Raw genomic sequence first — 57,360 nt, 5'->3', positions numbered from 1 at the left:
CTGAGTACAAGATTTCCAAGGCAGGCTAAATGACACCGGCTGAGTTGCTGGCCTCGTTTCGCTCAGAAGTGGTGGATACTGCCAAGCCTTACCTGTGGTCGGATGACGAAGTCTGGCGGTATATGAACGAGGCGTACATGATGTTCTGGCGTCTCGTCGGTGGGTTGCCTGATTTCATGTCGTCCGCATGTGCGGTGGCAGTGGTATCGGGGCAGCCGACAAGTGCCCTGCATCCCGCTATCCTGCGCATCATCAGTGCCACGCGCCGTTCGGATCGTGCTTCCCTCGAAATCATAAACGCTGAAGACCTGGGACGCATGCGTTCCTCCGATTACGGGCAGGTCAAGACATTGGTCTTGGATGAAAGGCCAGGGGCGGTGCGCTACATGGTGATCGGGATGCAGAAAAATGTAGTCCGCTGGGTGATGGTTCCAGACCAAGATGACATCGTAGACCTGCATGTGTATCGCCTTCCGCTGAACAGGCTTGCGAGCGATAGCGCCCAGTTCGAAGAGCTTGAAGACATCCATCATTGGTCATTGCTCAAATGGATGAAGCATCTCGCATATGGCAAGCAGGATGCGGAGACCTTTGACAAAGGCCGGGCTGACTTGTTTGAAGGCGAATTCCGCGCTTACTGCGCACAAGCGAAAGCAGAGCAGGACCGGTACAAGCACAAGACCAGAGTCGTGGCTTATGGAGGCTTGTGAACAGAACTCCCAGCCGTGAGTGGAGTGTTGTTCCGGTTTGTTCCTTTCGCCGGAAGTAACCACGGACGCCAGCGGCAGCTTCATTCTCCAGGTTGCCGCTGGCACCTATTTGGAGGTGTTCATGAAACCAGTGGAAATCAGCGCCAGCCTTGGGGTCAGGAACGATCTCCCACCGGATCGGTTCAAGCCGGGTGATCTGCTGGCGGGGAACAATATAGAGATTGATGAAACCGGCAAAGCCTGTCGTCGTCTGGGGGCCGTGCGCAAAATTGCCGGAAAATGCCACAGCTTGTGGAGCAGCGAAGGGGACTCCTATTTTGTCCAGAATGGCTGGCTATGTCGGTTCAGTGATGGCGGGCTGACGCCGATCAAGCAGGTCGCAGGCACGCGTTTGTGCTATCAGCGGGTCAATAACGAGGTGTTCTGGAGCGATGGGACTGAAACAGGTGTGCTGAAGGGGGCTTCGCCCCGACTGGCTGGCATAGACCCTTCTGCCACGCCTGAAGTCGGCTTGTGCCTGGGTTCTGTGCCAGCAGGCTCCTACCTTTATTGCGTGACCTATGTGCGGGATGACGGCCATGAGTCAGGCGCCAGCCCCGTGCAGCGTGTGGAGGTGGGCGCAAACAGTGGCCTTGCATTCTCCCTGGTGGCCTCTTCGAACCCCGCTGTGAGTCATATCAAGGTCTATGTGTCCGAGCGAGGAGGGGAGCTGCCGTTCCTGGCCGCAACCGTGCCTAATCAGACCAAGTCTCTGATGTTGTCTGAAATTCCTACGCGAGGGGTGCCAGTACGTACTCTCCACATGGGGCCAGCACCTTCCGGCCGCGTGCTGGGGTACTACAATGGGCGCCTGTATGTGGCCCAAGGCCAGTGGCTGTGGTACAGTCAGCCCTACGAGTTCGAACTGTTTGACCGCGTTGGAGGGTATCTTGGATGCCCCGGTGTGGTGACTTTGTTCGCCCCGGTGTCTGACGGTGTCTTTGTTGGGTCTGATAGAGAAATCGTATTTCTGCAGGGGAGCGACCCTGCTGAATTTACCCGGATGAAGGCGGCGAACTACGGCGCTGTTTTGGGGACTGCTGTCGAGGTGCCGGGTTACTACGTGGGGGACGGTACGACGCAAGGCCCGATCTGGATGTGGGCCTCGGAACGGGGGATCTGCATGGGGACCAGCGGCGGGCAGTTCAAGGAATTGACGGCGGGGCGCTATGTGCTGCCTGCTGCATGCAGTGGAGCAAGTTTGTTCAAGGTTCGCGGCGGTACGCCGCATCTCATTACGGCCCTGCGCGGCTAAGGAGTTCATATGGCACTACGTCTTTCCACAGGGCTGGTGAATGCCGTGATGGCGTCCAGCTCACTCAAAGCGGCTATCGAGGGGGCGAATGGCTTCGTCATCGACATCTATAGCGGCACTCAGCCGACCAGCCCGGATGCCGCTGCGACCGGCACTCTGCTTGTCACGGTGAGTAACAACGGTGCCGGAACTGGGATGCATATGGGGGCGACCGCCACTGCCGGGGTGATCAGCAAGGCGGGTGCCGAAACCTGGAGTGGCACTGCCGTTGCGGCGGGAACGGCGGGGTGGTTCCGCTGCCGTCAGGTTGGTGATACGGGGGCGGCTGCAAGCAACAGTGCAATTCGTTTTGATGGAGCGATTGCAACAAGCGGCGCAGAAATGACGCTCGGGTCTTTGACGATTTCGGCGAGCGCCCCGTTCGTGTTGAGCACAGCAAACTTTACTCTGCCGATGGCGTAAGGAGCCAGCATGTCACTATTCATTCCTGCTGTTGGAGAAAACAAGCTCCTGGCGCTGATGCTGGGGGCAGGAAACCAGCAACTGCATTTCTACACGAATGACATTACGCCTGCCGACGCAGATACTGCAGCAAGCTACACCGAAGCGAACTTTTCCGGCTATGCAGCCAAGACGCTGACCGGCTCATCTTGGACCATCGCACAAAACGCGAACGCTGTGGCGGAGGCTGCGTATGCCGAACTGAGCTGGACGAATGCGGGTTCCAGCCAAGTGATTTATGGGTATTACGTCACTGATGCAACAAGTGGGGTGCTGCTGTGGGCGGAGCGCTTCAGCGCCAGCGTCACTGTGATGTCCGGTGATGTGATCAAGCTGACACCGAAAATCACCTTGAGCAAGGTGTGACTTGTTATGGCTATTCAAATCAGCACCGCAGCGAAGAACAGGCTGCTGAATGCCTTGGTAAAGGCTACAACGGCGGCTGGTGGGTGTTTGCCCGGCACAACTGCGACGAGCGTGGTGCGGTTACGTATATTGACCAGCGCTCAGCTTGCACCCGAGAGTACCAGTTTGAGTAGTAGTTGGACGGCCAGCGACACCTGCGCCAATATGTGGAGTACAGGGGCTGTGGGAGGCGTCAAACAGCTTGGTGTGACGTGGAGTGGGACTTCGGCTGTAACAGGGACCGCGCTGAGTTTCTGCGTTTATGAAAATTCGGTGGGGTCAGCTTCTGTGACAGGAACGGTGGGTTTATCTGGATCAGGGGCCGATTGTATTCTGGATACCCTGACGATCAACACCCCCTGCAAAGTGGTGTCGATGTCTTGGAAGATTCCTGCAACAAATGGTGCGACGGTTCGGTGGAACGAAGCGCTGCGTAATGCGATTCTGAATTGCCTATTCATTACGGGTACAGAACCAAAGCTGGCCGATGGCGGTACTCTGACATTGTACGGTGGAACTCAGCCGACTTTGGCGAGCGATCCAATATCCGGTCAAACAGCTTTAGCCACCTACACCTTTGCGACGACCGACTTTAACGACGCAGCTTCAGGGAGTATTGCGTTGGCAGCAACAAAGGCCACGACATTTGTTGCAGCGGGAACCGCTACATGGGGGCGGTGGACAAAAGGTTTGTATGCTATGGATCTGTCCGCAGGGACAGCTGGGTCGGATATTACTTTGTCAAGTGCACTTGTTGCATCGGGGGCTAGTCCGACCATCACTGCTCTTACTTTGTCAGTTTGATGCCATATGGCAAGTCTTCCCAATCTTGTCTCCGGTGAATACAGCGCGTTGCAGGGCAGGGTTCCTGCATTGTTCGCGGGTGAATACCTTCTTCCTCAGGGGCGCATCCCCAGCCTGCTTGCTGGAGAGTACAGTCCGCCGACCACTTACAGCCTGAGCGCAAGCGGTGGCATGCAGGTATCGGGGGGTACATCGGCACGCAATATCGTTCAACAGGTTGTGGCAAGCGGCGGGTGCCAACTTGCAGGTGCGACGGTTGTTGCGGTAGAAACATTGAATTTTCGCTCTGATGGCATTGGCATAACACTGGCGGGAAAGGCTCCATATCGCAATGCTACCCAGCATCTGGTCATTGCAGGGGATGGCGTGCAGGTATCCGGGGGAGCGGATTACCGCAATGCAACCGTGCACGAGGACGCGAGCGGTGGCGCACGGGTGTCAGGGGCTGCCAGCATCAGTGTCGCTCTTGGCAATCTGATCTCGGTTCAACTGCCGAGTTTCGTGACGGTTATTGCTGCACGCCAAGGTACTTTCGCTTCGTTGGAAATCGCGTTACCGAAGATCACCTCAGAGCAACTTGGCTTTGTCGGCGGGGTCGGGAAATTTGATCTGAGCTTGCCAGCATTGAGCGCAGAATTGGCTGGTGGTTCTTACGTGCTGGCTGCATTGTTGCCATCCCTCGGCAGCTCCATGACGGGTGCTGTCGGCATATCTGCGGTACTCGATACCACCTTGCCACGCTTGAACGCAAGTTCGACAGGTGCGGCAACTCAGCTTGCTGAACTTAGCCTTTCTGTCCCCCGCGTGAAAGTGGATCTGGTCGGGGTGCCGGGTGTTGTTGGTTCGCTGTCTGCCGCACTCAACAAGTTGGGATTTGCCGCCGACGCTGTTGTGGGTGCTCGTGCCGAACTGTCTGTGGCGCTCCCCCGTATTGATGGGCACCTCTTTGCGCTTCAACAGATCAACGCTTCGGCTGACATCACCTTGCCAAGGCCCGTTGCCAATCTGGCGGCGGAACTGATTGAAAAACTGATTCTTGTGTTTGCGACGAACACGATCACAAATGCCAGCACGACGTTTTCGGATTATCCGTTCAACAGCTTCTGTGAGATAGATGGCCGGTATTACGGTGCTGCAGATGATGGCCTTTATCAGTTGGAAGTCCCCCAGGAGTCGATACCGTTCTCAATGAAGACGGGGAACCTGGATTTTCGGGAACCGCATCAGAAACGTGCGAGCGATTTCTACATCGACATGCATAGCCAGGGCGACATGGTTCTCACCGTGTCGACGGACGAAGGTGACGCCTGTGAGTACGTGGTGAACGGTGATGTTGCCACACTCCATCAGCATCGCGTAGCCCTGGGAAAAGGGCTGCGCGGCAGGCACTGGCAACTGTCCCTTGCTGGTGACAAGGACTTCGACTTCAACAGTTACACCGTGGTATTTGCGCCCACGACAAGGAGGGTTTGATGGGGACCGATATTGGCGCAATGCGCGACAGCAACATCTCGTCGATGAACACTATCGTCGACACGATGACAGGCTTCATGAATGACCTGAAAGGTGTGGCTACAAGTCAAGTTACCGTGGGCAAATCCTATGCGGATTTTCTTGCGCAATACATACAGAACGATTATGCGGATACTATTTCCGCAGTCGCTGAGCAAGCGCCGTCAGAGCCTGTCTTTCCAACAGATACTGCTACTCGTCCGAGCGATGTGTCGATAGGTACGATCAACATCCCGGATTTTGGCCCTGTTCCTGAACTGACTCTGGCAGAGCCTGCACTCAGTTTGCCTGCGGCCCCAGACGCGTCGTTGCCGGATTCTCCAGGCAATGCCCCAGAGTTGAACAGTGCTGTGCTGCCGACCGCGCCGACGATTACCTTGCCTGCTGTCCCCACGATTCAGGCTCTGGCCTTGCCCGAGGCTCCTGTAATAGACATCCCAGTTTTTGATGTGGCTGCACAAGCGGACGATCTGCTTGAACCCACATCGAAGTTCGAGTTCAGTGAGCAGATGTATTCGTCTGTCTTGCTAGATGCAACGAAGACAAAGTTGCTCAATGATCTGCTCAATGGCGGCTACGGCATTGATGCAGGTGACGAGGAGGCTCTTTGGGCACGTGCGCGTGAGCGTGAGTTGCAGAATGCGGAAATCCAGATCCAGGAAGTGGCCCGTCAAGCCGCTGCGCGTGGAATGATGCTACCGCCTGGAGCATTGAATGGGGCGGTTACGCGGATTCAGAGTGAAGCGCTTGAGAAAACTTCAAGTTTGTCTCGTGACGTGGCACTCAAGCGTGCAGACCTGTATGTGGAGAACCGCAGGTTCACGATTGAGCAGGCGCGTGAGCTGGAAGCCATGATGATTCAGTATTATGGATACGCGGCGGAAAGGGCGCTCAATGCAGCCAAATATCTTGCTGAATTTGGTGTGCAGATTTTCAATGCGAAGTTGCAGCGCTTTCAGGCCAGGGTCGAGGCATTCCGTGGCGCAGCCCAGGTGTATGAGACGCAGTTGCGCGGAGCGCTTGCCCATCTTGATGTGTATAAGGCAAAGGTTGAAGGCGCACGCCTGACTGTTGAAACCCAGCAGTTGTACGTTTCGCTCTACAACTCACAGCTTGAAGGTGTGCGTTCCCTGGTCGGTCTGTACACGGCGCAGATGGAAGCCGCAAAGATCTACACCGACGTTGAACGTTCCAAGCTGGAACTGTTCCGCACGCGGGTCGAAGCTTATCAGGCACAGGTTGGAGCCAAGAGTGCCGAGTTCGGAATGTATGAATCCCGCATCCGTGGCGAAATGGCAAAGGTCTCGCTCTATCAATCGTCTGTGAGCGCTTATGCCAATAAGGTGCAGGCTTACCAGACAGGCGTGGCAGCCAAAGAAACCATCGTTCGCGCTCAAGTTGCTGCCGCTCAGCTTCCGCTTGAACAGTACAGGGCGAAAATCCAGATGTACGGAGCGGATGTGGCCCGCTATCAAACGGACGTGAACGCCGCGCTTGGTGTGTATGACTCAAGAATAAAGAAGTATACAACGCGTGTTGATGCACAGGCCAAGTTTGTCCGCGAGCGCATCAGTGCGGCACAGGCCAACGCGTCCTTGTCGGCGCAGGTGGCGCAGATTGAATCATCGCACCTGATAGCTACGGCACAGGCGATCAATGCTCATGCGCAAATTGTTGCAGGCGCGGCGGCTGCTGGCATGCGGGAAATGGGGCAGGTTGCAGGAGCAATCGGTGCGGCGGCAGGTGGTCTGGCTGCAGAAATTACAACGGGTTAAGGAGTACGAACATGGCTCTTGGTGATTACATTGGGCAGATGATGCGTGGTGCGGGGGACTGGATGTCCCGAAAAGGCCAAGGAGTGGGTAGCCGCACTGCTACGTCAATTCAGCAACCTGCTTCTGTGCCCCGCCCAGGCGGGCCTGTACCGATTGACCCCTCTGTGGCAAGTAATGCGGTATCCCGGTACGGTTCAGCGAGTGCTGCTGAAGGCCCGCTGGCAAGCACCGCTGTAGGCGCTCGTGCGAACGGGATGATGTCCCCCGAAGCAGCAGCGTTTCGCGCGTCCCAAACGCCAAACGTGGCTTCGACGACGGAAGCCCCCGCGCAAGTGGCAGGTCAGGCTAGTAGGTTGGCAAAGTTTGGTAAAGGTCTAGGGCTTGCTGGCGGAGTGCTCCAGACGGCAGGGGCTTTGGGCGATATGGGCAATCGTGGGGTCAATGCAGACAACGCGACGGATTTTGCAGCGGGTGGTGCGCTTACCTATGGTTTGCTGGCGAACCCCGCTGTTGCTACCGGAGCGGGAGCATTGACCGCAGGTAAGTTCATTGGCAAAAACCTTGTGCCGGACAACATGGCTGTGGGATTGGCGAGGGCGTGGAATTCTCTGACCGGTAACAGCGCGGCAAATAGAACCGAGCCAGGGCTTCAAGTGAATCAAGACCTGATCAACCAGATCGCCAAAGAACATCCAAACGGCATGACTGCCGGGATGCTCAGTGGGCAGCCTATGCAATCCTCTCAAGAAGCTCCAGCTCTGAGTCAGCAAGTTCCGCAACAGACTGTTCAGCCTGTCGGTTTGCGCCAGCCTGTTGCAGATCTCATCAACTCGAATGGTGTGCCACCGGCCGGAACGGGATGGGTGCGCAATAACTCAACAGGCAAAACCATGAATGTTGGTGGTCAGGCGCAAGGCTATCAGCCGGTTGACGCGGCCAGCGTGGGTGGCAACGCGGGAGGCGGAGGTAATCAGCCTACTCGTCGTGTGTCGAACGAGCAAAGTGTGGGCGCTCCTCCGGCCATCGATACATCCCTTGAATCGAATGATCCTTCCGGCATGAAGACTCTGTTCAAGCTGTATGCGCAGCAACCCGCAGCAGCGCAGTATGCCGGGGCGATCAATCGCGCCAAAACAGCGGACAACCTGGGGTTCCAATACGCCAACCTCGATACCAATGCCGATCTGCAGCGCCAACAGATGCAACAGCAAGGTTTGTTCAAAGCGGCTGATCTGGCAATGCAACGTCAGAACCTTCAGTACAACCGCGAAATGGCGATCAATCAGCTCGGGTATCAACGACGGATGGATAACGAGAAACGCATCAACGATCAGCTCGATAAGGACTTTGGGCAGGCGTATGACAAAGACAATAAACCGAATCAGGCTCGGCAAAAAGCCGAGCTTGGTTTCAATAATGTGCTGGCTCAGGCGGGCCTGAGCCGTGGTGACATCACGCCACAGATGTACAACGTGATTCACGATGCTGTGCAGTCTCCCGCCTGGGACACCGACCCTGGCATTCTGAACAACCTTGTACAGAAGTTGATGGGCTACAGCACCTCCACGACCAATAACCCGCTGAAGGCGACGGCTGCAACCGGGTTGCGTGGCCCAGGTGGCGTGGGCTTTGTGACTGGTGATAACAGGTTGAAGTTCGGCAGCAGCCTTGGTTACGGTGGGCTGGTAGATGGCGGAAATCAGGAGGCACAGGACCGCTATCGTCAGGAGCTTCAGAACCTCTCGGATCAACGTCGTTAAAAGGATTTGTCATGTCGCTGAGAGATACTTTGCTCGCGCTCCAGCCCCAGCAGCCCAATGGGACAACTTATTCCGCGCTCGGCACGACTGCGCAGCCGCTGCCTGATCCATTGCAGGATGAGCGTGATTTCGGCAATCCCCTGACGCGTGGTCTTGGGCAGGCTGTCCGGGGTGTGAAGGGTTCGACAAAAGCCTATGTGGCGTCTGCCCTGGATGCGACTGGGCATTCTGATGCTGCAAAAGGGTGGTGGGATAGTGCGGCGCAGGATGCACAACGAGCTGCGTATGTTGGACCAGATGTCAAAAACCTTGGGCAAGTTCATGATGCGGACACTGCTTTGCAATATGCTCTCGGCGCTGTCGGCAAGGGGGCTGCATATATCCCTCCTGCAATGGCAGGTGCTGTAGCTGGACGCATGGGCTTGGGCCGATTCATGAACCCGAACCTCGCGGCCACGCTCGGTGGCGCGGCAGTCATGCACCCGACGATGGCTGGTGGCGTGGCCCAGGAGCTGCATGAGGATTCCGCTGCTGCCGGGATGTCGCCGCAAGAAAAGTTTGCTCGTGCCAACCTTGTGGGTGGTACTCAAGGCGCTGTCATGGCTGCCGTTCCGGATGCCATGACTGGCCGTATGCTGACACCAGTGCCGGTCAACTCTCTGAAGCAGGCTCTGCTTGGGGCGGGGGTGCAAACAGCCAAGAGTGCTGCGGAAGCCGGTGCGGCGGTAGGAGCCTCAGATGTGATCGGGCAGGCGCACAAGATGCAGTACGATCCGAACGCCAAGTTCGACCCAATGCGGGTTGCAGATGCAGCGGCCCAAGGCGCATTGGGTATGGCTCCTGTCGGGGCGGTACATGGGGCTGTGGCTCATGGCGTTGATCTGGTTGCCAGCGGTGGGAGGCTTGCAGCCAAGGGCGGCATAGCTCTGAGCGACACGGCCATGAAGGCAGCCAACGGTGCGGCTGATCCGCTCAGGACGGTCGGTGATGCATTCAATGCCTATCGTACCCATCCTGAGCTGGCGACCCTCATGGCCGATCAGCGACTGCCTGCTGAGCTGGTCAATGCTCCGGACGAACAGGTGAATGCCTGGGCTGCCAGTAACGAGAACATGCAACGTGAGGCCGCGCTGGCAATCGCGCGTCGTACCGTGGCCGACCCGAATGCCCCCGCCCAATCGGTAGCCGTTGCTCAACATCTGTTGGACAACGCGAACGACCCAGAAGCGTGGAAGCCTTTTGTTGGGGGGCTGGTCGCGCAAGAGCGCTCCAGGCGCGTAGGCGAGAATATCCGTGAGGCAGCGGGGGAACTGGTGAGCAGGCTTGGCGGCGCCAAGCAGAATCTGGAGCCGACGCGTGACGACGAGGTGTTTCTGAGCCGTCTTGCGCCTGATCTGGATAGTACGTTCGGAAGCCCGCTGACTGAGCATGTGCGCAACACGGCTGCGGGTGTTCTCAAAGACTATGTTCTGGGAGACTTCGGACGAGATGACAATGGCAACGTAACTGTTCCCCACGGCCTCACCGCAGCATTTGGAGCAGGCGCTCCAGAAATTATTGGTAAAGCCTATGATCTGCTGCGCCGCCAGGGAAGGACTCAGGAGATTGATGAGGGTGTACAGGCCGCGCTGGCTGACATCCAGTCGTTAGTGGATAGCCGGGTGCCACAATACAAACGAGCATCTCAAGCTGTTTGGGACAATCTGACCCCAGAAGCGATGGACGCATTGCCTGCGGAAGACTATCCACATATTGCTGACTCTATCCGTCGTTACATTGACGGTGGCAAGAAAATTCCTGATGTCGAAGCACAACTTGACCAATGGTTTGGGGCAAACAAGGACAAGGTATTGGCCCAGATTGACCTTCTACATGAGCGCAACAGGCTGCAAGGGGAAAGCTACGGGGATGAGAGCGCGGCCACGCCGAATCGTGGCGAGAGCGACGCCGCAGCAAAAGACTACGAATCCCCGTTGCAGGAGCGTGAGTCTTCATATGCCTATCATTTCGGTGACAAAGAAGGTCGCCCGTTCGATCTTGCCAATGATTACGTGGGGGATCACATTCAGCGTGTAGAGCGCAACCTGGATACGGAGCGCTACAACGCAAGGTATGACAAATCAACGGGCAGAGAGGTCGTGAGTACCGAACCCGTAGGCATTGTCGATTATGCCAAGGCAACCGGTGACAACCGCCAACTGGATGCTTTGCGCCAGCAACATGAGACTGAATACGAGACCCGTGGGTCACGTGGCCTGGATCAGATGCTCAATGATCGCTACAAAGTGCTGCGTTCCCAGGAGCGAACAAACGACCAGCCTGAAGCCGTGGAGATTCGCCCAGACGAGTTGAATGCTCCGGCTACCGTGGGTGGTCGAGCAAACAAGCGGGCGTGGTCGGATGTCACGAAGCTAGGGCAGCGGGATGTTTCTACCATCGCGGACGGCCGTATCTTTTTGCCTGAAGGAGAACCCGGAGGGAAGAAGTACGGTAAGGACTTCGTAACCTCTGCACAAAAGCTCATCTCGAAGATGTGGGAGCGCAAGGGCCAAGGGGCGTTTGATGAACGCACGGCTGAACAGACCGGCCCGAAGGATATGCTGAATATGTTTTCGGCAGGGCTGTCTTCGCTGCTCAACTCCGGCAAGTTCCAGGGGGAGATGCGGGTAAGGATGGCCGACGGTACTGAACATGTTGTCAATGGCATGAAAAGCCTGCCGGATGACTTTGCGCTCTTCAGGCGTGCGGACGGCTCAGTGCTGACTCTGGGCGAGGCTCGCAGAAGCATCAGCGAGGAAGTTGGGCGTGCGGTTGTTGATGAGGGGCGTATTGCACGCGATCCGCAGACCAAGCAGCCACATATCTATGATTCCGAAAAGGAAGCGCTTGGGCATGTGGATAAAGAGGCGGGACAGTTCGTTGGCAAGTACGGAGACAACTTCGCTGTGTTTGAGAAGAAGGGGGCGGAGTTGCCGCAGGATAAGGTACGCGAGACGGCAGGGCCAAAGGGCCATGCCATCACCGAGACCGACGAGATGTCTATGCAGGCGAACAAAAAGCTAGACGCCACAGAACGGAATTTTGATGAGCTGACCGGTGCAGAGCTGCATCCCAAGGAAGGAAAACTCGATCAGCGTGCTCGTCGTCTTGACGGGCTCCGTCGTGAGTATGCTGAAAAGGTAACGAAAATCAAAGAGCTTGAGGCGGCTCCCGCGAACGCCGTTCGTGATGGCAAGCTCAGGCTTCTGAAGAGCCAGACTTCAGAACTTGTGAAGCAAGGCAAAGAACTGGCGGCTGAATACAAGGCAGCGGCAGCGAAGGCAGACGGTAAGAAGTTCAATGCCGAACCTGCCCGCAAGTTGCTGGATAGCCCACGTTTCAATGCGTGGTTTGGTGACAGCAAAATGCGCACAAAGGATGGCGCACCGGTTGTTTTTTATCACAGCTCCGATGCTGCCTTTGATACATTCGACCCGGCAAGGGCTGGTGCGAATACGAACCATGCCAGCGCAGGACTGGGGATTTTTGTCAGCCCGTCCGCTGAACGTTCTGCTGTATATGGGCAGCATACGATGCCGCTGTATGTGCGCATGGAGCGCCCCTACAGAATGAGTCTGGAAGAGTTTTCCAGTTTTGCTGATCTAGCCCAGTCGAAAGCACGGGCGCGAGCGTTGCAGGCCCAGGGATATGACGGAGTGTTTGTGCCGACGGATGGGACGACGATTGTGTTCGATCCGACACAGCTCAAGGCGACCGACAATAACGGGAACTTCAGCGCGTTTGATGCGAACACGAAACGCTCGGACGAACCGTTGGGTGCCAAGGCTTCAGCAGAAGAGCTGAAGGCTGCGAACGACTACATTACCAAAACTCTAGGCCCGGCGATGCACCGTGAATTCGTCGATGCCTTCGGTCATGGTGGTTCGGGTGAGTGGGAACAGGGCGTGGTGAGGGTCGCAACGAGTGCCCTGAACCCGTTGTCTGTTGCTTACCATGAGAGCATGCACGAACTGTTCAGCCGTTTGACTGAGGCAGGGCGGGGCAAGGACGCCGAAACTCTGCTCAAGGCAGCGAGCAGCCCGATCACACTGCGTCGTCTGGAGCGGTTCTTTGCCGACGACAAGTTCGAAGCGGTGCGGGAAGCGATCAGGAACGACCCGCAGGAGCGTTTGGCCTACATGTACCAGCTCTGGGCTTCCGGCAAAATGAAGTTTGGGCCGGAAACACAAACGATATTCCAGCGAGTTGCCAACCTGATTCGCAGGATTACGGGCATGCTGACCAACGATCAGCGGGCAGAATTGATCCTGAAGGCGTTTCACGATGGCAAGCTGGCCGAGCCAAATGAAATGGCAAAAGCCTTGGATGGCATCGCTGCGCGTGGAGATACCTTGCGTGCGGTGGCGAAAAAAATAGATCCTGTTCTCAAGCGTGGTCAGGAGTTGGTTGGGACTGCTGAGGCCCAACTTACTGGCTCAGCCAACCCCTATCTCAACCAGATTGGCCGCTTGTTCAACAACAAGGTGGGGGCAACCGACAAAGACCAAGGTTTTCTACAGGCGCATGTTCAGGCAAACAATCAGTGGCTCAACAGGTTCGGAGCTGCGGTGAGGGATGCAGGTGAGCATGTGGAGAAAGCAGACCTTGATACGGCACTTGAAGCGCTGCAAACAGGGACGAAAGCCAAAGACCGGGTGGCGAGGAAAATCCAGGATGGCGTGCAGCGGGTGTTTGATGAGATGCACGAGTATTTGCGGGGGGCTGACGTTCGTCGTTATGACGCTGAGAAGCAACAATGGGAACCTCTTGGCAAGATCGTCAATTACTTCCCGCGTGCCTGGGACAGTGCCGCACTTGTGAGAGATGGCGCCGTGTTCAAGGACCGGTTGTTGAAGTTTCATGCGGATGAACTCGAAGCCATTGCTGCACAGGCCAACAAGGAGGTGGCAGCCAAGCAGGACGCAGGTGAACTGACTGCTTCGTGGCGAGCGTTGCAAGACGAAAAGACGACACCGGTTACGGCAGAAGACGTTGCCGCCGCCATTCTGGATCGGCTCATTGGCAGTGACGGGCAGGCTGCACTGGACGAAATGCCGAATGCCTTGGGGTACAGCCCGTTCATGAAAGCAGTGAACGAACGAACCCTGGACTGGATCGACATGCGGCAGTTTCATGACTTTCAGCAGAAGGATTTGATGCAGGTGTTGTCGTCCTATGTGGGACAGGCGACCAAGCGTGCGGAATATACACGCACCTTTGGCTACGACGGCGGCAAACTTCAGGCCTCAATGGAAGGTGCCTGGGCGCATGAGATCAACCAGATCGCCGAGCGCGAATATGGCGTGAAGGATGCTGTCGGGCAGGCGAAGGCGCTTGACCCTGAAGCATGGCAGAAGCAGCTTTACTCGGTGCTTGTCTCGGGTACGAAGACCGAGCTTACACCACAGGACGCTGAAGCCTTGCCCATTCGGGCCGCCAAGAGTCTGGAACCCGCCCGCCGTGCAGTCATGGCGATGGAAGGGACACTTGGTCACGACATCAGCCCTTTGTTGAGGAAAGCATCGGCTTACAGCATCGTCTACCAGAATACCCGGCTGCTGGCTTATGCCATGTTCTCGAACCTCATTGACCCGCTCGGTATTGTTGTGCGCGGGGGCGAGATGAAGGATGCGTTCGTGGCGTTCAAGCGTGGGATGAGTGCCATTGTGAAGGAGTGGGGCGATCTCACCGGTCTGCGCGAGCGCAAGCCCGAAGATTACGACGAAGCCACCAGGGTTGCCGAAATGGTCGGCACTGTCGACTGCGCTGGGTTCATGAGTACGATGGGGAACTTGTACGGCTCACAATATCTGCCTGCCTGGGCCAAGCGCTGGAACGACAACTTCTTCCGCTGGAACGGCATGGAAGCGTACAACAAAGCCATGCGCGTACAGGCAACACAAGCTGCTATTGGGTTCATCAAGCGGCACGCGGAGAACCCTGGCGAACACAGCGAGCGTTACCTCAAGGAGTTGGGTATCACCAAGGCGGATGTGCGAGTTCAGGATGGCAGGCTCAACACTGACAGCCCGGCGATTCAGAAGGCCATCATGCGTTGGGTGGATGGCGCAATTCTCCGGCCCAATGCAGCCATTCGCCCGAGTTGGAGTTCTGACCCGCACTTTGCTGTGTTCTTCCACCTCAAGCAGTTCATGTACGCCACCCACGAAGTGCTGCTCAAGCGTGTGGTGCATGAAGTCAAAAATGGCAACACGAACCCCTTGCTGCTACTGGCGGCTGGCTACGTTCCGGTGATGCTGGCAGCCGACGCGGCCAAGGGCATCTTGCAGGAAGCAATGGGAGCAGGGGCTCCGGTATGGGAGCATGAAGGTGTCGCAGGGATTGTGGCGCATGGGGTACAGAGGGCAGGGCTACTGGGCACCGGTCAGATGGCACTCGATGCCAAGGAGTTTGGCGTCCCCGGCCTGCTTGGGCCAACCGCCGAGCAGATCGCCAGCGCCTTCACCCAGCCTGCTGCGGACTCCCTGAAGGAAGCAGTGGGCGTCGGCCCGCTGAATTTCGTGGTGAAGGGGATGGCCTGGAACGACTGAAGGCTGGGGGTAGGGTGGTAGCGCAGAGGTTTTGCGCTACCATACCTGCATGAACAGACAGCGCGGTTTTACCCTCGTCGAGATAGCGGTCGTCCTGGTGATTATGGGGGCGATGCTTGGCTTGCTCATAGCAGGAGGAGCGACGTTCTTGCAGCATGTCACCAGCGCGACAACGTATTCGCGGCAAGCTACAGTGAAAACAGCACTGCTTGGCTATCTACGGGATCATGGTCGTTTGCCTTGCCCTGCGGCAGATGCCGCCGGGGTGGAGAGTTCGATACCGGTCAGTACGGAAGCTAGTGCAAAGAATTCTTGCGGAGTTGGTGAAGGGGCCGGAGTGAAAGCGGGGGTGGTTCCGTATGCAACCCTTGGGCTGACTCAAGAAATGGCCCTGGATGGTTGGGGCAATTTCTATACTTACGTTGTGTCCAGCGACAATGCAACAACCCCCCAGCTTCTTTACCCGCGAGACTGGGTTATGCAGCAACATCTGCTTGGTGCGAGCACAGAAGATATAAAGGTTGATGACGGATCGGGAACACCGAACCCAGCGGTGGCTGTGCTTATTTCCCACGGGCCAAGTGGGGAGGGGGCATACACCACAAAAAATACGACCATCGCTATTAGTACAGGGGATACCTACAAGCAGGCTAACAAAGATGGCTGTGTCCAACGCGATAGCACTGGCTTGCGGGTTTGTTATAAACGGGATCTCACTGATACATTTGATGACTACGTGTTCCCGATTTTACGGGATGACCTTGTCACCCCTCTCTATGCACAAGGGGTGCTCTCTGCCCCTGTCGCTACATTCAACAAAGCCTGCCAAGATATTAAAGACAAGCTGATTTCTGTAGGTTTGGCAAACTATGTACCCGCCTCCGCGTCCGGGCCTGTGGTTGGTTACAACATAAGTCCCAATAATGACTACACAGTCTTTATTCAAGACCCAACAAGTTCTACACCCCTCAAATGTGAAATATCTGCCAACACTGCTATTGCGCAATCTACTTCGTACGTTGCCCTTTGTGATACTGAGTTAGTAACCGCGCAGAGTGTAACGAGCGCGACAGGGCCGATGACGTGCCGGATTACGACAGATGAGCTTAAAGCCGTATTCGCCCGAACAGGATTTCCACCATGACTTTACCTCGTAGGATGTTGTTGGCCGGGTTGCTTACGCTGCCGTTGGCATGCATGTTTTTCGGATTATTCGCGTGCTCTCCGCTATTCCGCGCAGTGCCGCTTTACGTCGGTTTTTTGTGCTCGCTACTTGCGGCCTATACCTCGGGGCATTGTGTTGTATTGTTTGGTTGCCTTTGGAGAGAGTTCAATAAATGACCAAACGTCTTGCACAGCACGGGTACACGCTGGTCGAAATCGCTGTTGTGTTGAGTATTGTGGCGGTGTTGCTGGGGTCGGTCGTGTTGGGCGGTCAGGCGCTGATCAAGGAAGGTGATAAGAAGGCGTTTGTTGGGCAGGTTGCTTCAATCCGCTCCGCCGTAGCGCTATTTCGGGATCGCTACCGCTTCTTGCCTGGGGATTTTCCTGTGACGAATGAAATCCCCAATGTTAGTGACGCATGTAAGAAGGGCAATGGTGATGGGCTTATCAGTGCCGATGAAAGTGCCTGCGTGTTTGAACACCTCGTAAGCGCCAACTTAGCTCAGCCGAACTTGTTTTCGTCCAAATATTCTGAAATCGCTATCAGCGTAATATCGAAAGACGGTGCCGTAACGGCTTACGGGGGCAGCGTGAGTTCCACGTTGCTGCGTGCTGATGTTCACAATGTGTTGCTGATGCAGAACACGCCATGTTTTCTTGCAAAAGCGGTTGATGAAGCTTTTGATGATGGGGATTTGACCAATGTCGCCAGACCAGGAAAGGTTGCGAGCCTGAACGGCACGTGCTCCGACGACTTTGACCATGTGTGGCTGGCCGTCGCTCTGTGGTGAGCGGAAGGGAGCCGCATAGCAGTGGGCTCTTCGCTCCGTCTGACGGTAAAGACGGCTTTCAAAAACCGAGAGATGGCGGCTGCTCTAGGAAATGGCAGTCGCGCCAGACGTCTGAGGCTACTTCTTTAGTAATAAAAAAGCTGCATAAAAGCTGCATTTACTACGCTAAAACCCGCATGTTTTGGTGCAGCTTGTTTGATTTGATTTCTTTAAAATCAATGAGTTAGTGGTGGAGGCGGCGGGAATCGAACCCGCGCTAAGCCCCGCCTATGCTTGATCTAGCGGAAATATTGACCAAAACCTGACTATTGGCTGGCTGGAAACCGCTCCAGCACTCAAAAACAGGCTGCAGTTGACATGTGCGCCATTGGCGTACATAGTCAGGGTATGGCCCTTTTTCATTTTATTGAAACTTCCATCTTTACGGCCCAGGTGAAGGAGCTGCTGACGGATGACGAATACCGCGAGCTGCAGCGGCGGTTGATTGATAACCCGGAAACTGGCGACCTAATGGAAGGTACTGGTGGGGCACGGAAGGTACGCCACGGCGCCAGGGGGAAGGGCAAGAGTGGCGGTGTGCGAGCCATCTACTACTACGCCAAACAAGATGGGCAAATCTTTATGCTGGTGATTTACCCGAAGTCTGAGCAGGACAACCTGAGCAAAGCCCAGCGCAACGCATTGAAGAGCATTATTAAGGAGTTGGACGATGGAAGCTAAACTATTCGATGCACTGCTTGAAAGTGCCAAGGAAGCTGTGGCCATCAAGAAGGGCACCAAGGCCGCCAGCCGGGTTACTACAGTGGAAGTTCCCGATGTCGCCCTGCTGCGCAGCAAGACAAATTTGACCCAGGATGCATTTGCAAAACGCCTGAAGGTGAGTCCCAAGACGTTGCGCAATTGGGAACAAGGCAGACGGCACCCTACGGGCGCAGCGCTGGCCTTGTTGCAGGTGGTTGAACGCGAACCTGAAGCCGCTATGCGGGCTTTGGCTGACTAAATTTTTTCCGGTCAGTGGTTATCCGTGCCTGATCTACGCGTGTCGTGGCCAAGACTCTGACCAAATACCTGTTCCGCCCGGCTTCCTGCCCCAGGATCTGCGCTTGGAATAAAGCGCCCATAGACACGCCGGATCATTCCCCAATCTTTGTGCCCCATCTGTTGCGCAACCCACATTGGGTGTTCCCCAGCCGATAGCAGCATAGACGCGTAGGTATGGCGGGTCTGGTAGGGGTTCCGGTAACGGATGCCTGCACGCTTAAGTGCGTGCGTCCAGAGCGTTTTGCGGATTGGCTGGTCGCCCGTCCAACGCTCACCGGTTCGCGGGTTTTGGAAAACCTCTTCACCTTTCAGCCAAGTGTGTTCCTTCTGCGCTTGAATGGCGGCCAGCGCTGGAGCCAACAGCTTTACATCGCGGCGCCCTGATGCGGTTTTGGTTGTTTCCACTATTTGGGACGCCGGTTCGATTCCGCCTTCAGGAACCGAATTGAGAGCCTCTGCGGCGGCAACAGCCTTGGCTCTTCGATGTGCTGCCTGGGTAGTCGCTTTGCGGATCTTCACCACGCCAGCGCGAAGGTCAATGTCTGCCCAATTCAGCGCAACCAATTCGCTTGTCCGCAAACCGGTCCAGAAGGCGAATTGAACAAGGTTCCTGCCTTGGCCAGACAGTTCGGCCAGGATGGAACTTTGCTCATCTGCCGTGAATGGATCGACGTCTTCCTCTTCTTTGGGAGGCTCCACCTTTCGATAGTTCCAGCCTGCAATCGGGTTGGCCTCAATGATTCCATCCTCTTCAGCTTCTGCCAGGGCAGAGCGGAGAACGGAAAGAATGTTGCCTATCCGTTTGTTGCTGGCGTCCAGGCCTGCGCACCATTCCCGAACCTTTTGCCTATCCAGCTCCCCGATAGACAGCGCACCGAACTTTGGGATCAGGTGGCCATTGACCGTTTTACGATAGTCTTCCCAGGTGGATGCTTTGAGTTGTTTGGCTTTTCGTTCCAGCCAGTCATCAAGAAAGGATGCGATCGTGGTGAGCGCCCCCTTGCTTTTGGCAAAGCGAGCGGCATTTTTGCTATTGGGGAAGGTGACTGAATAGTCGAATTCGCCGCGAGAGATCGAGTCAAGGATTGCAGCGCGATGAAGGGCTGCCCGTTTTAGGTTAGCGGGGGTGGGCTCAAGTTTGATCCGTTCGCGGCACCTTTCGCCCGCATAGTAGAAGTCGATTTCGACCGTACTGGCCGAACCCGCGCGAACACCATCGAACTGCTTACCCATTCGTTGTAACCCTCAATGTCAACCAGAACCCGGCCATCGGGTGCCTTCACCCAAACTTCTCCTTCTAGCCAGATTCCGTCACGCATTTTAGTCCGAACCGCATCCTCAGAGTATCCTGATTCGGTAGAGAACTTAGCGATGGTTACAAATCTAACAGCAGGCATTGAGCAATCTAGTGTTTGTAAGTGTTCAGTCGGGGGCGGGCATATGGGAACTTCATTTTTGACGTTCGGCTGCTTGCTTGGTGAGTGCCAGAAAATATTCCATCGACCTGATCGCGTCTGTTAGTTGATCAGGGAACCTTGCATCCTTTGCGCGGCTGACTGCTTCCTGAAGATCGTCGATGTGCACAAGAGCCTTTTTCACGCATTCCATGGCGGGTGCTTTGGTGGGCCGTATTTGCATGTCTTACCCCCACACCCGTTCAACTAATGAAATAGCAAAACCCACCGCGCAGCCGATCACCCCGACTGCCCCGATCAGGGCGTCGATATCTCGTGGGGCTGCTTTAATCCAGGTACTCACCACCGCCACCGGGGTATAAAAAACCGACTGCCCGGTCGTATTGCTCCCAATCGTCATGGTCTGCCTTGAAATTGGCAGGTTCAAAGCGGTCGATTTCATCATTCACCCCTTCGCTTTCCGCCTCCCCAACTCGGGGGGCCGTACAGTTATTGACACGAGTCCAAGGAACCCCAAAACCCCCAACCCCCAATTCCTCAACATCCACCCCAAAACCTTCAAGCCCTGCGCTCTCTGCACTCCCATAAACCCAAGCCACAGGGGATTCACCCTTGCCGGGCGGCAGGCGCCATGCGTTTGTCGTATCGCTGACCATCTGCTGGCCTGCGCTTTGTTTGATGCCTTGCGCTGGGCGGGTGTTGGTGGGCTGGCGTTGCACCGTCCAGCTCAAAAACCGGGTGATCACTGAGCGTTCCTTGAGCCGATCCATCACCCCGAACACTGCCGGGCCGGGGTCTTCACCGTAGCGCCCAGGCAGTACCGGGGCCGGGCATTGATTGGCCGCGTCCCAGCGTTCCCCCTCGCGGGTCTTGGCCAGCTTCAGGCGCAAGTGCTTGCGCTCTACGGTCGGGCCACCCTGAATCGTGGTGTATTCGCTCCAGGCGCCCACATCGGCGGCAGCGCGGGCCGCTTCCAATGTGTCGGTGGCCTCTGCATCGGCTTCGCGTAATCTTCTGAGTTCGCGCCACACCCCCACCGGGGCGCCCCCGATCTGCTGAAACTGGCGGGTGTTGTGGGTGGCGGCCCAAGCTTCAATCCGGGCTGCACCTTCCACTGCGTCATGGCCATACAGATCAAGCTGCACGTTGTAGCCGTCAATGTTCTTGCTGATGTACTTGGCGATATACCCAGCCGCGCTTTTGGTGGCGCTCATCTCTACTGACACAAACTTGCAGCCGTGCAGCTTGCGGTCACGGTCGGCCTCTTCACGCTGGCGGATAGCCGCTTTGTACTGGTGGGCGGCCTGGGCAAACTGCTCGCGGGCGAGTTTTGCAAAGCCACGCTTCATTCCATCGGCCTTGTTCTGTGCGGCCAGCTCCTGCACGGTTGGGGGCAGGGCGATATCGTCAGCTTCCACACGCATGGCATAGCGGCGAAACTTCGCCCGGAAACGCGCCACCGCTTCCTTGGGCATGAAGAGCAACAAATGCCAATGCGGGCAGCCATCCTGATGGGGTTCAGCCACCCGGAAACCATAGAAGCGGATACCCCGGCGAGCCACCCAGGCGCGGATCAGTTGCCACGTCTTGCAGAGCCACGCTTGCGCCTCGCGGGGGCTGGAACCGTCATACCGGGGGTTCGCCCCGCCATTGGCATGGAAGCGACTCGGGGCGGTCAGCGTCACAAATTCCGCCACATGCCCGAGGTCTCGTGCCACCGCCTCAAACCCGGCAATACGTGTCATGAGTTCGCTACGGCGGATACGTGGATTGGCGTTTGAACGTTCGGCCAGATCGGCAAGGGAGAAACATTCTCCATATTGATTGACTACATCCACCGCTTCCAGCGCCTGGGCATTGCGGCGCTTTTGCTGATCGCGTCGCAGGCAGGCAATATCAGAAACGTACTTCTCGCCATTTGCATGCACATAGCCCAGGCCGATGGCATGTTGCTCAATAAGCCGCCCGTGCTGCTCGCGCAGACGCCGACGCCACCACAATTCATCCATCATCCGGGCCAGCGCCGGGGCGGCTTCCTCATTGAGGGCGGCACGGACAGCCTCCAGGCCTACCAGCACCACCAGTTGCTCAATCGAATAGCATGAGGGCGATGCGGCCGGCACTTCATCATCCCAGGCGCTGGCGTCTTTACCTTCATCCAGGGACAGCATGGCCACCAGCAAGGGCAACACGACGGCCAGCATGCAAGGCTCAAAGTCTTGCACCTGGGGCAGATCGTTCCAGGAGGTGGAGACGGTGCGCTTGCCCAAATGCCGGGCCAACTCATGCGGCACCAGCACCGATGGCAAGCGCAATTCGGGGGCTTCTATTCCACGGCATTCACAGAAACGCACCGCTTTCTCATAACGGGCGATCACTGAGCCGTTCGTTACTGCGCCACAGGTGCGCAGACACAGGTCAGCCAGATCCTTAGCTCTGGCGCGGATATCGTCGTCGGTGGCAGAGATTGGCAACAGCAGCCCCTGCATACTCTCGGTGACTTCCCGCAACCAGCGATTGCCGTCCGCTTCGCGCTGCTTGGCCCGGCGTTCATACTCACTCACCACCCGGCGCTGCCACAGGGCAGGTACACGGGCGAGCATGTCCGCCATCCAGGCGCGGGTATCCGCAGCCCAACGGCGCTTTTGCTCAATGAGGGAAGATGAACGTGGCATCATTGCGATGGGCGCTCAGTTCGTTCTGGCTGACTTGGTCAGCACACTGGAGAGCCACGCGCTCATATCCCGCGCACGCTGTTTGATCTGCGCCCGATATCCCTCCGGGATGCTGGCCCACTTTGCATGCGTGTCGGCCCAGCCTTCAGGCAGACCGGCAATCCGCAACAGCACCTTGCGTTCGCCCCGGCTGGCATCACGCCATGTACGTGCCCACGGATCAGATTCCGCAGAGACAATCTGCGCGCATTGGGCCAAAGCCGCCCGGCCTGCCTCGCTCAATACGGGGCGGGTGATGTTCTCAACTTGCATAATCAGTCTCCCGAAGAAGCCGCCGCCAGCTCAGTAGGTGGCAGTGGCAGCGACAATTGATTGGGGTCTTGTGGGGCGCTCTCGCGTAGCGCCTGGGGACGTGCCCAGCGCGGCAGATCCAGGCTGGGGGCATCGCCTCGCAGGAGGTGGATGGCTTCCACCACCACTTTGTATTTCCCATCGCAACGCGGGTTAAAACACACCGCGAACAATTCACGCCGGGTAGAAGAAACCTGAGTGCTATCCACATAGCGCATGGCCTTGTCACACTTCGGGCAGCGCAACTGGTGCGCCGTCAGCGGCTTGTGGGCCGGGGGCAAAGGCTCGCAGCCCGGAATGCAGGTCTGGCGCGGATCAGGCTTTGAAACCGGCGCCAAGGCTTGCTTACGCAGGCTCGCGGGGATGTGCAGCCCATCGCAATAGTCCCCGTTGTGAAGATCGGCGGTGATTTCCACCAGATACTTGAGCGCCAGCGGCCCATGTGGAGCAGGGTTGCGGCACTCCGCATACACCTCACGCACCACATCGCTGACTTGGCGCGACGAGCGCACCGTCAGCACCCCGCCACACTCCGGGCAGGGCAGGTCGAGACGTTCAAGACGAACGGTCATCAGTGCGTAACCCGAACCAAGCGTTCAGCGTGGGCCGTGATCACCGAAGCCAGCGCCAGCGTGTGTTCTTCATCCAGCAGCAGGGCGCCCTGATCGAATTGCAGGGTGATACCGTCCTTGGCCCGGCGGATCAGATCACTTGCTACGGTGACGCTGTGGCAGGCATCCATCGATACGGTGTGTGCGCCGAACGACAAATAGAGCGCATCGGCGCCCTCAGTGCTATGGATGATGATTTCATCCATGTCCCCCACGCGTACCACGTGGGTACGGGTGGGTTCGCTGATGATTGGCTTCATTGGGCACCCCGATTCATGTCTCTTTTTGTCTCATCTACGCCTTGTTCTGCCTGTGCGCAGAAGGCGTGTACTTCGGGGTGAAGTGCCCCGAAAGCCCCCAGCAGCGTGGTAATGCCCAGGAAGCGCGCAGTCGGCACACCGGCTGCGGACGCCTGGGATTGCAGGTTGGCCGCGTCAGCCGTGGGGAGCTGGATTTCCATGGCAGTCATGGGGAGAGATAGCGCCGGACGGCTGGCGGTTCTTGTCTCATCTACCATGCACCCCGCGTTGTGCTGCGCCACCATTGCTGGCAGAGTTCGCCCCAACAGAGCAAACAAACCATTGAGCGCATACGAGATGAGATCCCTTGCTGCACTGGCTTCTGACGGGCAGTTGTTGAGCTTGGCGTACATCTGGAACAAGTGGTACGCGTTGTTATTCAGGCGTGTGCGCACTTCGTTGATATCGCCGCTTGGCTTCCTGGGCATGTTTTCTCCTACTTGGCCAGAACATGCGAGCCTATCGGCGCGCAATGATTATTAGCATTGGTAATTGTTGGATTTGGGCATTTATGCGCATGTAGCGCCAACAGCCGTTCGCCATTACTCCAGCGCATATCCTTCTGAGCGCCTGATAGCAAGCCGTTTATTGTGGGTTGCTTAACCCCGACCTCGGCGGCAATGGCCGCTTGGGTCATGCCAGCGGCGATCAGATCATTGATGAGCGATATCCAGTCCATGACGCGATTATAGATTTATCTATATTTGAGTCAATAGATTTTTCGTTATCGATCGGTATCAGAATTCCTATATGGATACCCTTGGCAAAAGACTCAAAGCAGCCCGGAAAGAAGCAGGGCTCACTCAAACTGCGGCAGCTAGAGCGGTCGGGATGACTCAGGCTACTCTTTCTGGTCTTGAGAATGACGGTAGCGTTGGTAGTACCTATACCTCTGCGCTGGCTCATCTATACCGTGTCAGTTCTTTGTGGCTTGCAAGCGGCAAGGGACCGATGCGGCCGGAAGGGCTTCCCCCAGAGCAAGGCAATGTATCCAAGGATTACGTGAGGGGAGCCACCACTTTTGAGGAGTCAGACCCACTTCAAGACGATGAGGTTGTGATTCCTTGTTTATCGTTGAAGTTGTCGGCGGGTACTGGCCGCTTAGAATGGGAAATTGATCCAAACGGAAAGCCGAATCGTTACCGTAAGGAATGGGTTCAGCGCCGCAATCTGAGCGCCAACCAGTTGGTTACATTGCATGTGGCAGGGGACTCCATGTCGCCAGGGCTGCCAGATGGGTGCTTGGTGACCATCGACAAGTCGGCTACCCACATTCGCAATGGGAAACGCCACGCCATTGACTATATGGGCGAATTCTTCATCAAGCGTCTTTTTCGTGAGCCAGACGGATCAATCGTGATGCGCAGTGATAACCCGGATAAAACCCGTCACCCTGATTGGGTAATTGCGCATGATCGCCTTGATGCCTTGCGCATCCTTGGGTCGATTGTTCATGTGCAACTTGATACGGACGATTGATTGCTATGGCTGGTCACATTCCTACTACGGTTGAACAGGCTGTTGGTGTGTTGCTTGGTTTGCTGCCACAAGATGAGATCGACAAGATATCCCGCATGCCAGAAAAGGACTTACTCTTTTTGCATTTTGGCCTGGGAATCTGGATACGCAACAATTTTGGGCTATGGACAGAAGGTAGCCCATTGCTGGCCGCCACCCAGCAACCAAGTGCGGATGATGCTTCTATGGTGATCATCAGGGCGCTTTGGGAGCGCCTGCAAGAAGCCGCTCCCAAGATACACTGATTATAAAAAGGCCCGCAGGTTGCGGGCTTTTTTATTTGTTCGTTCATTAGTGATTAAATTTATGAAGAAGATAAGCTCCATTCGTATTCACTTAGTTTTACAAAATCTATTCCCTTAGGATTAGTCTTTAATAGATTTTCTAGAAATCTTTCATGAAATATTGGATTTCTTGAGAATGGTGAGTTATCTGCTACAAAAATATCGTACCTCTTGTCAAGGTTGATAACGATATTTGAAACGCTTTCAACATAAATCTGTTTTTTAATGTTTGTTATTTTCTCGCCGCTCCCAGATGCGCAGTTGGATTTTTCGTAGTCAAAACAGTCTAGTTTATTTACGATGTGACAAAAGAAATATTCTCCACTTATCGGCCCTGATCGGAGGGATACGTTTAGAGGATAAAAAATAACATCGGGCGACTCGTCGAAAATATCCTTAATTTTTTGTGAAAATACACACCCCGCATTGGGTTTTAAAAAATCGGCATCAAACTTCCGAATTGATGGCGTTGTAATATCAAGGCTTATATTCACCCCTGCCGGAGGCGGTGATGGGCGCGTTGTATCAAAGTATTCGGGCAAATTGGGCGTAAATGTTAATGCCCCATACCCGTGTTTCTTAGGACTCATTACATAGTATTGGTCTAGCTGATTGAGCATGTTGTCCCCGCTGGTCTAGGATCGGTACTTTGCAACCGTATTTTACCCGTTTCCAAATCAGACTTCTGTGCTTGTTCTACCCTTGATATATGACCTAGCAATTCATGATCAGGCATCTTAGACAAACCTCCATAATTACTAGTCGCTTCTCTCTGGACTGCGTCTAGTCTGTTTTCTGCATTATTATAATAAGCGCTATAGTGGTTCCCACTATGCAAAGGAAGTCCCGTTTTGAGGGATTCTTCAGGCGTTGTTGGCAAGGAAACTCCATTAGCTCCTCGGTTAATATCGTAAATTCCTCGTTTTGAGGCTTCAGCGATAACAGGATGGCTTTGCATATGCTCGGGGATTAAGTGATGCCTTGCATAACTCTTAGGACATGGCCTCCCATCGTCAGCCATATTTTTCCCCAAAAGGGCGCATTTTTTATTGGAAAGTCCTAATGGATCAATCCATTCCGTCGGGTTGGGTGCGTACTGATGAAGGTTAAACCCACCGCGCAACCCTATGGGATCTTTGGATACAAATCTCCCCATCAGCGGATCGTAATAACGGTGCCTGTTGTAGTGTAGCCCGGTCTCATGGTCGAAGTATTGACCCTGAAAGCGTATATGGGTGGTGAGCCCCGCTTGGCGTCGGGCGGTGCTGATGAGTTCCTGGGCTTGTCCCCAGGCTTTGTAATGGGCACTCCAGACGAGATTACCTTCTTTGTCGGTGAGTTCCTGCGGAGTACCCAGGTGGTCACAGTGATAGTAGGTGGTATGGACGAAGGGCTGTTCAGCCTCAGTTGGGGTGTATTCCCAAGGAGCTTCGATCTTGCTGCGGATGGGGAGCCTAATAGGGCGGTCGGTCGCCGCTTGCATCAGCGGCACAAAACTTCCCGGCTCATACAGGTAATGGGTGGTGTGGTGATCCGCGCCGCTGGTGGCGGTGGGGACTTTGCTTTCCCAGGCCAGGGTGTCGCCGTCCCAGCCGTAGAGGGTGAGGCCGTAGCCTTTTTCCTGGGCGATGCGTCGTTGTTCGTTTTGGGCGTAGAGCGGGCCGTCGGTGCTGGAACTGTAAAAAATGGCTTGGCTGTGTTTGCTGATGCGTCGCCCCAGGGCGTCATAACAATAATACACCTCAACCTGGGCGCTACGGGTGTGCTGAAGTCGGCCCAGGGGGTTCCAGCCCAGGTGAATGGCTTCGCCATTGAGTTGGCGGGTGATGAGGTTGCCTAAGCCGTCATAGGTGTTGTGTTGCCCAGCGTATTGCCGGAGGAGGTTATCCAGAAGGCGGGAACTTCCACTTGTTTGACTGAAATTTCCTGCACGCGGGTGGCGCATGGCGTCATCGGTGGCGCTGTAGGTGGTGCCGTTGTTGCCTTCAGCGCCGAAGCGGCGTTCGCCACTGCGGGCATCTGCATCCTGATCCAGGAGGTTGCTGGCCGGGTCGAAGGCGAAGGTTTCGCGGCCCAGGGTGCTTTGGGCTTCGATGAGGCGGCCGATGGGGTCATACCGATAGTTGAGCGTGCCCCGGCGACTGTCTTGGATGCCTTGGAGTTGGCCAGCGGCATCGTATTGATAACGGCGTTGGACCTGCGTACTGGTGTTGTACCCCTGTTTGTCCGGGCTGGCCGGGGCGGCTTTGAGGACTTGCTCCAGCAAGCGCCCTACCGGGTCGTATTGGCGATGCTGTTGGAGCTGGTTGCCTTGGCTGCGTAGAATTTCGCGGTGGAGGTCATCACGTTCAAAGGCGATGGCTTCTTGTCCGTCGAGCAGCAGGCCGTGGACGTGACCACTGCCGTAGCGCAGCCAGTCGATGCTGTGGCCGTCGGGGCGGTGGGTGCGGGTGCGATTACCCAGGGCATCATATTCATGACGCCAGACGGCCAGCCGGTCTTGTTCGGTGTAGGCGTGGTGTTCGCGCACCATGCGTCCGGCTTCGTCGTAGAACCATTGCAGGTGGGCATGGGCGTTGGCAGCCAGGAGCAGGCGTCCGTTGCCGTCGTAGGCGAATTCTTCACGGTGCAGCACGCCGGGTTGCTCGGGGCTGCTGGGGCGCCCTTGTGCATCCAGGGCTTGGCCTTGGGCATCACTCCAATGGGCGCTGCGTTCAATGAGGCGACCCAGGCCGTCGAATTCAAAGCGGGTCAAGAGATGACGGTCGGCTTCCGAAACACGCCCATCTTGTGGCGCAGTCGCTGAAATGCTGCCACTGACCTGGGGTTGTTGGAGTGTCCAGGCCAGAATACCGGTACTGTCGTCGTAGTGGTAATGGGTGCGCTGGCCATCAAAGCCGGTTTCTTCCAGGAGTCGCCCGACCGGGTCGTAGTGGAATTGCCAAGTAGCGTCGTTTTCGTTTTGTAGGCCGGTCAGGCGCCCAAGGCGATCCCAGCGGTAACGCAGGGTTTGGCCCAGGGCGTCATGACGTTGGGCAATGAAGCCCGCACCGGTGTAATCATAACGGGTCATACGCCCAAGCGGGTCGAGGTGAGCCAGGAGTCGCCCTTCGGCGTCTTGAACATAGCGCTCCACACTGCCGTCGGCGTGTTCAATGGCTTCCAGTTGCCCCACCGCGTTAGGTTCCAATCCTTCCAGGCTTGCCGGGCGGGTGGCTTCTACGCCTTCAGCATAGCGGTATTGGGTCTTGGCATCGGTGGCGTCGGTGAAGGCGGCAAGGCGCCCTCGGGCGTCATAGGCCCATTGGCTGGTTTTACCGCTGCAATCGGTGTAACTCGCCAGTTGCCCGCCTTCGGTGTAGGTGATCGCTTTGACGCCGCCTTTGGCGTCGGTGATTTCAATGGGTTGCCCGGCTTTGTTGTAGGCGTATTCGGTTTCAAAGCCTAGCGGGTCAATCTCTTTGACGAGGTTGCCAGCGCGGTCGTATTCACGTTTCCAGTGTTGACCACTGCCATCTACGAGGGTGGTGAGATGCCCTTGTTCATCGTAGGCAAAGTAAAACGTACTGCCATCCGCGCGCTCATGATAGATGAGTTGGCTGCGCTCATCCCAGTCGTAGTGATCCACACTGCCATCCGGGTGGATGTGTTTGACCACATTCTTGGCGTCATCCCGGAAGAGCCATTCCTCCGCGTTGTCGGGGTGGACGATGCGGTAGGTGTAGCCCAGGATGTCGTAGTAGTGCCAGGTTTCATTGCCCAGGGCGTCGGTGACGTAGGTGAGGCGGATGTTCTCATCCCACTCCAGGCGGGTGTCGAAGCTGCCGTCATCTGCCCATTCGTGCACGGCTTTGGCGAGGCGGTTGTCGTGCTCTTCGGCCCCGCTCCATTCGAAGTTGATGCCGCGCCCGGTGCGGTCGCTGTAGCGGGTGATGAGGTGGCGGGTGTAGCGGTAGTCCCAGTGGGCGCCGTTCTCATCGGTGGCGCCAATCAGGTCGCCCGCGTCGTCATACTGGTAATGGGCAAGCGTGCGGAGGACTTGGCCTTCAACCAAAAGCTGCAAGGCAGTGATGCGTCCGGCATCATCCAGGGTGGTACTGATTTGGGCGAGTACCTTCTGCTCATGCTGAAGGGTGAATTCGGAGGGAGCATGGCGCAGCGCGCTGGCCTCATGCGCATAGCTTAGGGTCAGGCTGATTTTATTGGGCCAGTCGGATTGAATAAGACGATAGACAGTTTTGTCACCTAGACGGGCACGCTCAAAACGCTGGTTATATTCCGGCCCAAAACTGAGGAGTAGGGTCTGGGGGTCTTGCCGGGTGAGCGTGAGGGTTTCAACGGCGTGGTAATGCTCTTTGCCGACCCCAAGCTTGGGGAAGGTCACCGAGCGTCCATCCACGCCCCAGTAGATGAGTTCGTCGCCACGTTCTTCAATGTGGCAGAGCCAGTCGGTGGTCCAGCGTGCGCCCAGCGGGCCGTTGTCCAGTACCCCGAGGTTGGAGGCGTAGGTGCGTTCCCAAACTAGGGGGGTCAGGGTGGGTAGTGAAAAGTCGGTGTGGCTGAAATGCTCCCAACCCATCGCAAAACTGATACTAGGTTTCGTACCCGCAGCAACCTTGTTTTTACAGGGGCCGCAATCGTTGAGTGGCGTATGTTGCCCGCCGATGACTTCTACTTCGCCGGTGCCTTTGCCCTTCTTGGCTTGGTTGGTCTTTTTCTCATTGACCACCGAGCGGACGTGGGTGATTTTTTTCTTGGCGGCTTCCAGCAGTTTGACCAGCAGCCAGCCAATGCTCATCTCGACCCCGACAGCAGCCAGCCGGGGGAGTTCTCCGGCGGCTTCCTTGCCGATGGCACGCAGGAGATTGACTTCGCGGATGATGCCTTGCTTGATCGGTTCCGGCAAAGCGCCGGTAATGACCTTGGCTTGTGTGTTGACGATGGTTTTAGCCACCCCCACCCCAAAATGCCAGAGTGATTTGATGCCGTTTTCAAAGGTTTTAGCCGGGTCACGCCAGCCGCTTTTGCTCGCGGCCTGGGCTTCACGGGCTGCTGCCTGCATGTCGGCCTTGGCATTGAAGAGCTTGCCGTTGATGACGTTGATCACCGAGTCCGCAATCTGGTCGCACAGCTTTTTAGCGTAGTTGCTCGCGTTATCCAACATGGGTTTGAGCTGATCCAGCGCGCCCTGGGCAAACTTGTCGAGTTCCCCCGCAATCCGGGTATTGAGGTGATCGGCCAGCAGCGCCAGAATTGCGGCTCCAATCGTCTTGGCCGCCCCCTTGGCAACCCGCGCCATGTTCTGGCGAACCAGGGAGAGGGCTGGGCGTAGGCTCATCCGGGCCGCCGCCAGATTGGGCGGCATAGGGATCACGCCAAGAATGTTGATACCCAGGCTGACCCAATCCAACAATTCTTTTGTCTTGCTTTTGGAGAGGGTGATGATGTCGTTGAACACATCGACCAAGGCGATGATGTTGCCTATCACCGGCAAACTCCCCGCCACCATCTGTACCCGCTCCAGGGTGATGATGTCGTGGCTGATACTGCGCAGCCAGGCATCAAACTTGTTGACGCATTTGCCCACGTCGAGCTTATCAACGGTGTTGGTCGGTGCCACCGCGACTTGGGGCGGGCGCGAGGTCTTGGAATCAGCCATTATTCCATCCAGATCAGGTCAGGCGTGGCTTGGGGCCACGTTGTGTGTGCCGTGACAGGGAAGACGCCGATCTATGAGGCAGACTATCGGGTAATTCCGCGCCGGTTTTTAAAGGATCGACTATATCCGAATGTAATTGACAGATGTTTGCAATCGATAAGCGGCGTTGCAAACGCCCCACAATTCTGGCACGCGAGTGGCGGGGAAGGGTGGGGGGCAGGGAAGGATTGGGGCAGGCGTCAGGCGGATGAACTGACTTTGAGTTCCATCTCCAAGGACGTCGTAAAGCCTGAACTGGACAGGCTATGCGTAGCACGTGCAATGAGCCAGTCGGTGGCATCAATCTCGGGCTTGAAACCTTGCACGATGACCGGCAATTCGGGAAACAGATCGGCACGGCCCCGCGCAAGGTTTAAACTGAAACTTGCCACACCACGCTGGAGGCGTTGCCATTCTGCTTTGGCTGCACGTTCGGCGGTGGTCTTGCTGGCGTAGGTGTGGCGCAGGACCTTGGTGTTCTCTGCGCTGGCCTTGATTTCCGTGTTGGCGCTTTTGTTCTTCCGCTTGCCTCCCGTTGCTGTGCTGCCCTTGGCATTGACCAGCACCTCCCCATGCGTACCACCCCGGATGTCCTGATAGTAGGCTTTCACTGCCGTGTAGGTGTCGCGTTCGGCCATCGCAAAGCGATGCTGATCACCGGAGGCGCGGGTAATGGTGGCAGTGGGAAACGGCGTACCTGATACGGTTTCCGCTTCACCAATCGGCATGAACAAGAGCATGCCTTTTTTGACTGTGGCAAGGGCATCGTGATCGCGGGCCAAGCGCGTAAGCAGATTTACATCGGACTCATTGGTCTGATCGATATGCTCAAGGGTGAGGCCCGCCAAGCCTTGGGATACCCTGGGCGTGAGGCCATGGGCGGCGGCAATGGCTTTGACGATTTCGCCAATCTTATGCCCCGCCCAGCTTTTGGTCTGCTTGGTGATCAGTCCGGCGCGTAGGTCTGCGCTTTTGCCGCGCAGGGTGAGCCGATCCGGCGTGCCAGAATGCTCCACCTCATCCACTACAAACGTGCCCTTATCCACCAAGGGTTCGCCCCGCCAGCCCAGGAAGAGGGCAACAGTCACCCCACGGTCAGGGATGGCGAGCTTGCCGTCTGAATCATCCAGGCTGATATCCAGCGTATCCGCCTCAAAGCCGCGATTGTCGGTCAGCGTGAGCGACTCCAGCCGGGCATTGAAGGCCGGGGTGATATCCCGGCCATCGAGCACAAGGCGGTAATCGGGGGCAGGGTGGCGATAGGAGTGGTTGGCAGGGTGGCTGGCCATGTCAGGATGCCCCTTCGTTGTCATCATCCACGCGGGTGAGTTTCAGACTGAATTCAATCTTTTGGGGTGTCCCATCGGAAAGAAATATCGTTCCAGTGGTCTCCAATGACTCTATGACAAATTGCCCATAGATGTGGTGGTCGCCTCCCACAAGCAGATACTTGTCGCCGGTATCCCCCATGGCTTCCAGATCCTGCAAAGATACCCGGCCATCCGGGGAGATTTCCGGGTACACGATGCCTGCCAAGGTGATGGATTCATCATCCCGCCCCAGGAACTGGCGGGCCGGGCGCACGCCTACGCGTGAGGTGCTGGGGTGGCGCCAAGCGAGAGACCGACGCAGGTTATCGTAACTCGTGGTGTCAATGCCAAAGACGTATTGACCCAAACACATCAGCACTCCGCGCACGGTGCCTCCCGCTTCGCACGTCGGCGGGCTTCCCAATCCTCACGGCATGCCACTTCGCACCAACGATGCCCAGGTGAGACCGTCTCGCCACAATTGAGGCAATAACCGGTGGGTGCAGGCCCTTCCTGCTTGCGCGTGGCGAGCGCAATATCGCGGCTCAGGGCTTCTAATTCGGCTGCTCTGTCGTAATAGTCCATGATGTATCACTTATCTGTTTGTCGTAGTGGGTTGGTTAGTTATCAATCAGCCGCGCACGCGAACGGGCATCCTTTTGACGTTGGGCACGTTCGATCTCGCGGGCGACCATCTTGGCCAAGGCTTGTTCATCCATGCCGGGTGCCGCGTGGATATGCACAACAATAGGCGGGCTGGAATTCGCCCCTTGTGGTGCGGCTTGGCTCATCTGGATAGGTGTCACAGGCGGGGCCGCACTGATCGGGGCGGCACTCAACACCCCCACGCCCGTAGCACTCGCGGCCATCAGGCGCCGCGTCAGTTGATTGACGGTGGAAAGTGGCCCACGCTGGCCTGCCTGCAAGCCCACATCCAGCCCCTGCATGGTGTAGTGGCCAAGCGTGGCAAATACACGCGAAGGCGAGTGGATACCGAGCTTTTCCTTGAACCAATTGACGGTCGCGTCCCCCGCGTTGAAGATCGCGGTTTTCACGCCCACCAAGCCGCGTGATATGCCGGTGACAATCCCATCCATGAGCATCGTGCCAAAGCCTGTAAAGCGGCTGGGCAACTCCACCCCGAACCAGGACAACACCGCCGCCCAGGCGCGATAAATCATCCCGATGGGTGACCAGTTCAGGCACAGCGCAGCAATGCCAGCGATACCGCCTGAGAAGGCGCCTTGAACTTCCGCCCACACCGAGAGAAAGAAAGCCTTGATGGGTTCCCAATAGGTGATCAGCGTGCGGGCCGCACCAATGATCGGAAATATGGCATTCAGAATCGGGTACTTCTCGAAAACGCCATCCACATAGCTCCACACTGCAAGAAAGAAAGCCTTGAGAGGTTCCCAATACTTCCAGATCAGAAGGGCTGCAATGGCAATGCCCCCGACAATGGCAATGAGGGGGTTTTCCATGAGGAATACCGTGGAGGCACTGATTGCGCCTGTCACCACGGCCCAGGCGCCCGCAAAGCCCGCCGCAATGGCACTGAACCCGGCCATGGCACTGCCCACCATGGCAAAGGGCGCAAGGAGCGCGGCGATGCCCAGCAGCAAGCCACCGAGCACCACCAGGAGGCCACCGATGGCCACCGCCGATACAGATATCCACTTTGCCAGTTCAGGATTCTCTTTGATCCAGGCAGAGGTCGCATCAATGACCTGATTGACCGCATCGAGTGCCTGCATATAGACCGGCAAAACTTGCTCACCGATCTGCAACATGATGTCGCGTAGCTTGGCCTGGGCAATCAACTCCTTGCCGGAAGCCATTTCCATGGCCTTGGCGTGCAGTTCTTCAATGCCATCCGCCCCCATGGAGAGCTTGGCGCTCTTGTGAATCTGGTCACGCTGCATAACCATGGTGGCCATCAGGTTGGCCGCAGTGCGGTTACTGAAGATCGAGGCAATCGCGTCATTGATCTTGCCGGGGTCAGTAATCCCCTTGGCGGCGAGCTTGGGCAGCAGCACCTTTTGCAGCCATTCAAAGGGGGAGGCGGTAAAGAGTTCGCCTTCGAGCAAAGCACCGGGCTTAAAGCGCTTGAGCTGGCCCACCTTGTCATATTCGACCTTGCTCTTGTCGAGTAGCCCCAGGCGTTCCATTTCACGGGCCGCCCTGACGGTGGTCTTACCCTGATAGATCCCCTGATAGGCCGACATGAGGCCCGTACCCACGGCATGGCCACCCATTTCCTGCACGAGCGGCTCCAACTGGTTGTAGAAGGCGTCCGAGCGCATCTGCTTGGCCGCCACTCCGCCGGTTTTGATGAGGTCGCGCCATTGATCGGCGCCCACGCGGCCCCCGGTGGCGGTGATCACCTGCTGGATACGGTTGGCTTCTGCTTTGAAAGCACCTTCGCTCTTGGTGCCCCCGCGCAACTCCACCACCTTCATCATGTTCATGAACTGCTCTTCGTTCTGCGCGCCGCCTTCCTTGCCAAACACCGCCTCATTGGCAAACTTCATTTTTGCCAACATCGGGGCCACCATCTTGGCGTGGTGCGTGTCGGCAAAGATCGTGGTCGCATCCCGTACAAGTGTCATATTGTCCGTGGTGCTGGTGCCGATGACCTTCATTGCGCGGGCATATTCTTCCGCTTCCTTGGTTGCCGCAGTGCCCAGCCCCAGGGCCGCAATGCGCGTGCGCTCCCCTTGGAACTTCTTGGCTTCATCAAGCGGCACGTGGGCGGCCATCAGCATGCCCCCGCCCGCAGCCATCATGCCCACCCCTGTACCGGCCAGTTTGTCGCGGGCAGCGCCTGCCTGATGGGCGCCTTGGCTGATCCGGTTCAAGCGCTCAAGCCTTTGTTGCTGGGCCTGCAAGGTGGCGTTGGTCTCGCGGGTGGCGCGGTTTAAGCGTGCTTGGTGTTCGGCCAGATTGCGGGTGGAAATACCCTCGTTATTCAAGGCCGTGCGCAGGCGTTGGGCGCGTTCAATCAGCTCACTATGGCGATTGCGTAACTCAGCGCCCCGCGCCTTGAGCTTCTCCATCTCCTTGGCCATTTCCCGGGTGGGGTTGGCCGTGGCGGCCATGGCCTTGGTCAGTTCCTTGATCTTGGATTGGGTGGTCTTCAGTTCATTGGACGTGATGGCCGCCTGACGTTGCACGTTATGGAAAGACTTGATGGCTGCTTGCTGGCGATCCAGTTGTTTGAGCTGCTCGCGGGTTGCACGCAGGGCACGGGCCGCTCCCTGGCTACTCAGGCTCATCTGGCGCAAAGGGCGGGTCAGGCGATCTATCGCACCAAACACCACTTCCAGTTTCAAGCGATCCATGCCCATTTGCGTGTCTATCCTTATGTCATTTCGCGCATTGTTCGGCGCATCATTCCGCGCATTACTCGGTTCTGCCTGATCGCTCCACGGCCATGTCATGCCAGCGCATCAGCTCATCCAGTTCCATGTCATACATCGCTTGCGGTGGCCAGTGAAACACCACCGCAAGGTTGGCCATCACGCCGTCTATTTCGGAGAGTCGGCTTTGTTCTCCGCCTTCACAAAAAAACTGGTGACTTCACTGCCAAGAGACAGGATGTCCGCCACATCCATGGCCTTGATATCCGCTTCGGTGAGCGTCGGCGTGGTGATGCGCGGCAGCAAGGTGGTCAGCGTGAGGACATCCATCTGCATGACGTTGTAGAGAGACAGCCCCCGCAAAGCGCCTGCATTGGGTTTGGTGACGGTGATCTGATCAATGACCTGATCGCCGCGCTTGATGGGGGTGTCAAGCGTGACGGTGGCCGCGTTGGCAGAGGGGGAGGGGGTGGCTGTGGTGGGTTTGCTCATGGGTGAAATGTCCTTAAAAAGCAGTGCTAAATAACGGTGTTAAAAATGAGGGCTAAAAAATGAGAGACAAAAATTGTCTGTGCGTGGGCTTACAAGCCCAGGGCAGCGCGGCGTGCGGCCAGTAAATCCACACCATCGACAATGCAGATCATGTTCAGGATGTCGACTTCGATCAGCACTGATCCATTGACGGTGAGCTTGTAATAGCTCAAGGTGCTCTTGACCTTGAAGTCGGTCTTATCCCCCGCCTTGGCATTCCCAAAGTCAATTTCCTTGTGACGGCCACGCACGGTGATTTCCACTGCATCCACTTCACCGGTATCTTCGCGCTCATAGGAACCGGCAAAGCGCAGCAAGACCCCGCCCACGGTGGTGACCCCAAAATTCTTCAGAATGTCTTTCATGAACCCGGCATAGTTGTGACCAAGTTCCAGTTTCTCCATGCCGAGGTCGGTCTCGATTTCCGCATCCATGCCACCCGAGCGGTAGGCTTCCATCTTGCGCGAGAGTTTGGGGAGTTCCACTTCAATGCACTGGCCCACAAACGACACACCGTCGTGAAACAGATTAAAACCTTTCAGAATGCTGGGTAATGCCATGGTAATGTCCTTTCCTGTCTATGCTTAGGCTTTGACGCGGCTGGCGAAGTCAGCCAGATAGCGGTCGGTGATGCGCTGGCGGAACAAGAGGTTCTCCAGCGGGGGCACAGGGGTGTAGTCGTAGTCGATGTAGAGCTTGCCCGCCTTGAGCGTGTCCTTCTGATTCACGTCCGTGTCATACCAAGCCATCCCGTCCAGGATGTAACCCAGCGTCTTCCACTCGCGCATCTTGGCGTTGATGCCTTCGATCATGTCGCGGGCCAAGGAAGGCGTGAGCGGCTTGTCGTTGGCCCACATATGGGCTTCGGCAACGGTGTCGGCCATGATTTGCGCGGTACGGGTGTAGTTCTCAAAATAGAAGGTATCCGTCGAGCAGGTACGTGACCCCCAGAAGCGATAGCCTTCGTGCTCGATCAGGGTGGTGACCCCGTTACTGTTCAGATAATCCGAGTCAGTGGCCGTGTCTTGCAGATCCCAATACACATCCTGGGAAATGCCGGTCACGCCATTGACGACGACGTTGGAAAGCGTTTTATGCCAGCCCACCTCTTCATCGATCTTGGCGCGCAAGCCCACGGCACGCGCCGTGGCAGGCACCACAAGGCTGGAAGACGAGGCCGTATCCCAGGCCACGTAATCGGGCCAGATCACCATCAGTTCGCGTGCGCCCAGCTTGTTGCGGTAGGCGGTGGCTTCTTCCTTGGTGTGGGCGCCATAGGCTGACACATAGCCAAAGGCGCGCAGCTTCTGCGCCACGCTCGCCAGTTCTGTGGCCACTTCCAGGGTATCCAGACCGGGGCAGGCCAGAATCCGGGGCTTGACCTGCAAACGGGACTTGGCGGCAAGAAGCGCCTTCATGCCGGTGAAACGGCCTGATGCGTCCGTGCCCCCGATCACATGGGTGTTTTGTTCAGCGAGGTCTTTGGCTTCCGGGATGCGCACGACGATGCATGCCGCATTGGCCTGATCGGCAATCGCATCCAGCGTCAGCCCGATGGTGCCGGTCGAACCCGCCTTACCTGCGGCAGCCTGAATGTTGGTTTTTAAAACCGGGGTGTTCAGTGGGAAGGCATCCGCGTCCGCATTGTCGCCGGTGACGACCACGCCAATGACGGCGGTATTGACGGTGGTAATCGGGTGGGTGCCTTCGTTGAGTTCCAGCACCCGCACGCCGTGGTGATAATCTGCTGCCATGTTTGCTCCTGCTTTGGAGAAAGAGGGAATGGCACTAGAGTGCCCCATGCGCGGGAGCGTGTCGCGCAAGGGGTGTTGTAGAGTGAGGTTATGACAATAGAGTGGTGAGCGTCGGGCTTGATCGGCTCGCTCAAGCGTGATTATTTGCCCACGACCTCGGGAACCTCGGGCCACACCACATCCGCAGGAAACCCGGCTTGCGTGGTGATATCGCGTAGCGCCTGCCGGTAGGCTTTGACGCTGGCCAACTGCTTGGCCGTGATGGGGTAATCGGGCATGACAAGGTAATCGGTGGTGGCAATCAGTGCATCCCGCCGAGCACGCACCTGGGTGGCCAGCACTTCCAGGCTGGGGGCAGGGGGATCAATGGCGATGGGTAATCCTTCGGCATCGGCTGCAATGAGCTTTCCAGCCCCTTGCGCCGCCATGAGTGCCTGATGGGTGCCCACGCTGATTTCGATGGCGTCTTCCGGTAATTCGGTGTGGATCGCGGAATCATAGAAGCCACATTGAGAGGCAGAGAAATAGAGGGTCTTGTTTGTCATATCGTGTTCAGTCCTGTTCAATCCGATCAGAAGCCGATGGCAAGGTAGAAGATGGGCGTGGTGCCGCCCCCAGCGCCCCCGACGTTGTAGACGGCCACAGGAATGCCTGTCTTGGTAGCAGCGTCCGCGTTCGCTAAAACTGTGGTGACATTCACCCCCGGAGAAATGATGTTGCCCACGAAGGACACCATCCGATTGGGAAAAGCCACCGGGAAGGTCAGCGTGGTGAATGCCCCCGTGTTGGCCACATTGACGCGGCCCAATTGAATGATCCAGCCGTTTGAGCAAAAGTAGCTCGCCCTGTCCGATGGAAAGCGCAGATCGATTGAGTTATGCACATAGTAGGCATTGGAGACTTGATCTGTGGTGCTCCACGCCGGGGGCGTGGGAGCGGTGGGGACGCCCGTTAAAGCCGGGCTGTCGGAGCCGACCACTTTGCTCCATGCTGACCACACCCCGGCGTTCTCTGCTCTGAACCAGAGTTCATTGACGCTTTGCGGCATCGCCAACTGTGCGGCATACAGCCCATTGGCATTGGGGAGCACGATCACAAACCACGCCGAGATAGCCGGATTGGGCGCATTGGTGCTGGTCGCCGCCAGCCACAAGCCGGAAGTCGTCAGCGCATTCATGTCTCCCACCCAATCACTCAAGTCATTGGTGCCCAGACCAAATTGCATCAATGCCGAGCGCACAAATGCCGTGTTGGCCAGTTGAGCATTGTTGGTGCCTGCTGCAGCGGTGGGGGCGGTAGGCGTACCAGTGAGGGCTGGAGAGGCCAGCGGGGCGTAGCCGTTATGTGTGTGCCCCAGGGCGGCATACAAGGCATCGGTCTGCGCCTGGGTGAGTTTGCCACCCGTAGCGGCCTGCACAAAGGCGGTGGTCGCCAGTTGTGCGTTATTGGTGCCTGCTGCGGCGGTCGGGCCGGTGGGCGTACCTGTGAGCGCAGGGGACGCCAAGGGCGCCTTGGCGGCCAGTGCATTGGTGATGGTGGTCGCAAAGTTCGGGTCATTGCCCAGCGCCGTGGCCAGCTCATTGAGCGTATCCAGCGCAGCAGGGGAGTTATTGACGAGCGAAGCAATCGCAGAGGATACCGCCGCTGCAATGGCTGCCTGTACAAAGGCTGTATTGGCCAGTTGTGCGTTATTCGTGCCAGCCGTTGCGGTGGGGGCGGTGGGTGTGCCGGTCAGTGCAGGAGAAGCCAGCGGGGCGTAGCCGCTATGCGTGTGGCCAATGGCCGCATACAGGGCATCGGTTTGGGTCTGGGTGAGTTTGCCACTCAGCGCGGCTTGCACAAAGGCCGTGGTCGCCAATTGTAGGGTATTGGTGCCTGCAGCAGCCGTGGGGCCGGTGGGCGTGCCGGTGAGCGCAGGGGAGGCCAGCGGGGCTTTGGCGGCCAGCGCATTGGTGATGGTGGTCGCAAAGTTCGGGTCGTTGCCCAAGGCTGTGGCTAACTCGTTCAAGGTGTCCAGTGCAGCGGGGGAGTTATTGACGAGCGAAGCGATGGCGGAAGATACCGCCGCCGCAATGGCGGTCTGTACAAAGGCCGTATTGGCCACTTGTTCGTCATGGCTGTTTGCTTCAGCCGTGGGGGCGGTCGGCTGACCGGTGAGCGCGGGAGACTCCAGGGGCGCTTTAGTGTTGGCCAGCGCCTCGCACAAAGCGCGCAGGAACTGGGTACGGTTGGCCAGTTGTCGCGTGGGCTTGTTGTCCAGGCCATCCGGCCCACCCTGTACGGGGTCGGTGGTCTGAAACTCATAGACCCCCGCCTCCCAAGTGGGGGATTCTGTCAGGTTGGTCTCATTGTTGATAGTGCCCATCAAATGCTCCTGTCGGAAATAATGCCGCGTGTATATTGGCCGTCACGTCGGGCGGTGCCGTTGTGACGGTTGGCGGCTTCATTGAAATTGAGTTCTGCCAAGTGGCAGCAATTGCGCGTCACCTGCATGATCGCGGTGCGAATCTGGCGGGCTTGGTCAATCGTGACGGGCCGATGCAAAAACACCTTGAAGCGTGCCCAACTCAAAGAGCCGCCATGTTCGCGGCGACCATTGCGAAGCTGGGTGCCATCTCGCTGCCAGATATCACAGCGCTCCATGATTTCAGCATCGGGGTGACCCAAAGCGGCCAGCACACGGCGGATCGCCGCAGGCGTGCCTTTCTGGCGGTGGATGGCACGGGATTCTTTGATGACGGCGCGCTTGCGCTCTTCAGGCCATGTGGCGTCCCACGTATCGACCGATTCGGCCCAAGCCAGGATATGCAGCAGAGCTGCCGGGCAGGAGTTTGCGTCCCATAATGTGGGCACCAGATCGGCAGGCATGCGCGATGACACATCCCAAGCCAGCGCCTGGGCCGCCCGGCGCTCCAGGGGCGTGGCATTGGGGGGTAACAGACGGCCAGCAGCAGAAACCGCCACCCCTGAAGTATCCGTACTCATTGATCCACCCCCGCAGGCGTGACGGTAATGCCCATGCAATACGCGGCTTGCTGCCCGGTGCAGACAATCCCATCCGCTGGCGTGTTGATCACCGCCCGTTGCACCCCTGAGCGGTGGGCCGCAGCATGGATGCCCGAGACGGTCACGTCATAATCCAGGCGGTGACGGGCAGCAGCGTAGAGCGCCAATTCCTGCTTGGCTTCGGTGACCACCACCGCGCTATCCGGGCCGGGCAGAATAAAGAGCGTGATATCCAGCGTATAGCGGATCACCTGGGCCGCTGTAACGATCACCTCTTCACACAAGGGCCGTACTGTTTCACTGTTCAAGGCCGCCGATACGATAGCCAGCAAATCCTGGGTGGGGGTGCCATCGCCTTCAGTGGAGAGGATCGTCACCCGCGTAGTGCCCGGCGTGGGGCTGTCGACATAGGCATCCAGCACCCGTGCATCCGCACTCTTGGCAAACCACTTGTAGGCGTCCGTTGGCCCTGCCGTGGAATAGCTCTCTGGCTTGGACGCGAGACGCGCACGGTAGGCTTCATCTAATTCATACACCGCCGCTACAGGGGGCACGGCGGTGGTATCGGTAGGCGTGACGAGCAAGCGGGGTTCGCGGTAATAGGTCACGCCGATGTGATCCAGATCACCCTGGGTGGCATAGGCCAGCATCACGGCGCGCGCTTCGTCGTTATACCGGGCGCGTAAGATCATCTCCCGGTAACAGTTCTCCTGCAAAAGACGCGTGAGCGGTTCGGATTCCAAGGCTAGTGTTGCCACAATGCCCGCCTGTTGGTCAGCCGGGTAGAGCGCGATAAAGGCGGCCTTGCGTGCGGCCAAGAGCGTCTCAAAATCCAGCGTTTCAATTACATCCGGGGCGGTGAGTTNGGACAGATCAATCGTGCTCATGACGACACCTTCAGCGCCGCCCCCAGGGGTACGCGCAAATTAAAGGGGGTTTGAGTGGCCACCACGGTTCCGGCCAGATCCACGATCAGGGTGCCGGGGGAAGAAGAATCCGTGGGCTGGGTGAGATAGACGGTTTTGAGGGTGACGCGGGGTTCCCAGCGCAGGATGGCCGCAGCACACGCGGCGACCACCCGGATACGGGTCAGCGGATTCAGCGGCGCATCAATCATGAACGGCAGAAGCGAGCCGAATTCACGCCGGGCCACGCATGAACCCAAAGGCGTATTGAGAATCTGGCCGATGCACATCTGGATATGCGCCAGCCCCGAGACAAAAAGCCCCGTTTCGGGATTCATGCCCGTGGTGGCCATGACGGTGGAGGAAGAAGAGGAAGTACCCATCACTGCGGGCCTCCCGTTGTACCGCCGCCGGTGCCATGCTCAGGGTGCGTGTGGCCACGCTGGCTGATGTTCCCCGCAATGACATCGCCATCGGTCACGAAATTGCCCCCGGTTTGCTTGACCGAACCCGAGATGACCGTGCCTGCACCGCCACCAAAACCGGATAGACCGGCCATGTAGGTGAGCAGTCCTATGATCTTGGCCAAGCCCCGCACCAAGAGATTGCCGCCGATAGTGACATTCCCCGTAAATTCGGTTTCTGGCACATCGAATAGCGCCTTTTGGCTTGCAATGATGGACAGCGTCTTGATGCCTGAGATGTCCAGATGCCCCGCCGCATGGTCGTAACTCACCCGCGCCCCATCGGGGTACTCGGTGACGTGCGTAGAAGGGGAATCATCCGGGGGTGGAATGCCATCGGAATTGAGCGCAGGGATCACCACGCCCAGGGCTGGGTCGCCACTTGGGCACAGGACGATGACCTGCTCGCCTTTTGTGGGCGGGTTCCAGGTGCGGGTCGTTCCACCGCGTAATTCCACCCAGGGCAGCCAGGTGGTTTCAAGCGCAGACGCACCCGCGCCAGAGCGCACCCGCACGCGGGGTGGATTGGCGTGCTGCACTGCAAAGACTGAGCCGGTACGGATCAGGTTCTCGAAGCGGCGCAGCAGGTCGGAGAATTCGGCGTTGGGGGTATTGGCATCCATGCAGAGAGGATGCCAAGCGGGAGATCAGATGTCGTGTGGTGGGTGTTGTAGGAGTAAAGATAACGACGGGAAATGATGATGTTGCGCAAGCTGGGGAAGAAGTCCTAACAACCCCTTTGATTGTATTAAGTGAGAGGAGTGGAAGGGGTGATGATCGGATGGTCACCAGTCTTGATATTTATTAATGTTGCTTCTACCTGCGGTCGGAAAACGGGGTCTTTATACAGGTCTGAAAGAGCACGAAGTGTTAGTTGAGCATGGCTATTGAAGGCAATTTTAGGTGCTGGTGTAAATGCGCACGACATTATCTCAAAGTTGTTCACTCCTTCAAATATTAGTAGACTGTGATCGAATTTGCATCGTTCAAATGACATTCCGTCAATGTTGATTTGTTGCACCCCAAATTGTTTGCCTTCAACTTTCTTTAATGATTTACTGGGTGAGTAAAGTTGCTTGTATATTGGGCGGAGTAGTAGGTAAATAAATGGAGATATGATAAATACCCATATTGGAATGTTAATAGATTTAGATAAATAGTCTTGATAAAACTGATTCCATCCAAGAACTATAGTAACGACTGAACTGCACGCGGAAATGAGAAATACAACTATGTTGATGCCGGTATTCTTTTGTAGCCAACTGTAAAATTCTTTCATGGATTGTCTCCCCTGCTTTTTTGGTGCGATTTTGCATTGGTTGTTGATTTAGTGTCTGCTAGCTATGTATTGGAGCAATTTTGTCTGCTGAACTGTACATGCTGTTATGTAAGTGCTGCAGCGTTAAATTTAATAGATCTGTTTAAGCTGTGGCGGAAAAGTCTGGACCCTATGTGTGCATTCTCGCTGTTTGTCGAGTGTTGTTTGCCAAATTGACTTTTCAATAAGGTGGGTAGAATGACCAATCATTCTTGTGTGATGATTGAGATTCCCGTCTGCAATGATCAAGAACTTCCAATCTGTATTGTTCAAATCCACTTTCCATTTCAAATAGTGAAATCAGGAGAGATAGATTTAGCACGGACCCACCAATGGTCTGTATGTTTGTAGAGCCATGAAGTGACTGATTTCTCCACCGGTAAAGCAGGTCGAATGGGTCTTGGGTTCCATCAAGCGATGAGAGATGAGTACAGAACTTATCCAACAGTACTTTTAGTTGTGGGGGTGCAACCATTGATTTGTGCAAAAACAACAGGTCACGTAAGCTGCTGCATTGGCGATCACGCAACGTTTTTCCATTTGGGTCATAGCTCTTTGGGTTGCCTTTCTTATTTGGAACTGAGAAGGCAGAAAGAACCTGCCCATCAAAGGCAACAAAAGTTGCGCAGGCTCGCTTCAGAACTGCTTCTAGTAGAGGGAAACTGAGATAAGCAAGAACCAAGTGGGATTTTTGAAGAAGCAGTTTTGCGTGGTGAGGTTGCAATGCCTGGATGTGCATTTTCGTCTGCCATTGTTCCATCGTTTCCTGAACTGATGCTGGCGGTCTCCTGCAATTCGCCAATGCTGCGTGAATTGATGTTTCGTAGAGTGACTTGATTTCGTGTTGCGTGGGTGGGAATAATTGGGAGCGTGGGTTCAAAAGCAACTCCCCACACCATGACCATAGCTCATAGTGGTCATGGTCTATGAAGGTGTTGAAGCCCGGACGAAGTAGAACTTTAGAAAGACCGATCAGTGCCGTGCTCAGCGTTTCATGACTGAGTTCGTAGAAATTGACTCCATTTGCCAACAGTCGAAATTTCTCTGTCCTCGACCCGGTTTCAATTTTTTCCTCGGATGTGACTGAGGCCAAGCACCAATCATCGCAGAGTTGTTCAATATAGGCTGGGGTAAATTGAGTCATAGGTACAAATTACCTCCGTATATATTCGCATTGTGAAGGAGCCTGAGGCAATAACTGACTGTCGAGCATAAAGTATTATGAAAACTCCCTGCAGTTAGCCAACGCCGTTGCCTTAAGTATTACACCGCATTTGTGGAAAATGAGATTTTTCGAAGTGTCCGTTGGTCAATTAGCCTTCAATTCTGATTGGCTACATTACTTAGCATACCCCCGCCCAAACGTCATGTGTAGTCTCCTACCCAAGAAGGTGTGATCAATGTCGCAAGGTTGTTTGGAGGTAAATGTGGGTGTTTGGCCTACTTGGCCAGATGATCCAACACGACGTTTTCAATCATCGCCCGTTCTGTGTTCGTGATGCCCAATAGTTGCCGGGCCGGATACTTGATGGTCAGCGCCCCAAGTTTTCGGCTGACGCGATCCTTCAAGCCAAACTGATGTACGCGGGCTATAGCCTGTACCGGGCCTTTGAAGGTGATGGTGGCCGCGTTGGGGCTGGCCTCAACTTTGAGGTACTTGGTGGTACGCAGCTTCTTGAACATCTGGCCGCGCTTCTTGCGGGCTGCGAGTTTGGCACGGATGCGCCCCTGGGAGGCAAGGCGGGAGGTGCGCGGGGCGTAGGGGCTGCCGTCCGGGTTCTGCTGGGTGGCAATGCGCTTGGCCTGGGTGGTGCGGAGTTTCGTGGCCAACTCGCGGGCCATCTGGCGCCGGGCGGTATCACTGGTGTGGGCGATCAAGCCCGCAAGGTTCGCTTCTAGCGGGGCAAGATCATCACTCATGGCTGTTTTACGCTATCCGGGTCTGTGATGGGCCAGTCAGTCTCAACACCATGCAGGTAGAGTTCCCACCCGGCGCCGGGGGCTTCCATGCCTTCAATGACCGGTTCTGGTTTGTGCTGGGCCATGAGCGGGCCGTCTGCCTTTCCGTCTGCCGTGCTGATCACCACCGATTCGGTGAGCTTCAGCTTGATAGCGATGTCATAGGTCTGATCATTCAGAATCTCCACCTCAAAGCTGATCTTGGGGCGGTCAGGGTTTTGCAGTAGGTCTGATTGATGCGTGGCCACCCAGGCCAGCAAAGGGGCAAAGAGGCTATCCGGGTGGCCTGCAAAATCCACCAAGACGATATTCAAGGTGTATTGATAGCGCCAGCCCTGGGCACGGCTCAAGCTGGCGTGGACTTCGCCTTCATCAATGAAGAGGGCGAAGTTATCCGGTGAGGTGCTGATATGCGGATTGGCACGGATGAGCGCCTCGCGCAGGCTGGCGGGTTTGATCATGGCCTACCAACTCCAGCCGACACGCACGCGGGCCTGCAAATCGCCCGCCCGTTCGCGTAACGCTTCAGCACCCAGGCGGATGCGCCCCAGGTCGCGTTCCAGCCACACGCCTGGGCTTTTGTCATGGCCCACGCTCAAGCCAGCGGCCCAGGGGTGAGCGGCAGGCAGCAAGGCCGACTCAATCGGGATATCCAGGCCACCGATGACGATGCCGTCCGGGCTGGATGCGATCACGCGCCGCCCCCCGTTCTGGCGGATCAATGACAAATCTACCGTCACCGGGGCGCAATCGGTCTGCGCCTGGGCCGGGGGGCTGGATTGATCCGCTGGCGGAGTGGCGGCGGTTTTTGGGTACGGGTGGAGAGATGCGGGGCGGGGTTTGACCGTCACCGAGATACGCCGTTCTTCCACCGCACCTTTGGGGATTACATGCGGGGCAGGGGGCAAGGCTTCCTGTTTTGGGGTGCGTGCCAGGATCTGGCTGCCATCGGCCTGGGATTGGGCGGCAGCAGGCGCGGTGTTTTCTGGCTGGGGAGCAGAAGTCTTACAAACTACATAAACAAAGAGGCAAATACTCGAAATGAGTAATAAATTTAGTGCAATCGAGATGGGCTTTATCTGGAAATTGAAGAAAGGAAATTGTTTGATATTCATGGTGCGATGTCCATCAGGTTGTATTCAGGGCGGGCGGCTTCCTGGGCGTAGTCGCGCATCAGTTGATTGAACTCTGTGCGGGTTGCCGGGGTGGGCTGCCAGGGTTGTGTGTTGCTGATGCCTGCCTCGCAGATGAGGCGTTCCAGGGCACGGCGCTTGACCAGACCTTCCAGCCGGATGCGTTGCCCGGTGCGTCGATCCCGCCCGGTCACAAAGATCGCGCGCCCCTTGTCGTCGATCTGCAAGGCGCGGCACATATCGGTCCATTGGCCGCGCTTTGCGTGCTGGTAGGCGTCCGAATGCTTCCAGGCGGCAACCCCCGCGTTGTAGGTGAAGGAGCAGGCCGCCGCCAGCGCAAAGGGATGTGCGCGGATAGCCGGGGCAGACTCCACCACCGGGCTGCAATGGGTGATCAAGGCTTGCTCCATGCTCGCCCTGCATTGGGCTGCGGTATAGGTCTTGCCGACCACCACATCATGCGTATCCCCCATGCATTTGGTGGGAATGCCCAGCGGATCACGATAACCCACTTGGCTGACGCCTTCCTCCTTGGGAATGAAAGTCACCAGCATGGCCGCAGCAGCGGCCCCCACCACGGTGGCCAGGGTGCGCTTAGTCGTCATCGCTGATGCCCTTCCCGGTGCCGGTCACAATCTCCACAAGCCGTCCTGAAGTCAGGGCCGCCACTTCGCGCTGATCCCGACGACGCTTGTAGTACCAGTTAATGGCAAAGGTGCCGACCCCCAAGGCCACGCCGATCTTGCTTTCCAATGGCATACCGGCCCAAGCATCGGAGGCAGATTGATACAGCCCCTTGAGGGTGAGAAATACACTGGTGCCGTAGCTCGCCAAAGTGGTGTTTGATGTTGTCATAGTCTTTCAATCCCAAAGATTGACCGTTGCCGCCGTCGTGGTCGTATTGCTTCCCGTTGTAGAGGTGGCCGGGTCAGGCATCACCACCTGGGTGCCGTGAGGGAGAAACGGCCCCAAGGCAGCCATGCCGGGGTTATCCACTAAAATCTGTTCGACATAACCAGCCGTGGCGCCATACATGCGCCAGCACAGAGCGTCCAGTGTTTCGCCTTGGCGGGCCGTGGCAATCATGTTTTTAGACTCATCTGATCCATCAAATTAACTCCACCGTGGTACGCCCACGGCCTTGGATATCTGCGAGCGCCCAGGCCGCATCGCGGCGCAGATCCTCAATCGGGGACTCCACCAGTTCCGCATGCCGGGCACCGGCCCCGGTGGCATCAAAGCCCCGGTAACGTTCCGCGAGGTTGGCAGCGGCCATGCAATGCACAGCGCGCAAGAAGCGATGCACATGAATGGATTCGCCATCCACCTGGGGGGCAGGCACTTGGGCCAGCGCGGTGAAGCCTTCAGCAAGGCAGGCAAACTTCCAGTCGGAAAGCGTTTCAATGGCCGATATCGCCGCTTCCACCAAAGCCGCCCGCAAGCGTTCTTCCAGTACCGTGCCATCCAGGCGCATGGCCAGACGTGCCTTGCGTGGATCAACGACAGGCCAGAAGGGGCCGGTATCAATGACGCCACCGGATACCCCCGCAGGGTCTGCGCCCACACTGACGACGGGGCTTGAGCCGAAGGGATTTGTATTCATGCCAAGAGGATTTACTGTTGTCATATCCGTTCAGCCTTTCTTGTTGTGTGCTGGCAGTGGGGTGTGAGTGGGGTGTCTATGGGGGGCGGTGGTCAGGGCAGAAGATTTTGACAATGGCAAGCCATGTCTCCACCTTCGCCCTGAGCCGCCCAGGTGCGGGGTGCGCCCGGTGTGGGAGACTCAGGCGGTCAGCCTGAGCCTTCCAGGTTCTTCAATTCGCGTTCAATGCGCTCAATGTCCTTTTTCACGCCCACGCGCTCATAGAGTTGCAAGGCACGCTGTAGCCACGCGAGACACTGCCGCAATCGATCCGGGGTGACTCGCTTCTGCGCCAGCATGGCATAGGCCGCTGCCTTGTGCAGCGTGGCGCGCACCTCATCGGGCATGTCTTCATGGGCGGTCAAGGCCATGCAGTCCGCCAAGCATTCGGCATAGTTGGCCTGATCGACTGTGTTAGCCCGTAAGGTGGTCTCGGCCATTTCTTCGGCGATCAGGCAAGCCACCGTGCGCTTGAAGCGATCCGGCATCACGAGCTTGTAGGTGAGCGCATAGCGGGCGAGCGTCAGGGCAGAAGCGAAGTCGGCCACATCGATGTGCCAGAGCATCACCATCATGAACACATCATCTTGCACCCCGGATTTTCCGGCGAGCACCCCTTCCACCCACGCGGCATACTCGGGCAAGAGTTCGCGCTTGACTGCGATTTTGCGTTGGGTGGATTGAATCTGATGCAGGCGCCGCCGGTCTTCATCCAGCTTGGCCAACATCAACTCGTAACCGGTCGCGTGGTGGCGGGCGTTGGCCACGCCCTGCTTGGCCGCCAGGGCGGCCAAGCAGCGCTCCATATGGGCTTTGGCGTGGTTGATCATCAGGCACCCGTTGTAGCGGTACTGGCCGGGGCGGTCGCAGCATTCCCCTGTGACGCCGGATCTTCGATGATCTGGATGTTTTCAGCGGCGGCGATGCATTCGTAATTCTCGATCACGTAGGCATCATTGCTCGACTCATAGTTGGCGATGCGGTCGCGCTTGGGCTCATCGAGCACGGCACGGCGACGCCCACCTTCCTGATAGTAGATCGACAGATTATCCAGGCGTGTGACCAGCAAGGTGTTTTCAGGGAAGAAGGGCACGGTCACCGCCTGCAGGCCGCCCACACGCTTCTGGCTCATGATCACATCCGTGGCGAGCACATCGGTGGCGCGTTGATCCCGATTGACCAGGGGGAAGTATTTGTCTTCCAGCAGGCCGCGCCCCATGATCACCACCAGCCCCGGGTCTTCACGGTGCCAGGGTTTGATGTTGTTGCTGACCAAGTGCATGACCAGGGCATCCAGATTCTTGTAGCCATCATACTTGTCTACGCTGTTGCCGATTTTGACTGTACCGGAACCGGCCTTCGCCTCTGTCATGAAGAGCGCGCCATTGCTGTATTCACGGATGAGCTGCAGCCAGCCCTTGTTCACGTCCTGCAGGAGCGGGTTTTTCGTCAGATCGGTTTCCACCGCAGCACGGACGCCGTTCCAGCCGATCATGATGCGGTCCAGTGCCTGACGCGTGACGATCAGATCACGGATGCGGGTCTGGAAATCCGGGAACTTGGCCCAGGCATCGAGCTTGGCGTAGGTCAGGTGCGTGTCATAGTTGGTCTGCACGCATTGGTAGCCGCGTTCATCCATCGTGGTGATGTCGCGCGTGCTGCGTTCCTTCTGCGTGGTGTCCGTCCGGGAAGCAATCGGCCCGCCCACTCCCAGGCCCAGGATCTGGCCGGATTGTTCAGTCACCCCCATGATGTTGATCTTTTGCAGGAAGGCGCTGCTCTCCTGCATTTTGGTTTCCAGCTTCTGCTGCACGGTGGGCGTGACGGCAAATTTTTCAGCCGCATTGGGCACACCATTCAAGGTGGCTACCTGGGCGGTGAAGGCATTAAAGACTTTGCGGGTTTCGTTACGCATGGCGGTGTTTCTCCATTGTCATTTTTGGGTGTCTGTCGGGGTTGGCGGTGTCGGCTTGGGGTTTCAGCAATCGGTCTGAATTGCACCCGTGCCACCGGTGGCGTGCGGACGTTCAGGGCTGCCTTGCTGGCCTGAGAGTTGCACCTTGAGCGCGGCAAACTCCTGAGCGAGCTTTTCATGGGCGGCGGCAAGCACTTCGACCTTGGCCACCCCGGCCCCGCATTGAGAAAGCCTGGTTTCCACTTCCACCACCTGGGTGGCAATGGTTTCCACCGCGCCGTGCACATCGGCAAAGCGGGCGTCATCCCCTTGTTCGCGCCGGGCAAACATTGTCTTGATGCGCTCCACCAGACCGGGAATCGTGGTGACGTCTTCAAACTCCATCACGGTTTCAGCGGCAGAGCTAAAGAGGTTATGCGGNTGGGTTTTACGGACGGCCAGCGGATTGACTGTTGCTTGAGCCGAGAATTGCAGCATTTCAGTCCCCAGGCTTGCCGGGTTGTCGGTCACGGCCAGCCCCACCAGATAGGCTTCCCCGGTTTCGGCAAAGTTCGTGTTGATCTCGCAGGAGGTATACACCTTCTGGCGGGCCTTATTCAGTGTCACGAGATCATCCGTGGGGGAGATTTGCGCCAAGAGACGCAACTTGCCGTCCGCTTCTTCCGTACTCAAAGCCAGCACATCACCATAGGCACCAAAGGGGGAGCCGGGCAGTGGCATCACCCCCTTGATGTGTTCCAGATTCACACGGGCGCCATATGTTTGCGGGTTGTAGTTCTTGGCCATCTGCTCGATCCAGGCGCGCTCAATCGTGCGCCCATCGGTGGTGGCCCCTTCGGTGGCGATGCGGAAATACTTGGATTGCTTCTTTGCTTGCCCGGCCATGTCGGTGTCCTGTGTGCGTGATGTTTGCGATGGACACAGTGTCGGCCAGCGAGGCGTTTGCCTCAATAAAACCCTGTTGTAAAACCAGGGCTATACGTTTTGCATAGGTGGTATAGGGCGGGCGAGACAGGCACATTGGCCTGATGGACAAGACCAATACTTCCCCCTTCAGTGATCATCGTGCAGGCGCTGCTGATACCGTTCAGGCTGTAGTGACTGACGACACGCTACAAGCACGGGCGCGGGATTTGTACTACCAGGGCTACCGGGTCTCAGAGATTGCCCGGCGTTTGCAGGTGCGCGCTTCTACTGTGCACAGTTGGAAGCGTCGTGGCAAGTGGGATGAAGCCGATGCACTTACCCGGATTGAATACGTCACCGAATCGCGCCTCAATCTCCTGATCGCCAAGGAATCCAAATCCAATGCGGATTACAAGGAAATTGACGCGCTGGGGCGCTTGCTTGAGCGCCAAGCCCGCATCAAGCGCTACCAGGGCACAGGCCGTGAGGGCGATCTGAACCCGGCGATTGCCGAACGCAACCGGGGCAGCACCCGCAAGCCGCCCGAACGGAATGCGATCAGCGAAGCGCAGCAGCGGCGCATGGAAGATGCCTTCATGGATGGCCTGTTTGGCTACCAGAAGCATTGGTACCGGGCCGGGTTGCAAGAGCGCATCCGCAATCTGCTGAAGAGCCGCCAGATCGGCGCGACCTTCTACTTCGCGCGTGAAGCCCTGATTGATGCCCTGAAGACCGGGCGCAATCAGATATTCCTGTCTGCGAGCAAAGCGCAAGCCCACCAGTTCAAGAGCTACATCCAAGAGTTCGCCCGCACCACGGCGGATGTGGAACTGCGCGGCGAGAAGATCCTGCTACCGAACGAAGCGGAATTGATCTTCCTGGGCACGAACAGCCGCACGGCGCAGAGCTACCACGGCAACCTCTACCTTGATGAGTATTTCTGGATTCAGAAATTCCGCGACCTTCGCAAGGTGGCCAGCGGCATGGCGAGCCAGAAGCGCTGGCGCCAGACCTACTTTTCTACACCGTCGACCTTGACCCATGAAGCCTATCCGTTTTGGGCAGGCACACTCTTCAACAAGGGGCGGCCCAAGTCTGAGCAGATCGAGCTGGATATCCGCCATGAGGCTTTAGCGGGTGGTCGACATTGCGAGGATGGCCAATGGCGCCAGATCGTCACGATTCTGGATGCTGCGGCCAGTGGCTGTGATCTTTTCGATATCCAGCAATTGCGCTTGGAGTATTCGCCGGAAGAGTTCCTGCAGCTTTTCATGTGCCAGTTCATTGATGATGGCCGCTCAGTCTTTCCGCTCTCACTGCTGCAGCGCTGCATGGTGGACTCCTGGGAGGTGTGGGAAGACTTCCGCCCCTTCCATGCCCGGCCCTTTGCCGACCGCCCGGTCTGGATCGGTTACGACCCCAGCCACACGGGGGACAGTGCTGGGCTGGTGGTGATCGCGCCCCCTGTGGTAGCCGGTGGCAAGTTTCGCGTGCTGGATCGTATGCAGTTCCAGGGGCTGGATTTTGAGGAGCAGGCCAAGCGTATCGAACTGCTGACCCACACCTATAACGTGCAGCACATCGCCATTGATACCACCGGCCTGGGGCAGGGCGTGTATCAACTCGTTCGCCAGTTCTTCCCCATGGCGGTGGGCCTCAATTACTCGCCCGACTTGAAGGTGCGCATGGTTTTGAAGGCCTTGAACATCATTGAGCGCGGGCGCCTTGAGTTTGACGCGGGCTGGACGGATCTGGCCGCCGCCTTCATGGCCATCAAGAAGACCACCACCGCCAGCGGGCGACAAATCACTTTTGAAGCCGGGCGCAGTGAAGAGACGAGCCACGCCGATCTGGCCTGGGCCTGCCTGCATGCATTACTCAATGAACCCCTTGAAGGGGCGACGACCACCAACACCGGATTTATGGAGATTTTTGGATGAGCAAGAAACGGGGCCGCACCCAACAAACCGGCAACACAGGCAATACCAGCCAAGCCAGCCACCCCCACACAGCCGAACACCTGAGCGCCAACGGCCTGCCGGACACCCGCCCGCTCTCTTCTGGCGAGTGGGGCGCCTTCAGCTTTGGCGATCCGCTCCCGGTACTGGACCGGCGCGAGCTGTTTGATTATCTGGAATGCGTCGGCAATGGCAAGTGGTATGAGCCGCCCATTTCCATGCATGCACTGGCCCAGGTCTTTAGGGCCACGGTGCATCACGCCAGCCCCATGTACGTGAAGCGCAACATCCTTGTCAGCACATTTCAGCCACACAAGCTATTGAGCCGGGCAGAGTTCAGCCGCTTTGTGCTGGATTACCTGACCTTTGGCAATGCCTATATGGAGCGTATCAGTAACCGCCTGGGCGGCACGCTGCAACTGAAGACCAGTTTGGCCAAATACACCCGGCGTGGGCTGGACTTGGAAACCTACTACTTTTTGCGGGCTGGCCAACTGGATCATGCATTCGCCCCCGGTGAAGTGTTTCACTTGATGGAGCCGGATATCAACCAGGAAGTTTATGGCCTGCCGGAATACCTCGCGGCCATGAGTAGTGTATTGCTCAATGAGTCGGCCACACTTTTTAGGCGCAAGTATTACCTCAACGGCTCGCATGCCGGGTTCATTTTCTACATGACCGACCCCGCGCACAATCAGAAGGATGTCGACAACCTGCGCGAAGCCTTGAGGAATTCAAAAGGGCCGGGCAACTTCAGGAACCTCTTCATGTACGCCCCTGGCGGCAAGAAAGACGGCCTGCAACTGCTGCCCGTCTCAGAGGTCGCCGCCAAAGATGAATTCCTGCACATCAAGAACGTGACGCGTGACGACCAGTTGGCCGCCCACCGCGTACCGCCGCAGCTTCTTGGCATCATCCCGCACAACACAGGGGGATTTGGGGATGCCGCCCAGGCCGCCGCCGTGTTTGCCGCCAATGAGGTGGCCCCGCTGCAATCCCGCATGCTTGAAATAAACGATTGGCTGGGGGAAGAGGTCGTGAGCTTCACGCCCTATGCCTTGGCCACCAATGCAACACCATAAGTCTAAACAAGAGAAACGCCCATGAAGAAACAAACCCAATCAATGCCATTGAATACCCTGCAACAAGGGGACTGCCTCAAGTTTCTGGCGGCCCTGCCAGACCACAGCGCCGATGCCCTGATCACCGATCCGCCCTACTCAAGCGGAGGGCTGCACATCAGCGCCAAGCAGGCCGTCACATCCAAAAAATACCTGGGTTCCAATGGTGCAAGTTACCCGGAGTTCCTGGGCGACCACCGCGATCAGCGATCCCATCTACATTGGAGCCTGTTGTGGTTATCCGAATGCTACCGGGTGTTGAAACCCGGCGCGCCGGTCTGCCTCTTCAGTGACTGGCGCCAGTTGCCGACCACCACCGATGCCCTGCAAGGGGCAGGCTTCCTGTGGCGCGGCATTACCGTATGGGACAAGACCGAGGGGGTACGCCCCCAGCCTGGGCGATTCCGCCAGCAGGCTGAATACGTGGTATGGGGCAGCAAGGGCGACATGCCTTTGCAACGTGGTGTGGGCGTATTGCCTGGGGTGTACCGGGTGAGCATCAAGGCAGCAGACAAACACCACACTACCGGCAAGCCCACCGAACTGATGCGTTCCCTCGTAAAAATCTGCCAGCCCGGCGGGGTGATCCTTGATCCGTTTGCCGGGAGTGGCACCACCTTGGTGGCAGCCGCGCAGGAAGGCTACCAGTGGCTGGGCTGTGAGCTATCCGCCGAGTACGCTCAGGTAGCGCGGCAGCGGTTGGCGGCGTAGCAGGGGAGGGGACGTAGATATGACAAAGCCGCCTGCGGGCGGCTTTGTCATAATGGAGCCTGGTTTGAGTCGCAAGCACGTGGATCGCTGTTTGTTGAAAATTCCAATAGGTCAAAAATGAGACTGTTCGGTTAGCCCAGGAAATGCAGCTTTATAAATAATTCTATGTCATCGACGCAGCCAGAACGATGAATCATCCGATGGCAGTTTGAGCAAAGTACCACGAAGTCTGTTGCGGGATTCATTGCAACCTTCTTTCCCTTGATTGAAGCTAGAGGTTGAAGGTGATGAGCTTCAATATATTCTTTACCGATTTCCCCGTAACGTGCTTCAAAGTTGGTTTTACATACTCGGCAAGTATAACCATGATGTTTTTTTGCCGCTTTGGCTAGACTTGCGTTACGTTCGATGCGTTTGTGCATACGAAAACGTGTGGCATCTTCGTATGCTAGTTGTGGCGGTTCATCCCCCTCCGGGGCTGTATTGCTCACTTCGCTACTGGTTTCACCCTGAACAAGGCTTTTATACAGTTGGACTATATTTGTGAGATCCGTCGTCAGTTGAGTGTCGTTTGGGAGGTGTCCCAAGGGATAAAACTTGGCACAAATATTCCCTGCCTCGTAGAAGGCCGTATCATTATTGGGTTCGGAGGGACGCAAATCGATGCTGAAGTCTCGAAAGTCACCGATATCCTTGCCAAGCATGGCACGGAAGTTGGCTGAGCGCGATTGCAATGCAGTCTTGGCGTCAGATTTATAGATTTTCTTCGCTTCTGTCATTCCTTGATTGAGGCTAAGGTATATTCCTGTCATATCTTCGCGAAACAGATAGACTGGGTAATAGCCGCTTTGCGCTCCGCCAGTGACGAGCTTGTCAAAAATTCCTATCCAAGGACCGCGTGCCCAATTGCCTTGGCCCGCACTGCCCTTAAAAACGAGGCGTTCGTCCTCGCCGACCGTGCGGGCGACGATATCGCGTAATTCTCCTCGAATGAAGTTTGCTGGTTCATGTTTAGTAAAGCTTTCTTGGCTAGCTGCCAGATACGCATGGAGTACTCGCTCTAGTCCCTCTTGCAAACCCACAGGTGTTTCCCCCTTCAATGTGCTAATGCAAAACACGGCGTAGGGCTGATATTTGCCTCTCGCACTATGTACACCGCGTATGGCGCGATTTTAGCATCGCTCAAGAAGTAGGGGCGAAGTGACTGTCCAATGCCTACTTCGATCCGTTGTGGGCGATCAGATTCTTGAAAAGCGGACATTTAACGATGAAAATCACCGAACCTCTGACAAGCATAGCTTGCCAGAGGTTCGGTGGATTGTGATATTAGCCGCCACGGTGCTAGTTTTTGATCTGATTACTCGGAAGGCATACCTCACTAAAACGGGGCTTCTTTATATTACCTTGAGCGCCATGTTAGACTGGAACAAAGCGCAGGATGTCTTCGCCCATGAATTTGTTGATGCTGTCTTTGACGGCAGAGTGCGGGTGAACGAGCTTCTTCTTAAGGTAAAACATGCTCCACGTTGTGATTGCTGTCGAGAACCCAATTTTTTCTGGAACGAAATGGTAAATGGCTGTGAAGTGCCCTTTAAGGGTTTTTGCCAGCGCAGTTGCGCCATCGCGTGAGTAACAGCACGAAAGGGTGAGAACGCGCTGCTGGCCTTCTGGGAGTGTTGGGAACATGGCAATTAGTTTTTTGCCAATATCAACCCAAGAGATTGCGCCCCCGATAAAGCCCAAACCTGCCTTTGACCCATGCCCACCAAGGTGAACGTACCTAATTCCGGCGTATTGACGTGGCATTACCGCTTTGAAGGAGTCCACCGTTGTGCAAGTGACCTGTTTAAGGCGCGTGCCTAGATTTCGATTTGCAAGAACGGCTCGAATTGTATCTGATTCGCTTAGAACCTGTTCACGATCTTTTGAGCAAAAGCGCCAGGAATGCAAGATGTATGAACTGCAAGCTTGTGTTGAGTTTGCGCTCGCAGTTCTTCCACAAACGCCTACATTTTTCGATCCAGGCAAATGACCGCTCAACCACCCAGCGCTGGGGTAGGACAGCAAAGGTATGCAACTGGTTGCGTTTGGCGATTTGAACCTTGGCGCCCAGAAGTTCTTCAACGGCCTTGGCAAAGGGGTGGCCGACATACCCTCCATCCGCAAGAAT

Annotated in this window: 58 protein-coding genes (1 of these 58 only partly in view); 19 read left to right on the top strand and 39 right to left on the bottom strand. The window is 56.8% G+C overall.

Translation table 11 applies throughout. From position 1 onward, the window contains the following. From B145_RS0119015 to nadS, 14 genes are all read left to right on the top strand, one after another. Positions 1-29, top strand: partial view of a hypothetical protein gene (locus B145_RS0119015; protein WP_018609494.1) — the end only. The gene continues 352 nt to the left of window position 1, outside the view; only the last 29 of its 381 coding nucleotides appear in the window; its start codon lies off the left edge, out of view; the stop codon is at positions 27-29. Next, positions 30-710 (top strand): phage adaptor protein, encoded by a 681-nt coding sequence (locus B145_RS0119010; RefSeq protein WP_018609492.1) that lies wholly within the window; start codon positions 30-32, stop codon positions 708-710. A gap of 121 nt (positions 711-831) precedes the next feature. Continuing rightward, positions 832-2,004: a hypothetical protein gene (locus B145_RS0119005; RefSeq protein WP_157288519.1), complete on the top strand. Its 1,173-nt coding sequence runs from the start codon at positions 832-834 to the stop codon at positions 2,002-2,004. 9 nt (positions 2,005-2,013) lie between these two features. Then, on the top strand, positions 2,014-2,466 hold the full coding sequence (locus B145_RS0119000) for a hypothetical protein (protein ID WP_018609488.1): 453 nt from the start codon (positions 2,014-2,016) through the stop codon (positions 2,464-2,466). A 9-nt stretch (positions 2,467-2,475) separates the two neighbouring features. Further along, entirely contained in the window at positions 2,476-2,871 is a 396-nt protein-coding gene (locus tag B145_RS0118995; protein WP_018609486.1) for a hypothetical protein, read from the top strand. Positions 2,872-2,877: 6 nt separating this feature from the next. Further along, positions 2,878-3,714, top strand: coding sequence for a hypothetical protein (locus B145_RS28810; protein WP_157288518.1), 837 nt, complete (start codon positions 2,878-2,880; stop codon positions 3,712-3,714). Between the two features lie 6 nt (positions 3,715-3,720). Further along, complete coding sequence (locus tag B145_RS0118985) at positions 3,721-5,187, top strand: hypothetical protein (protein ID WP_018609483.1); 1,467 nt, start codon at positions 3,721-3,723, stop codon at positions 5,185-5,187. After that, entirely contained in the window at positions 5,187-7,001 is a 1,815-nt protein-coding gene (locus tag B145_RS0118980) for a hypothetical protein (RefSeq protein ID WP_018609481.1), read from the top strand. The genes B145_RS0118985 and B145_RS0118980 overlap by 1 nt, the downstream gene beginning before the upstream one ends. 11 nt (positions 7,002-7,012) lie before the next feature. Next, positions 7,013-8,761 carry a hypothetical protein gene (locus tag B145_RS0118975; protein WP_018609479.1) on the top strand — a complete coding sequence of 583 codons (1,749 nt, stop codon included), beginning with the start codon at positions 7,013-7,015 and terminating at the stop codon, positions 8,759-8,761. An 11-nt stretch (positions 8,762-8,772) separates the two neighbouring features. Beyond that, positions 8,773-15,351, top strand: coding sequence for an ADP-ribosyltransferase-containing protein (locus B145_RS0118970; protein ID WP_018609477.1), 6,579 nt, complete (start codon positions 8,773-8,775; stop codon positions 15,349-15,351). Positions 15,352-15,400: 49 nt separating this feature from the next. Beyond that, on the top strand, positions 15,401-16,495 hold the full coding sequence (locus B145_RS0118965; RefSeq protein WP_018609476.1) for a type II secretion system protein: 1,095 nt from the start codon (positions 15,401-15,403) through the stop codon (positions 16,493-16,495). A 193-nt stretch (positions 16,496-16,688) separates the two neighbouring features. After that, complete coding sequence (locus B145_RS27745; protein WP_018609474.1) at positions 16,689-17,306, top strand: type II secretion system protein; 618 nt, start codon at positions 16,689-16,691, stop codon at positions 17,304-17,306. 357 nt (positions 17,307-17,663) lie between these two features. After that, positions 17,664-18,026 (top strand): type II toxin-antitoxin system RelE/ParE family toxin, encoded by a 363-nt coding sequence (locus B145_RS0118955; protein WP_018609473.1) that lies wholly within the window; start codon positions 17,664-17,666, stop codon positions 18,024-18,026. Then, positions 18,016-18,306: a NadS family protein gene (gene nadS / locus B145_RS0118950; RefSeq protein WP_018609472.1), complete on the top strand. Its 291-nt coding sequence runs from the start codon at positions 18,016-18,018 to the stop codon at positions 18,304-18,306. The genes B145_RS0118955 and nadS overlap by 11 nt, the downstream gene beginning before the upstream one ends. Positions 18,307-18,317: 11 nt before the next feature. Here nadS and B145_RS0118945 read toward each other — a convergent pair whose 3' ends face one another. The 8 genes from B145_RS0118945 to B145_RS26315 form a co-directional block, all read right to left on the bottom strand. Next, positions 18,318-19,580: a tyrosine-type recombinase/integrase gene (locus tag B145_RS0118945; RefSeq protein WP_018609471.1), complete on the bottom strand. Its 1,263-nt coding sequence runs from the start codon at positions 19,578-19,580 to the stop codon at positions 18,318-18,320. Between the two features lie 216 nt (positions 19,581-19,796). Beyond that, positions 19,797-19,985, bottom strand: a complete 189-nt coding sequence (locus B145_RS26325) for a hypothetical protein (RefSeq protein ID WP_033407706.1) — start codon at positions 19,983-19,985, stop codon at positions 19,797-19,799. A 103-nt stretch (positions 19,986-20,088) separates the two neighbouring features. Next, on the bottom strand, positions 20,089-22,440 hold the full coding sequence (locus B145_RS27740) for a replication endonuclease (protein WP_018609468.1): 2,352 nt from the start codon (positions 22,438-22,440) through the stop codon (positions 20,089-20,091). Positions 22,441-22,452: 12 nt separating this feature from the next. Beyond that, entirely contained in the window at positions 22,453-22,749 is a 297-nt protein-coding gene (locus B145_RS0118930; protein WP_018609467.1) for a hypothetical protein, read from the bottom strand. Between the two features lie 2 nt (positions 22,750-22,751). Further along, positions 22,752-23,360 (bottom strand): ogr/Delta-like zinc finger family protein, encoded by a 609-nt coding sequence (locus B145_RS0118925; protein ID WP_018609465.1) that lies wholly within the window; start codon positions 23,358-23,360, stop codon positions 22,752-22,754. Further along, positions 23,360-23,659: a hypothetical protein gene (locus tag B145_RS0118920; protein ID WP_018609463.1), complete on the bottom strand. Its 300-nt coding sequence runs from the start codon at positions 23,657-23,659 to the stop codon at positions 23,360-23,362. Before B145_RS0118920 ends, B145_RS0118925 begins: the two co-directional genes overlap by 1 nt. Next, positions 23,656-24,126 (bottom strand): hypothetical protein, encoded by a 471-nt coding sequence (locus tag B145_RS0118915; protein WP_018609462.1) that lies wholly within the window; start codon positions 24,124-24,126, stop codon positions 23,656-23,658. Before B145_RS0118915 ends, B145_RS0118920 begins: the two co-directional genes overlap by 4 nt. Positions 24,127-24,134: 8 nt before the next feature. Then, positions 24,135-24,377, bottom strand: a complete 243-nt coding sequence (locus B145_RS26315) for a helix-turn-helix domain-containing protein (protein WP_018609461.1) — start codon at positions 24,375-24,377, stop codon at positions 24,135-24,137. Positions 24,378-24,448: 71 nt separating this feature from the next. Here B145_RS26315 and B145_RS27735 point away from each other — a divergent pair, with 71 nt between their 5' ends. Together B145_RS27735 and B145_RS0118895 are read left to right on the top strand one after the other, a co-directional pair. After that, positions 24,449-25,177, top strand: a complete 729-nt coding sequence (locus tag B145_RS27735; protein ID WP_083917816.1) for an XRE family transcriptional regulator — start codon at positions 24,449-24,451, stop codon at positions 25,175-25,177. A 5-nt stretch (positions 25,178-25,182) separates the two neighbouring features. Next, positions 25,183-25,461 (top strand): DUF6794 domain-containing protein, encoded by a 279-nt coding sequence (locus B145_RS0118895; RefSeq protein WP_018609458.1) that lies wholly within the window; start codon positions 25,183-25,185, stop codon positions 25,459-25,461. A 59-nt stretch (positions 25,462-25,520) separates the two neighbouring features. Here B145_RS0118895 and B145_RS28805 read toward each other — a convergent pair whose 3' ends face one another. From B145_RS28805 to B145_RS0118765, 28 genes are all read right to left on the bottom strand, one after another. After that, positions 25,521-26,120 carry an imm11 family protein gene (locus B145_RS28805; RefSeq protein ID WP_157288517.1) on the bottom strand — a complete coding sequence of 200 codons (600 nt, stop codon included), beginning with the start codon at positions 26,118-26,120 and terminating at the stop codon, positions 25,521-25,523. Continuing rightward, on the bottom strand, positions 26,105-31,159 hold the full coding sequence (locus B145_RS26310) for an RHS repeat-associated core domain-containing protein (RefSeq protein WP_018609457.1): 5,055 nt from the start codon (positions 31,157-31,159) through the stop codon (positions 26,105-26,107). The genes B145_RS28805 and B145_RS26310 overlap by 16 nt, the downstream gene beginning before the upstream one ends. Positions 31,160-31,398: 239 nt before the next feature. After that, on the bottom strand, positions 31,399-32,487 hold the full coding sequence (locus B145_RS0118885; RefSeq protein ID WP_018609456.1) for a phage late control D family protein: 1,089 nt from the start codon (positions 32,485-32,487) through the stop codon (positions 31,399-31,401). Position 32,488: 1 nt separating this feature from the next. Beyond that, a complete protein-coding gene (locus B145_RS0118880) occupies positions 32,489-32,881 on the bottom strand; it encodes a phage tail protein (RefSeq protein ID WP_211209878.1) in 393 nt (130 codons plus the stop codon). After that, a complete protein-coding gene (locus tag B145_RS28800) occupies positions 32,881-33,093 on the bottom strand; it encodes a DUF2116 family Zn-ribbon domain-containing protein (RefSeq protein ID WP_018609452.1) in 213 nt (70 codons plus the stop codon). Before B145_RS28800 ends, B145_RS0118880 begins: the two co-directional genes overlap by 1 nt. A 35-nt stretch (positions 33,094-33,128) precedes the next feature. Beyond that, positions 33,129-35,849: a phage tail tape measure protein gene (locus tag B145_RS0118870; RefSeq protein ID WP_157288516.1), complete on the bottom strand. Its 2,721-nt coding sequence runs from the start codon at positions 35,847-35,849 to the stop codon at positions 33,129-33,131. A gap of 61 nt (positions 35,850-35,910) precedes the next feature. Then, positions 35,911-36,027, bottom strand: coding sequence for a GpE family phage tail protein (locus B145_RS28245; RefSeq protein ID WP_018609448.1), 117 nt, complete (start codon positions 36,025-36,027; stop codon positions 35,911-35,913). 8 nt (positions 36,028-36,035) lie between these two features. Next, on the bottom strand, positions 36,036-36,359 hold the full coding sequence (locus tag B145_RS0118860; RefSeq protein ID WP_018609446.1) for a phage tail assembly protein: 324 nt from the start codon (positions 36,357-36,359) through the stop codon (positions 36,036-36,038). An 89-nt stretch (positions 36,360-36,448) separates the two neighbouring features. Continuing rightward, positions 36,449-36,958: a phage major tail tube protein gene (locus tag B145_RS0118855; RefSeq protein ID WP_018609444.1), complete on the bottom strand. Its 510-nt coding sequence runs from the start codon at positions 36,956-36,958 to the stop codon at positions 36,449-36,451. A gap of 24 nt (positions 36,959-36,982) precedes the next feature. Further along, the gene (locus B145_RS0118850; RefSeq protein ID WP_018609442.1) at positions 36,983-38,152 is read right to left on the bottom strand and encodes a phage tail sheath protein; all 1,170 of its coding nucleotides are present in this window, start codon (positions 38,150-38,152) and stop codon (positions 36,983-36,985) included. A 140-nt stretch (positions 38,153-38,292) separates the two neighbouring features. Beyond that, a complete protein-coding gene (locus tag B145_RS0118845; protein WP_018609440.1) occupies positions 38,293-38,697 on the bottom strand; it encodes a tail fiber assembly protein in 405 nt (134 codons plus the stop codon). 26 nt (positions 38,698-38,723) lie between these two features. Beyond that, on the bottom strand, positions 38,724-40,517 hold the full coding sequence (locus B145_RS29140) for a pyocin knob domain-containing protein (protein ID WP_018609439.1): 1,794 nt from the start codon (positions 40,515-40,517) through the stop codon (positions 38,724-38,726). Next, the gene (locus B145_RS0118835) at positions 40,517-41,137 is read right to left on the bottom strand and encodes a phage tail protein I (protein WP_018609438.1); all 621 of its coding nucleotides are present in this window, start codon (positions 41,135-41,137) and stop codon (positions 40,517-40,519) included. Before B145_RS0118835 ends, B145_RS29140 begins: the two co-directional genes overlap by 1 nt. Further along, on the bottom strand, positions 41,134-42,045 hold the full coding sequence (locus B145_RS0118830) for a baseplate assembly protein (RefSeq protein WP_018609437.1): 912 nt from the start codon (positions 42,043-42,045) through the stop codon (positions 41,134-41,136). Before B145_RS0118830 ends, B145_RS0118835 begins: the two co-directional genes overlap by 4 nt. After that, a complete protein-coding gene (locus B145_RS0118825) occupies positions 42,042-42,446 on the bottom strand; it encodes a GPW/gp25 family protein (RefSeq protein WP_018609436.1) in 405 nt (134 codons plus the stop codon). Before B145_RS0118825 ends, B145_RS0118830 begins: the two co-directional genes overlap by 4 nt. Continuing rightward, positions 42,446-43,150 carry a phage baseplate assembly protein V gene (locus tag B145_RS26300; RefSeq protein ID WP_018609435.1) on the bottom strand — a complete coding sequence of 235 codons (705 nt, stop codon included), beginning with the start codon at positions 43,148-43,150 and terminating at the stop codon, positions 42,446-42,448. Before B145_RS26300 ends, B145_RS0118825 begins: the two co-directional genes overlap by 1 nt. 125 nt (positions 43,151-43,275) lie before the next feature. After that, positions 43,276-43,806 (bottom strand): hypothetical protein, encoded by a 531-nt coding sequence (locus tag B145_RS26295; RefSeq protein WP_018609434.1) that lies wholly within the window; start codon positions 43,804-43,806, stop codon positions 43,276-43,278. A 220-nt stretch (positions 43,807-44,026) separates the two neighbouring features. Further along, positions 44,027-44,989 carry a hypothetical protein gene (locus B145_RS28795; RefSeq protein WP_157288515.1) on the bottom strand — a complete coding sequence of 321 codons (963 nt, stop codon included), beginning with the start codon at positions 44,987-44,989 and terminating at the stop codon, positions 44,027-44,029. A gap of 296 nt (positions 44,990-45,285) precedes the next feature. Further along, positions 45,286-45,765, bottom strand: coding sequence for a phage virion morphogenesis protein (locus tag B145_RS0118810; RefSeq protein ID WP_018609433.1), 480 nt, complete (start codon positions 45,763-45,765; stop codon positions 45,286-45,288). Beyond that, entirely contained in the window at positions 45,762-46,265 is a 504-nt protein-coding gene (locus B145_RS26290) for a phage tail protein (RefSeq protein ID WP_018609432.1), read from the bottom strand. The genes B145_RS0118810 and B145_RS26290 overlap by 4 nt, the downstream gene beginning before the upstream one ends. 3 nt (positions 46,266-46,268) lie before the next feature. Then, positions 46,269-46,919, bottom strand: a complete 651-nt coding sequence (locus B145_RS0118800; protein ID WP_018609431.1) for a hypothetical protein — start codon at positions 46,917-46,919, stop codon at positions 46,269-46,271. After that, entirely contained in the window at positions 46,916-47,542 is a 627-nt protein-coding gene (locus B145_RS26285; RefSeq protein ID WP_018609430.1) for a glycoside hydrolase family protein, read from the bottom strand. The genes B145_RS0118800 and B145_RS26285 overlap by 4 nt, the downstream gene beginning before the upstream one ends. After that, entirely contained in the window at positions 47,532-47,792 is a 261-nt protein-coding gene (locus B145_RS0118790; protein WP_018609429.1) for a phage holin family protein, read from the bottom strand. The genes B145_RS26285 and B145_RS0118790 overlap by 11 nt, the downstream gene beginning before the upstream one ends. Before the next feature lie 6 nt (positions 47,793-47,798). After that, positions 47,799-48,023: a tail protein X gene (locus tag B145_RS0118785; protein ID WP_018609412.1), complete on the bottom strand. Its 225-nt coding sequence runs from the start codon at positions 48,021-48,023 to the stop codon at positions 47,799-47,801. Between the two features lie 22 nt (positions 48,024-48,045). After that, on the bottom strand, positions 48,046-48,540 hold the full coding sequence (locus B145_RS0118780; RefSeq protein WP_018609410.1) for a head completion/stabilization protein: 495 nt from the start codon (positions 48,538-48,540) through the stop codon (positions 48,046-48,048). Between the two features lie 188 nt (positions 48,541-48,728). Continuing rightward, the gene (gene gpM, locus B145_RS0118775) at positions 48,729-49,409 is read right to left on the bottom strand and encodes a phage terminase small subunit (RefSeq protein ID WP_018609407.1); all 681 of its coding nucleotides are present in this window, start codon (positions 49,407-49,409) and stop codon (positions 48,729-48,731) included. Beyond that, complete coding sequence (locus B145_RS0118770; protein WP_018609405.1) at positions 49,409-50,494, bottom strand: phage major capsid protein, P2 family; 1,086 nt, start codon at positions 50,492-50,494, stop codon at positions 49,409-49,411. The genes gpM and B145_RS0118770 overlap by 1 nt, the downstream gene beginning before the upstream one ends. A 63-nt stretch (positions 50,495-50,557) precedes the next feature. Further along, complete coding sequence (locus B145_RS0118765; protein ID WP_018609428.1) at positions 50,558-51,379, bottom strand: GPO family capsid scaffolding protein; 822 nt, start codon at positions 51,377-51,379, stop codon at positions 50,558-50,560. A 143-nt stretch (positions 51,380-51,522) separates the two neighbouring features. On the opposite strand from B145_RS0118765, the gene B145_RS0118760 reads away from it, so the two are divergent. The 3 genes from B145_RS0118760 to B145_RS0118750 are packed head-to-tail and all read left to right on the top strand — an operon-like array spanning position 51,523 to position 55,190. Beyond that, the gene (locus tag B145_RS0118760) at positions 51,523-53,340 is read left to right on the top strand and encodes a terminase ATPase subunit family protein (protein ID WP_018609427.1); all 1,818 of its coding nucleotides are present in this window, start codon (positions 51,523-51,525) and stop codon (positions 53,338-53,340) included. Then, entirely contained in the window at positions 53,337-54,440 is a 1,104-nt protein-coding gene (locus tag B145_RS0118755) for a phage portal protein (protein WP_018609426.1), read from the top strand. Before B145_RS0118760 ends, B145_RS0118755 begins: the two co-directional genes overlap by 4 nt. A gap of 21 nt (positions 54,441-54,461) precedes the next feature. Beyond that, positions 54,462-55,190: a DNA-methyltransferase gene (locus tag B145_RS0118750; protein WP_018609425.1), complete on the top strand. Its 729-nt coding sequence runs from the start codon at positions 54,462-54,464 to the stop codon at positions 55,188-55,190. A 131-nt stretch (positions 55,191-55,321) separates the two neighbouring features. Here B145_RS0118750 and B145_RS0118745 read toward each other — a convergent pair whose 3' ends face one another. The 3 genes from B145_RS0118745 to B145_RS0118735 form a co-directional block, all read right to left on the bottom strand. After that, positions 55,322-56,272 carry an MrcB family domain-containing protein gene (locus B145_RS0118745; protein WP_018609424.1) on the bottom strand — a complete coding sequence of 317 codons (951 nt, stop codon included), beginning with the start codon at positions 56,270-56,272 and terminating at the stop codon, positions 55,322-55,324. 334 nt (positions 56,273-56,606) lie between these two features. Next, the gene (locus B145_RS0118740) at positions 56,607-57,140 is read right to left on the bottom strand and encodes a hypothetical protein (protein WP_211209886.1); all 534 of its coding nucleotides are present in this window, start codon (positions 57,138-57,140) and stop codon (positions 56,607-56,609) included. After that, on the bottom strand, positions 57,106-57,360 hold a 255-nt coding region (locus tag B145_RS0118735; protein WP_018609422.1), incomplete at its 5' end, for a transposase. The genes B145_RS0118740 and B145_RS0118735, both read right to left, overlap by 35 nt.

Origin of the sequence: Uliginosibacterium gangwonense DSM 18521 (assembly GCF_000373965.1) — a bacterium.
In the GTDB taxonomy this organism is placed as follows: Bacteria; Pseudomonadota; Gammaproteobacteria; order Burkholderiales; family Rhodocyclaceae; genus Uliginosibacterium; species Uliginosibacterium gangwonense.
The sequence above is the reverse complement of the archived record's forward strand: the minus strand, read 5'-3'. Positions and strand labels throughout refer to the sequence as shown.

Coding starts and splice junctions, on each gene's coding strand:
- B145_RS0119010 (WP_018609492.1), top strand. CDS start 30: ATGACACCGGCTGAGTTGCTGGCCTCGTTTCGCTCAGAAGTGGTGGAT.
- B145_RS0119005 (WP_157288519.1), top strand. CDS start 832: ATGAAACCAGTGGAAATCAGCGCCAGCCTTGGGGTCAGGAACGATCTC.
- B145_RS0119000 (WP_018609488.1), top strand. CDS start 2,014: ATGGCACTACGTCTTTCCACAGGGCTGGTGAATGCCGTGATGGCGTCC.
- B145_RS0118995 (WP_018609486.1), top strand. CDS start 2,476: ATGTCACTATTCATTCCTGCTGTTGGAGAAAACAAGCTCCTGGCGCTG.
- B145_RS28810 (WP_157288518.1), top strand. CDS start 2,878: ATGGCTATTCAAATCAGCACCGCAGCGAAGAACAGGCTGCTGAATGCC.
- B145_RS0118985 (WP_018609483.1), top strand. CDS start 3,721: ATGGCAAGTCTTCCCAATCTTGTCTCCGGTGAATACAGCGCGTTGCAG.
- B145_RS0118980 (WP_018609481.1), top strand. CDS start 5,187: ATGGGGACCGATATTGGCGCAATGCGCGACAGCAACATCTCGTCGATG.
- B145_RS0118975 (WP_018609479.1), top strand. CDS start 7,013: ATGGCTCTTGGTGATTACATTGGGCAGATGATGCGTGGTGCGGGGGAC.
- B145_RS0118970 (WP_018609477.1), top strand. CDS start 8,773: ATGTCGCTGAGAGATACTTTGCTCGCGCTCCAGCCCCAGCAGCCCAAT.
- B145_RS0118965 (WP_018609476.1), top strand. CDS start 15,401: ATGAACAGACAGCGCGGTTTTACCCTCGTCGAGATAGCGGTCGTCCTG.
- B145_RS27745 (WP_018609474.1), top strand. CDS start 16,689: ATGACCAAACGTCTTGCACAGCACGGGTACACGCTGGTCGAAATCGCT.
- B145_RS0118955 (WP_018609473.1), top strand. CDS start 17,664: ATGTGCGCCATTGGCGTACATAGTCAGGGTATGGCCCTTTTTCATTTT.
- nadS (WP_018609472.1), top strand. CDS start 18,016: ATGGAAGCTAAACTATTCGATGCACTGCTTGAAAGTGCCAAGGAAGCT.
- B145_RS0118945 (WP_018609471.1), bottom strand. CDS start 19,580: ATGGGTAAGCAGTTCGATGGTGTTCGCGCGGGTTCGGCCAGTACGGTC.
- B145_RS26325 (WP_033407706.1), bottom strand. CDS start 19,985: ATGCAAATACGGCCCACCAAAGCACCCGCCATGGAATGCGTGAAAAAG.
- B145_RS27740 (WP_018609468.1), bottom strand. CDS start 22,440: ATGATGCCACGTTCATCTTCCCTCATTGAGCAAAAGCGCCGTTGGGCT.
- B145_RS0118930 (WP_018609467.1), bottom strand. CDS start 22,749: ATGCAAGTTGAGAACATCACCCGCCCCGTATTGAGCGAGGCAGGCCGG.
- B145_RS0118925 (WP_018609465.1), bottom strand. CDS start 23,360: ATGACCGTTCGTCTTGAACGTCTCGACCTGCCCTGCCCGGAGTGTGGC.
- B145_RS0118920 (WP_018609463.1), bottom strand. CDS start 23,659: ATGAAGCCAATCATCAGCGAACCCACCCGTACCCACGTGGTACGCGTG.
- B145_RS0118915 (WP_018609462.1), bottom strand. CDS start 24,126: ATGCCCAGGAAGCCAAGCGGCGATATCAACGAAGTGCGCACACGCCTG.
- B145_RS26315 (WP_018609461.1), bottom strand. CDS start 24,377: ATGGACTGGATATCGCTCATCAATGATCTGATCGCCGCTGGCATGACC.
- B145_RS27735 (WP_083917816.1), top strand. CDS start 24,449: ATGGATACCCTTGGCAAAAGACTCAAAGCAGCCCGGAAAGAAGCAGGG.
- B145_RS0118895 (WP_018609458.1), top strand. CDS start 25,183: ATGGCTGGTCACATTCCTACTACGGTTGAACAGGCTGTTGGTGTGTTG.
- B145_RS28805 (WP_157288517.1), bottom strand. CDS start 26,120: ATGCTCAATCAGCTAGACCAATACTATGTAATGAGTCCTAAGAAACAC.
- B145_RS26310 (WP_018609457.1), bottom strand. CDS start 31,159: ATGGCTGATTCCAAGACCTCGCGCCCGCCCCAAGTCGCGGTGGCACCG.
- B145_RS0118885 (WP_018609456.1), bottom strand. CDS start 32,487: ATGGCCAGCCACCCTGCCAACCACTCCTATCGCCACCCTGCCCCCGAT.
- B145_RS0118880 (WP_211209878.1), bottom strand. CDS start 32,881: ATGTGTTTGGGTCAATACGTCTTTGGCATTGACACCACGAGTTACGAT.
- B145_RS28800 (WP_018609452.1), bottom strand. CDS start 33,093: ATGGACTATTACGACAGAGCAGCCGAATTAGAAGCCCTGAGCCGCGAT.
- B145_RS0118870 (WP_157288516.1), bottom strand. CDS start 35,849: ATGGATCGCTTGAAACTGGAAGTGGTGTTTGGTGCGATAGATCGCCTG.
- B145_RS28245 (WP_018609448.1), bottom strand. CDS start 36,027: ATGGCCAACCTTGCGGTGGTGTTTCACTGGCCACCGCAAGCGATGTAT.
- B145_RS0118860 (WP_018609446.1), bottom strand. CDS start 36,359: ATGAGCAAACCCACCACAGCCACCCCCTCCCCCTCTGCCAACGCGGCC.
- B145_RS0118855 (WP_018609444.1), bottom strand. CDS start 36,958: ATGGCATTACCCAGCATTCTGAAAGGTTTTAATCTGTTTCACGACGGT.
- B145_RS0118850 (WP_018609442.1), bottom strand. CDS start 38,152: ATGGCAGCAGATTATCACCACGGCGTGCGGGTGCTGGAACTCAACGAA.
- B145_RS0118845 (WP_018609440.1), bottom strand. CDS start 38,697: ATGACAAACAAGACCCTCTATTTCTCTGCCTCTCAATGTGGCTTCTAT.
- B145_RS29140 (WP_018609439.1), bottom strand. CDS start 40,517: ATGGGCACTATCAACAATGAGACCAACCTGACAGAATCCCCCACTTGG.
- B145_RS0118835 (WP_018609438.1), bottom strand. CDS start 41,137: ATGAGTACGGATACTTCAGGGGTGGCGGTTTCTGCTGCTGGCCGTCTG.
- B145_RS0118825 (WP_018609436.1), bottom strand. CDS start 42,446: ATGGGTACTTCCTCTTCTTCCTCCACCGTCATGGCCACCACGGGCATG.
- B145_RS26300 (WP_018609435.1), bottom strand. CDS start 43,150: ATGGATGCCAATACCCCCAACGCCGAATTCTCCGACCTGCTGCGCCGC.
- B145_RS26295 (WP_018609434.1), bottom strand. CDS start 43,806: ATGAAAGAATTTTACAGTTGGCTACAAAAGAATACCGGCATCAACATA.
- B145_RS28795 (WP_157288515.1), bottom strand. CDS start 44,989: ATGACTCAATTTACCCCAGCCTATATTGAACAACTCTGCGATGATTGG.
- B145_RS0118810 (WP_018609433.1), bottom strand. CDS start 45,765: ATGAGTGATGATCTTGCCCCGCTAGAAGCGAACCTTGCGGGCTTGATC.
- B145_RS26290 (WP_018609432.1), bottom strand. CDS start 46,265: ATGATCAAACCCGCCAGCCTGCGCGAGGCGCTCATCCGTGCCAATCCG.
- B145_RS0118800 (WP_018609431.1), bottom strand. CDS start 46,919: ATGAATATCAAACAATTTCCTTTCTTCAATTTCCAGATAAAGCCCATC.
- B145_RS26285 (WP_018609430.1), bottom strand. CDS start 47,542: ATGACGACTAAGCGCACCCTGGCCACCGTGGTGGGGGCCGCTGCTGCG.
- B145_RS0118790 (WP_018609429.1), bottom strand. CDS start 47,792: ATGACAACATCAAACACCACTTTGGCGAGCTACGGCACCAGTGTATTT.
- B145_RS0118785 (WP_018609412.1), bottom strand. CDS start 48,023: ATGATTGCCACGGCCCGCCAAGGCGAAACACTGGACGCTCTGTGCTGG.
- B145_RS0118780 (WP_018609410.1), bottom strand. CDS start 48,540: ATGAATACAAATCCCTTCGGCTCAAGCCCCGTCGTCAGTGTGGGCGCA.
- gpM (WP_018609407.1), bottom strand. CDS start 49,409: ATGATCAACCACGCCAAAGCCCATATGGAGCGCTGCTTGGCCGCCCTG.
- B145_RS0118770 (WP_018609405.1), bottom strand. CDS start 50,494: ATGCGTAACGAAACCCGCAAAGTCTTTAATGCCTTCACCGCCCAGGTA.
- B145_RS0118760 (WP_018609427.1), top strand. CDS start 51,523: ATGGACAAGACCAATACTTCCCCCTTCAGTGATCATCGTGCAGGCGCT.
- B145_RS0118755 (WP_018609426.1), top strand. CDS start 53,337: ATGAGCAAGAAACGGGGCCGCACCCAACAAACCGGCAACACAGGCAAT.
- B145_RS0118750 (WP_018609425.1), top strand. CDS start 54,462: ATGAAGAAACAAACCCAATCAATGCCATTGAATACCCTGCAACAAGGG.